Here is a 56,429-nt window from a genome sequence, read left to right as displayed (position 1 = left end):
CTGGATCGCGGTCCGTGCGGCTGATGGATACCACGGCATTGCCGCGGTCGTCGGCGAAGTTGCCGCCCAGGGTGATGTCGTACTTGTCGAACGCCCCATCGCCTTCGGACGTCTGGCCATGCGTATAGGCGGCTTCGAGCCCACTGAAATTCCTGCGCATGATGAAGTTGACCGCACCGGCGATGGCATCGGAGCCATACACGGCCGAGGCACCGCCGGTGACGATCTCCACGTTCTCGATCAACGCGTCGGGGATGGTGGCGAGATCCACTACGCCGTCGGAGTTGGCTGCCATGAACCGACGGCCATTGACCAGGGTCAGCGTGCGGTTGGCACCCAGCCCGCGCAGGTTGGCGGTCAGTACGCCGGAGCCGCCGCCATTGTTGACGCTGGACGTATTGCCGGCTGCCAGTTGCGGAAACTCGTTGAGGACGGTTTCGATGGTTGCGCTGCCCGCGGCCTGGATATCTTCGCGGGTCACCATCGTGGTGGGACTGGGTGCGTCCAGGTCCGGACGGATCAGGCGTGAACCGGTCACGGTGACCGCATCGAGCCGGACCGGCTCATCGTCGCCAGCGGCCTGTGCGAAGGCAGGTGCGATACCCCACGGACTCCCGCAGAGTGCAAAGGCCAGGCCTGCGGCAAGCTTTGCCGAGCGTGGAAACGGGCGGTGCATTAACGAAGTGCGCGTTCTACAACAGCGTGCAGAAGTGGATGCGACTGCCATGGTCTCTCTCCCGTGACAAGTTGGCTGGACAGCCCCGTGCGTGCGGGGGCAGCTTTCAGGTCGTCGTCCCGCCGGCTCCGCAATCCACCAATCCCTTGATATCCACGCAAGCCGACAGGTGAAACTTCCCTGTCACGCAGTCTGTTTCCTCGCGCATATGACAGTCTTGTGATTCTTGCGGGAATCGGATGCAGATATCCGCACAATGCATTCCGGTCGCGAATCCGCAGCCCGCTACTTTCTCGATGCATTGCAATTCCGGCGCGCGGAATCCAGCAGAATCCAGCGCGCGTGACTGCAGTGGCGTCGCGCATCTGAATCGCAGCCGATGGCTGCCGGCCATGCCGGGCAGCCATCGGCCTGGGTCAGGGTGCAGCGACGGTGGCCTGGCCCGCCTTGCGCTCGGCGATGAAGGCCCTTACCTCCGATTCCAGCACGGGCAACGGCACCGAGCCGAGATTGAGGATGGTGTCGTGGAAGGGGCGCTGGTCGAACGTTGGTCCCAGCTCACGCTCGGCTTCACTACGCAGGTCGCGAATCGTCTTGTAGCCCAGGTAGTAGGCCGTGGCCTGGCCCGGCCACGCGATATAGCGATCGACCTCGGTCACGATGTCGTGGTGCGCCAGCGCCGTATTCGCGGCCAGGTAATCGATCGCTTGCTGCCTGCTCCAGCCGTATTCGTGCAGGCCGGTATCGATCACCAGCCGCGCGGCGCGCCACATCTCGAAAGTCAGGCGGCCAAAATCATCATAAGGCGTCTCATAGACGCCCATCAGTGTCCCCAGCCATTCGGTATACAGGCCCCAACCCTCGCCGTACCCGGAGAAGTAAGTCTGCTGGCGGAAGTCCGGACGGGTCGGGGCCTCCAGCGCCAATGCAGCCTGGAAGCTGTGGCCGGGCACGCATTCGTGCACCACCAGCGCAGGCAGGTTGTACAGCGGACGCGATGGCAGGTCGTAGGTGTTGAACAGGCAGGAATCCAGGCCACCACGGCCGGAGGTGTAGATCGGTGCCAGTTCATCGGGTACCGGCAGGATGGTGAAGCGGTATCGCGGCAACGTTCCCACCACGTGCTTGAGCTCGCCATCGACCTTCTTGGCGATCCACGCGGTATAGGACAGCAACTCCTGTGGCGTCTTCGCATAGAACCGTGGATCGGTGCGCAGGAACTCGAGGAACTCCGGGAAGGTGCCGCCGAACCCGGATGCAGCCATGACCTGCTGCATCTCGGCGTGGATCCGCTTCACCTCGGCGAGGCCGATGTCATGCACCTGGCGGGGCGTCATGTCGCGGGTGACGAACTCACGGATCTGGGTCTTGTAGAACGCACGCCCGTTGGGCAGGTCGCTGGCGCCGGTGGTGGTGCGGGCCCGTACCAGGTACTGCTCGCGCATGAAGGTGAGCAGCCCGCTGTATGCCGGGACGACGTTTTCCAGCACGGCTTTCCGGCCCTGCTCGCGCAGCTGGCTGAGTGCCGGCTCCGGGATCGAGCGCGGAATGCGGTCGAACATGGCCAGGTATGGATTCTCCGCATCGGTGCGGGTGTAGGGCTCGATGGTCTTGTCGCGCCCCTCCACCGAGGAACGTGGAATGCTCCACCCACGCGACAATCCGGTGTCCATGTTGACGATCTGTTCGCTGAAGTAACGCGGGATGTCGTCCAGCCGCCCAATGAAGCGACGCCAGTCTGCTTCGTCCTGGTAAGGCTGGCGTGGATTAAGTCCGGCCCAGAAGAACGTATCGCTGTTGAAAGGCGCCTCGTAGGTCTTCCAGACCGCACCATTGTGCAGGCCTTCGACGGTCGTGCGGAACACCGCCGCGTTGATCTTCTCCTCGCGCGACAGCTGTCCAGGTGCAATCGCATCGAGCTGCGTGAGCACCTGCGCCCAGTAGTCCGCGCGCCGCGCCCAGGCCTGTGGCGTCACCGACGGAAATCGTGCCGCGGCCTGCCAGCGCCCATCGATCTTCTCGCGCGCGAACTCCTTTTGCCGCCATTCCCATTCGGTGTCGTACAAGGTGCGCAGCGCGGCTTCGGCTGCATTGGCTGGCGGTGCCAACTGCTGTTCCTGCCCCTGTGGCTGGGCCCATGCGATGGACGGCAAGGCCGCGCCGATGGCAATGGAAAGGGATAGCGCCAGCACGCAGGACGTGTGGCGGCGAGGATGGGCAACAGACATGGTGGACCTCCGGAGGTTGCTATACCTATCTGGGATGGGCGTCGGTCATCGCGTTCCAGGCCGGCGGCTGCCTACCCTGGAGATGGCGGACGAAGAAATCGAACTGGCGTCGGTGTGCGTAGTCGATCGGCCCGGTAGAGCGTCCAACCGTGTGTTCCCCACCCGGGATGTTGAGCAGGTCGAAGTCCTTTCCTGCACGGATCAACGCGTCCACCACCTGCATGGTCGAGGCCGGGTCGACGTTGCTGTCCTGCTCGCCGACGATCAGCAGCAGTTCGCCCTGCAGGCGGTAAGCGTTGTCCACGCCCGACGCGCGCGCATAACTGTCATCCACCGGCCAGCCCATCCACTGCTCGTTCCAGCTGATCTTGTCCATGCGGTTGTCGTAGCACCCATTCCAGGCCACGCCGGCGCGGTAGAACTGCGGATGGAACAGGAGCGCGCCAAGCGTACTCTGGCCGCCGGCGGATGCCCCATAGATGCCCACCCGGGAGATGTCGTAGGAGCGATCGCGTGCGGCCAACGCCTGGTGCCAGGCAATGCGATCGGGAAACCCGGAGTCGCCCAGGTTCTTCCATGCCACGTCATGGAATGCCTTGGAGCGGTTGGATGTCCCCATGCCATCGATCTGGACGACGATGAAACCCAGGTCGGCCAGCGCCTGCATGCCGATCACCTTGTCACCGCCGCTGTGGTACCCGAACGGCCAGAAGCCCTTGGGCACGAAGGAATCATGCGGGCCCGCGTAGATGTTCTCGATCACCGGATAGCGCCTGGCCGGATCGAAGTCACGTGGGCGCACTACCAGGCCCCAGATATCGGTGACACCGTCACGTCCCTTGGCGACGAAACTCTCCGGCGCACGCCAGCCGGCGGCGCGCAGCGCGGTGATATCCCCCTGTTCGACCTGCCGCGCCAGGCTGCCATCGGCGTGACGCAGCTCCATGACCGGGGGCATGTCCACGCGCGAATAGGCGTCCACGTACCAGTTTCCGTCGGGCGAAGGCGCGACATCGTGGTCCGCATCGGCGTGGGTCAGGCGCACCGGATCGCCCCCGTCCAGGCCAACCCGGAACACTTGCCGGAAGTAGGGATCGCGCCCTGCGTCCATGCCGCTGGCGCTGAACCATACCTGGCGACGCGCCGCATCGACCTTCAGGACCTCGCGCACCACCCACGGCCCACTGGTCAGCTTGCGTGGCGGCCTGCCGGTACGGTCATACAGGTACAGGTGCCGCCATCCATCGCGTTCGGACAGCCAGACCACCTCGCTGCCACCGTCCAGTTCGTAATGGTACGGACGCGAGACATCGACGAAGGTGCGGCTGTCTTCGGTGACCACCGCATGGGCGCGGCCATCCCGGCTGGATACCTCCACCAGGCGCACCCGCTGGTGGCCACGCTGTATGTAATCGAAGGCGAAAGCCGTGCCGTCCGCACGCCAGCGGATCGGCGACATCCGGTACGGATTGGGGAACAACGCATCATCCACGCGTGTCAGCCGGCCACTGGCGACGTCCGCCAGCACCGGCTGCTCCCTGTCTACCGCATCGCCCGGCCTGGGGTACAGCTGGGTCTGCAGCCGGGGCGGTCCGCCGCCTTCAGGCGAGGTTTCCACGCGGGTGACCAGGTGCGCGTCCCCCGGGCGAACGTGGTAGAACGCCAACTGCCGTGAATCAGGCGCCCACGCAATGCTTTCCGGGTCGTAGAACCCGGTGGCGTTGCCATCCCGCGTCAGCGCCCGCTCGCTGCCATCGGCAACGCGTCGCAGCACGATGTCATGGCCGCGGGAGAACGCTTCCCAGTTTCCGTCCGGAGAGCGGCGTGGTGTGTTGTCCGCATCCACCCGGAGGTCGCGCACCACCCCAAAACCGCGTGGTCGTCGCGGGGAAGCGGCTTCCTGCTGGCAGGCGTAGCTGTACAGGTTGCAGCGCAATGGCATCGCGCCCACCTGCAGGCGTGCATGGGGCACCCCATCGACCTCTATCGCCTGGTAGTCCTCGAATGGCAGGTGCAAGGCCTGCGTATGAAAACCGGTGGCCGCTGCAATGCCCTGGGCGAGGCGCGCATGGTCGAACGCCGCGCTGCCACTGCCCTGTCGTGGATCGAAAAGCTGGAAACGAAAACCACCTTCCACGGTCTTGCGGTAATGGAAGCGGCCATCCCCATGCCATTGCGCCGGCCACGCCACGTCGCGGGTAAGCCCGATCCACTGCGACCTCAGGGCAAGCGAACGCTCCACCTGGGCAGGCAGCGGCAATACCTCGGCGTCGGCACGGGCATCCGTACCCATGCCGCAGGCCAGGACGATCATGGCGGCAGCGAGGATCGTCTTCAATCGGCTTCATCCTCGTCCAGGTCCAGCTCATGCGTGCGCAGCCCGCTGCGCGCGGCCCACTCGTAGATGCCCAGCGCAACCACCGCCACGATCAACGAATCCCACGGATGGGCAACCAGGCCGATGCCACCGAAGGTCCCGAGGTAGGACATCGCCATGACCAGCACGTAGAAGACGATCAACCACAACGAGCACTGGACCTGCCGCAGCAGCTTCTGCCGCCCCTGCACGGAAGGCAGCTTGTAGATGACATAGGCCGCGAACATCACCACCTGCAGCCCGAGCAGCCACGACAGCACCTGCCAGCGCGACCAGTAGACGATCAGCGCGGCCACGATGAAGGACACCGGCCCAAGCACGGCGAACGCACGCACCTTGAATGGCCGCGCCAGTCCTGGCGCGCTGCGACGCAATGCCGCCACGGTCACCGGCGCCACCGCATAGCTCAGCACCAGCGCGGCAGACACCACGCCGATCAGCTTCTCCCAGGACGGAAACGGAAGCGTCCAGAACAGCGACAGTGCAAAGCTTGCCCACAGCGCGCGGCGCGGTATGCCGGACTTGGCGTCGATCTTGGTCAACGCGGGCAGGAAGCCGCCACTGCGCGCCCAGCCGTACATCACCCGCGGCGTGGCGTTCATGTAGATGTTGCCGGTACCGCTGGGCGACACCACCGCGTCGGCCACCACCAGGAACGCCAGCCAGCCCATGCCCAGGGTCAATGCGATATCGCGGTAAGGCAGTGCGTAGAGCTTGTCGATGCCCGCCCAGCCTCCCGCCAGTTGCCCGGCGGGGATGGCACCCAGGAACGATACCTGCAGCAACACATAGATCACCGTGGACAGCGTTATCGACAGGATCAACGCGATCGGGATCGTTTTCTGCGGCTCGCGCACTTCGCTGGCCACCGACACGATCGGCGTCAGGCCCAGGTAGGCGAAGATGATGCCGCCGGTGGAAATGGCCAGCTGCACGCCTGCCGAGCCACTCGGTGCGAAGCCATGGACCTGCATGTTGGCGCTGTCGAAGTGGGTCAGCAGCAGCACGATCACCAGCAGTGGCACCATGAACTTGAACACGCTGACGATGTTGTTGGAGATCGCGAAGCTCTTGACGCTGAAATAGTTCAGCAGGAAATACAGCACCAGCAATCCGAACTGGACGAGCCAACCCAGCAGGCTCGGATCGCTGCTGCCTTCGACGTTGAGGCCGGGGAACCAGGCTGCCGCGTACTGGCGGCTGGCGACGGCCTCGATCGCGATCAGGCTGGAGAACGCGATCAAGGTGACGAAGCCCATCAACGAACCCAGCAGCGGCCCATGCGAGAACTCCGGATAGCGCACCACGCCGCCGGCGCGTGGCAGCGCCGCCCCCAGCTCGCAGTAGACCAGCCCCAGCAGGAATACCGCAAAGCCGCCGAACACCCACGACAGGATGCCGGCCGGTCCGGCCATGGCCGAAACATGGCTGGCTGCGAAAAGCCACCCGGAGCCGAAGATGGAACCGAGCCCGATGAAGGTCAGGTCGGTCAAGCTGAGCGTCTTCTTGAACTTGCCTTGCGATGCCATGGATCACCTGCGCGTTATAGGACGTGTTCGGCGAAGCGGGGGACGACTTCGTGCGGGGGTTACCTCATGCAAACGGGATGTCGATTGCCGGCGATGGCGTGGTGAACCACCGCGCGCCATCGGCTGTCACATGGAAATGGTCTTCCAGGCGCACGCCGAACTGGCCAGGCACCACGATCATCGGTTCATTGCTGGCGCACATGCCGGTTGCCAGCGCAATGCGGTTGCCGCGCACCACGTAGGGCGCCTCGTGGATGGCCAACCCACAGCCATGTCCGGTGCGATGCGGCAGGCCAGGCAACTGGTAATCGGGGCCCAGGCCGGCCGCGGCCAGCACCCTGCGAGCGGCCGCATCCACGTCTTCGCAGGCCACGCCGGGCCGGACCGCCTCGAAGGCCGCCTGCTGGGCCTCTTTCTCCAACGCCCAGATGCGTTGCTGCAGGTCGCTCGCCCGGCCATGGATCCAGGTGCGGGTGATGTCCGAGTGGTAGCCGTGCACGGTGCAGCCGGTGTCGATCAGCACCAGGTCACCGTCGCGAAGTTGCTGTACGCCGGGGATGCCATGCGGGTAGGCCGTGGCATGGCCGAACTGCACGATGCAGAAGGTGGAACCATCGTCGGCACCCAGCGCACGGTGCGCCTCGTCGATGAAGCGCACCAGTTGCCCGGTGGTGATGCCCTCGTGCGCGATACCCGCTGCCAGGCGCTGCACGAACAGCGTCATGTCACAGGCCTGCTGCATCAACGCCAGTTCTGCCGGCGACTTGCGCATCCGGCAGCCGTCGATGAGTACGGTGGCGTCGGTGATGGCAGCGGCCCGCAGGTGCCGGGCCAGCCCGGTGTGGATCGCCAGGGCAGCGGCGGGGTCGAGTGCCAGGGTACTGGCCCCGCGCTCGCGCATCGCCTGTGCCACCCGCGCGTGCGGGTTCTCGTGTTCCTCCCAGAGCCGCTTGTCCACCTCGATGCGCAGCACCGCGTCGAGCGAGCCTTCCTCGAACGCAGGACAGACCAGCACCGGCTTGCCCACGCGGGTGACCAGCAACGCTACCAGCCGTTCGCTGGCCGCCCAGGCAACCCCGGTGAAGTAACGCAGCGAGGCGCCGGCGGTGACCAGCAGCGCGTCCACACCCAGGCGCTGCATCAGCGCGCGTGCCTGTTCAATCCGCTGCCCATGTTCATCGGCGCTGATCGGGGCCGCCTGCGCTTGCCAAGGCCGCAGCTGGGCACGTGCATCGGACAGCGACAGGTGGCCGATCTGCGGCGTCATCCTTCCGCCCCCACTCCTGAGGTGCTCCATTGCCCATCCACCAGGCGCCAGATGTGTCCGGGATTGGCATCGCGCAGCGCCGGCGGCAGCAACGCGTCGGGTACGTTGTCATAGCTGTGCAGGCCAGCAAAGCGGCGGATGGAGCCCGGCATGCCCACCGAGGTGAATCCCGGATGGCTGGTAGCAGGATAGGGACCGCCGTGGTTCTGCGCCGGGCTGACCGCCACGCCGGTGGGCATCCTGTCCACGATCAGGCGACCGACGCGTGGCCGCAGCAGCGGCATCAGCATGGCCGCGAATGCGTCATCGCTGCCATCGCCAGCACGATAGACGGTAGCGGTCAGGTTGCCCTCGAAAGCACGCGCGATGGCCAGCGATTGCGCCGGGCCATGGCTGCGTACGACCACGCTGGCCGGGCCAAAGGCTTCGACCTGCAGCGCCTGTGGTGCTTGCAGGAAGCACTCGCCATCGACTTCCAGCAGTTGCGGCTGGACCCATGCCCCGTCGCGCTGGGGTGTCGGCCTGCCCGCGCGATGCGATGCCCCTGCCTCGGCCAGGGCCTGGAGCGCTGCCGTGAGGTGCCGCTTGCCATCGGCGGAGAACAATACCTGCGCCTGGGCGGCATCAAAGCGCTTGCAGGCGTCGGCCAGGAAAGCATCACCCGCCTCGCCGTGCGGTACCACCAGCAAGCCGGGATTGGTACAGAACTGCCCACTACCCATCGTGCACGAGGCGAAGAATTCCTGCGCCAGGGCGCTGCCGCGCTCGGCCAGCGCGCCCTCCAGCAGGAACACCGGATTGATGCTGGACATTTCCGCGTAGAACGGAACGCCAGCCCGGTCAGCCAATGCCTTGAGTGCCAGGCCACCGGCACGGCCCCCGGTGAATCCGACTCCACCGACGGCCGGATTGCCCACCAGCAACTCGCTGGCCGCGCCTTCCACCTGGTACAGCAGTTGGATCGCCGCTGCCGGCAGGCCTGCGGCGAGCAGCGCATCGTGGGCGATGCGGCCAAGCATCAGGCTGGTACCCGGATGCAGCGGATGCACCTTGGCAATCACCGGTGCCTGCGCGGCGATGGCGGATGCAAAGTCGCTGCCGGCAATGGCATTGAAGGCGAAGGGGAAGTTGTTGGGGCCGAACACCACCACCGGCTTTGCCAACGGGCCATACATCGCGCGCAGCCCGGTGGCGGTATCGATCACCGGATGCGTCCAGCTGCGTTGCCAGACGGCGCGTGCGGCCTGGCGCAGTTGCCCGGTGGTGCGCGGCAGTTCGACATCACGCAGGCGCGGGCTGGCTGGCAGGCCGGTTTCACGGTGCGCCATCGCCACCAGCGCATCGGCCTGGGCTTCGATGCCATCGGCGTAGGCATCCAGGAAGCCTGCGATGCGCGCCGGGTCGGCGGAAGCCATCGCCTCCGCCACTCCAAGCGCTGCAGCCAGTGCCTGCTCCACCTCGCGGCGTGAGCTGACCGGATACCGGTCTCCGATCGACTCGCCGGTGGTCGGGTCGTGCGCTTCCAGCGAACCTGACGGCTCGACCGCATCGCGCCACGTGCCGGCAACAAGGACTGGCTGCAGATGGCTCATGCTTACAACTCCGGGCGGTGTTTGATGGCGCTTTCGATGATCAGCAGGGCCGCATCGCGCTCTGCCCCTTCGACCACCAGGCGCGGTGCCCGCACCCGCTCATTGCCCCAGTCGACGCACTGCTGGGTCAGCTTGATCAGCTGCACGAACTTGGGCACGGTATCCAGGCGCAGCAGTGGCAGGAACCAGCTGTAGAGATCCTTCACCGCGTCATAGCCGCCGTCGCGCGCGCGGTTGAACAGCGCAACGGATTCATGCGGAAACGCATTGACCTGTCCGGCGATCCAGCCGGTCACGCCCATCGCCAGGCCTTCCACGATGGCATCGTCGATGCCGGTCATCAGCACCAGCCGGTCGCCGGACAATGCCTGGATGTCAGCCAGGCGACGGATGTCGCCGGAGGATTCCTTGACCGCCTCGACCTGCGGCAGTTCGTTGGCCAGCTCGGCGATCTGCGCGGCGGTGAAATCGGTCTTGTACGCGATGGGATTGTTGTACAGCAGGATCGGCAGCCCGGTCGCCTTGGCGATGGCCCGGAAGTGCGCGCTCATTTCCTTCCAATCGGTGGAGTAGGCATAAGGCGGCAGCACCATCAGGCCGCGGGCGCCTTCAGCTTCGCAGGCCTGGGCCAGGCGTACTGCTTCGTCGGTGGACAGCGAGCCGATGCCCGGGATCACCGGCGCCGTGTCGCCCAATGCCTTGACCAGCGTGCGCACGATGGCGATCTTTTCGTCGAACGAAAGCGTAGCGCTTTCGCCAAGCGATCCCAGCGGTACCACGCCGATGCAGCCGGCCTCTATCTGCCATTGCGCATGCTTGGCGAGGAAAGCGTGGTCGACTTCGCCATCGGCGGTGAACGGCGTGGTGAGTGCAGGAATGACGCCCTGCCACATGCTCTTGCTCATTTAACGACTCCTGGGGATGGATCCGCCGGCATGCTGGGCTGCAACGCAGCCAGCACGTTCAACGGAACGGGAAAGACGGGGGGACGCAGCCCCATGCGGGGGAGGTGGGCGATCTCGGCCAGGGCCGGGCCGCAGATGCGCCCCTGGCATGGGCCCATGCCGCATCGCGTGTGCAGCTTGATCGCGCGCGCGTCGTGCTTGCCGGCCAGGTCAGCCAGGCGCACGTCCTCGCATCGACAGACCAGGGTGTCCCGGTCCGCCAGCTGGCGGACCGGTTCGCCCAGCGCGAAGTGCGCGCGCAGCAAGGCGGCGAAATGCCGGGCACGCTGGCGGCGGGGGAAGTACCGCCGGGCGGCGTCCGGCGCGCCGGCGGCCGCCAGGCCGGCGATGTGGCCTTCCACCGTGGCGCAGTCCACGCCGCCGATACCGCATGCTTCGCCGGCTGCGAAGACATCAGCCCTGCTGGTGCACTGGAACTCGTCGACCTTGACGGCCGCATGGCGGCCCTCCGGCTGCAGTTCGCAGGACAGCAGCTGGGCGACCTCGATGTTCGGTACCAGGCCGAAGCCACACGCAAGCTGGTCACATTCGATCGTCTCGCGGGATGCGCCGCGCTGCAGCTCGACGGCCTGCACCTGGTGCTCGCCCAGCGCACGCAGCACATGGCTGCCAAGACGATAGGGCACGCCGACCAGTGCCGCGCGCAGCCGCGCCGCCTGCAGCGCCTTGGCCGGCCAGCGCCACAATGACGCGGCGAATGCGTGGACCTGCGCGCGCGATGCCTGCTCATGGATGCCGACGACGTGGGCACCATGCTGCTTGAGCGTATGCGCACTGGCCAGCAACAGCGGACCGGAACCTGCCAGCAGCACCCGCCGCCCCTGCAGTGGGGCGCCCTGCTTGGCCAGTGCCTGCGCGCCACCGGCGCCAGTGACACCGGGCAATGTCCAGCCCGGGAAAGGCAGCAGCAGTTCGCGTGCACCGCTGGCCAGCACTATGGCATCGTAGTCCAGCGTGGTCGCGCCGCCATCGCCATTGATCAACAGGCGCCCTCCCGCAGCGGCCACGACTTCGCAACGCGACAGCAGCAGCGTTCCTGCCGCCGCTGCCGCCTCGCGCCGCTGCAACGCCGCGGCAGGTGCACCGTGGCGCACGTCGTTGCGCCAGACCTGGCCGCCCGCCACCGGCTGCGCGTCGATGATCACCACGCGGGCCCCCTGGCCCGCTGCGGCGATGGCCGCGGACAGTCCCGCCGGTCCGGCGCCGACGACGGCGACATCACAACGAAGATGGCGCTCAGCCATGGGTGACCACCTCCATCGCATCGGCCACCGGCAGCAGGCAGGTGCGTTCCTGGGCAACGCCATTGACGGTCGCGCGGCATTCGAAGCAGACGCCCATGCCGCATAGCGGGGCACGACGCATGCCGGTGCACGAGGTGCGCGTGGTGCCGCCCACGTGTGCGATCGCGGCCGCCACGCTGGTGCCGGCGATGACCGCGATGTCCTGCTGGTCGATCCGCAACCGGACCATCATCGGCGTCATGCCCATGCGATCACCCGCGCCGGATCGTAGGGCGCCGGGTCGATCGCCGGCACGCGGCCTTCGATCAGGTCCAACAGCAGCTGCGCGGTACCGGTGGAGGTGGCCACGCCCAGTCCTTCATGGCCGGTGGCCACCCACGCGCCGCGTCGACCCGGCACTGCACCGATGTAGGGACGGCCATCAGGCGTGCAGGGCCGCTGCCCCGTCCATACGCGGATGGCCTTCAGCGATTGCAGCCCCGGCAGGAAGCGGAAGGCGCGCTGCAGCATGCTGCGCAGCACCGCCGGATTGATCGCTCCGTCCAGTACGCCCTGCTCACGCGAGGAACCCAGCAACAGCTGGCCGGTGGGCCGCGGCTGCACGTTGAAGGCAACGCTGACCGCATCATTGCCATGCGCGCTGTTGGCATAGCCCAGTTCAAGCACCTGGTGACGGAGCGTGCCGGGATAGCGGTCGGTGATGACCAGGTGGCCACGCCGCTGGTGCATCGGCAGTTCCGGCAGCAACGTCGTGCTGGCGGTTCCGGCAGCGACCAGCACCGGTCCGGCGAGGTGGCTGCCGTCGTCCAGCTCGACGCCCTGTTCGCGCAGGCGGACCACCCGACGTCCCTGCAACAGGCGGGCTCCACCTGCCACGGCCCGCGCCACCAGCCAGTTGCAGATGCCCGGTGGATACACCACCGCTTCGCCGGGCACCCGCATGCCGCCCAACAGGTCGCCTGCCAGCGTCGGTTCAAGCTGGCGCAGCTGCGCCGCATCTACGGCCTCGGCATGGATGCCCGCCTTTGCCAACCGCTGTACCCTGGCCGGCACCGAGGCCAGCTCGTGTTCGGTTGCCGCCAGCCACAACGTGCCGCAACGGCTGAACTCCGCATCGGCGACGCCCTTGTACTGCTCCCACAGACCCAGCGAGTAACGTGCCAGCGCCAGTTCCGCCGGATCATCGTCCATCGCCACCAGGTGGCCCATCGATGCTGCGGTGACACCGCCGCCGATGACATCCGGCTCGATGAGCGCGACCGTACATCCACGCTCTGTCGCAAGCTTGGCGCAGTGGGCACCGACGATTCCGGCGCCCACGATGATCAGGTCGAAATGATCCATGTCAGGGATTCCCACCACCAATCCCCCACGCCAGCGGATCGTCCTGTTCGATCAGCAGCTGCGAGGTTCCGGTGATCCATGCCTGGCCGGTGATGGTGGGCATGACGCCGCGTTGGCCGTTGCGATAGCTGCCTTCGAAAACGCTGCCGAGGATGCCCTGCTGCACCCAGCGCTGGCCCTCAGCCAGTTCGCCGTCGGCGGCCAGGCAGGCGATCTTGGCGCTGGTGCCGGTGCCGCACGGCGAGCGGTCATAGGCACCGCCGGGACACATCACGAAGTTGCGCGCACCGGAACCGTCCGGTGCCACGCCACTGATCTCGACATGGTCGATCACGCCCTCGTCTTCGCCGCGGATGCCGGCCGCGAGCAGCGCCTGCTGGACCGCGATGGTATAGAGGCTGAGTTCGGCGCGGTGGCTGATATCCAGCGGCGCGGGCGTCTGTTCGGTGATGAAGAACCAGTTGCCGCCCCACGCAATGTCACCGCGGATCGTGCCATGTCCCGGCACGGCCACGCTGACGCCGGCCCGGTAGCGGTAGCTTTCGACGTTGCCGATGGAGACCCGTCCGTCCGCATGCAGCGTGACGCCCACCTGGCCCACCGGCGTCTCCACCAGGTGCTCGCCCGGCTGGATGCGCCCCACGTGGGCCAGGGTGCGTGCCAGGCCGATGGTGCCGTGCCCGCACATGCCCAGGTAGCCCACGTTGTTGAAGAAGATCACGCCGGCACAACAGCGCGGGTCGGTGGGCTCCAACAGCAGCGCACCGACCATCGTGTCCGAGCCGCGCGGCTCGCAGGCGATTGCGCTGCGCCAATGATCGTAGCTGGAGCGGAACAGTTCGCGGCGTTGCGCCAGGCTGCCGCCGGGCAGGTCCGGGAAGCCGGACATGATGACCCGCGTGGGTTCGCCTGCCGTATGTGAGTCGATGATCTGGATGGTCCGCATGCCGTCATCTTGGTCTTCACAGGCGAGCCCGCGCTAGGACAGACTCCCCAACCCGAATGCGGAAATATGCATAATCGGAAATGCCGGCCACATGCCGCGATGCTTCTTTCCTGCACCAGCCACCGTTTCCTTCGCGAAGGTCTACGAAGCAATGCAGCACAACGAGCCCGCCACCCCGATCGACGTACAGCTGTCCTTGAATGAGCTGCAGGACATCTTCGATGCCATTCCCGACGTGGTGTTCTTCATCAAGGACAAGGACTGCCGCTACACCCACGTCAACAACACCCTGGTCAAGCGGCTGGGCATGCGCGACCGGAGCGAACTGGTCGGCAAGACGGCGCTGCAGGTCTTCCCGGAACGACTGGGCAGCTCCTACGTCAACCAGGACAAGTGCGTGCTGGAGGGCGAGATGATCGAGAACCAGCTGGAGCTGCATCTGTATGCCAACCGCTGCGCAGGCTGGTGCCTGACCATCAAGCGCCCGCTCGACGGCGGCAAGGGCATTGGCGGGTTGATCGGCATTTCCCGCGACCTGGGCCGGCCGGACAACGGCCACTCCTCGTTTACCCGGCTGCAGCGCGCGTTTGCGCACATGCAGGCCAACTATGGCCTGCCATTGCGCGTGCAATCCCTGGCCGACATCGCCGGCGTTTCAGTGGCGCAGCTGGAACGCCTGTTCAAGCGCGTGTTCCAGCTCAGCCCACAGCAGTTGCTGACCAAACTGCGCATCGAAGAAGCCATGCGGCTGCTGCAGGGCGACATGAACATCGCCGAGATCGGGCAGACCTGTGGCTTCTCCGACCAGAGCGCCTTCTCCAGGCAGTTCAAATCCACCGTGGGAATCACCCCGCGCGACTATCGCGCGATGATGCGCTGAACGATCCGCGCCCTGCGGCCTTTGCCGCCAGTCACGCGATGGTCGCCCGCCCGGTGAGTTGGGCATCACCGCGCGCGTGGCGCAGCAGGCGGCGGAACACTTCGACGATGGCCAGGGGCAGCAGCCAGCTTGCCCACAGCAGCATCGCTACCAGTGCGCTGCTTGGCGCCTGCCCCAGCGCGATGGCCGCAGGCAGCATCAGCCGGAACATGACCGGCGCCAGGCTGACGACATAGTTGCGCACCATCCACTGCTGGTGCACCTCGATCCGGCGATGTCGGACGGCGACCATGCCGGCAAGCGCGGTGGACAACCAGGCCAGGGCGGTGGCGGCGAAGCCGGCACGGATCGAGAACGGGGCGGGAGTGGTCAGGATGAGCGCGGCCGCCGCCGCACTGGCAACAAGCAGTCCATACAGATACACGCGTCCAAGCTGGCGATGCAGGCGTGGGCGGGCGCGGCGCAATCGGCCAAGGAACTGCACCGGGCCGAGCAGCAGGGTGACCAGGCCACCACCGAGATGCAGCCACAACCAGCCGTGGCGATCCATGAAGCGGGCATAGGCAGGGCCGTCCAGCGAGTGGTACTTGCCGTACACGGCCAGCAGGAATTCGGCGCTGACCGCCAGCACGGCAAGCCAGACAATCGTCCAGCCCACCACGCGGACCGCGCCGAGGCGACGGGGCTCAACAGCCATGGCCATGCATGCTCCTTACCGGGCCACGCCCTTATAGCATGGGGCCGGCGGCAAGCCCGCCGTAACGGAACCAGGGCACCGGGCGTGCTAGGTTCTGGTCAATCCCTCTGCAAGGAGCGCATTGTGATCCGTCCCAGACTGCTGATTGCCATGGCGCTCGCCGCGTCATCACTGCCCGCGGCCGGCCTTGCCCAAGCGCCCCTGCCCGTGCCCGAAGGCCCCGCACCGGCACCACATTGCCTGGATGCGGGCAACGTCCAGCATGTGAAACAGGCCGAAGCGGGTTCGATTGCCGTGCGCGCCGGAGATGGCCAAGCCTATCGACTGGACTTCGCTGCAGCATGCCCTGGCGTCCCGAACGGCAGGGAGATTGGACTGGAGACACCCGAGGGCTGGGCCTGCGGGCGACCCGGCGAACGCCTGCTGGTGGATGGCCGGGCCTGCGGCATCAGTGCGGTGGACCAGATCGACAACCGCGCCTTTGCCAGGATCGCGCGCGAAAGCAATCGACAATATCCGACGACGCTGCCTGCGGTGACTGTCACCGGCAAGGCCAACAACGACGATCGCGGGCGTCGGCTGCGGGGTTCACCGGATTTCTGTTTTGCCACCCGGGACGTGCGGGGCTGGAACGAAGACCCCAAGGGAATCATGGTGGAAACAAACCCGCGCCGGAACGGCGGAAACCGCTTTTACCGGATTGAAGTAGCAGGTAGCTGCAGCAAATTTGCCGGCGTCAAGCGGGTGGAATTCGTGTCGGGCCTGCAGAACGGGCTGGTCTGTGGCAACCCGGGCGACCGCATGGTGGGGGTCGCGTTCAGCCCCGGCGTCATGATGGACACGCGCATTCCCGGCTCGCAATGCACCGTCGTCGAGGTGTATCCGAGCAACTGATCCCGCCCCGGCGGCTATGGCCGGACCTACAACATGCACAGGAAATCCGGAATGCGGTCACCTTCGAGCCCCCGGCACTCGATCCGTTCCTGATCGATGCTTGGGCCACCGCAAGTAGACTTGCAATCCGACTACCCCCCCCCCTTTCCATTTGAGGTATCGCCATGACCGTATCCATTTGGCTGGGAGCTGTCTCCCGAATTGTCCTGGTTGGCGTGGGATGTTCGATGCTTTCCGGGTGCATCAGCTCCGTGGGCCCTCGGGTATCGGGCAGCGGACGCTGCTCCGACGAATCGCTGCACTGGGCCGTTGGCCAACCGGCGAATGAGGAGAACATGCGCCGCATATCACGCGAGAGCGGAGCAGGACTGGTCAATCCGATCGGTCCGGACAGAAGCGTCCAAAAGGATCATCGCGATGATCGCCTGCGCGTATTCATCGACGCCAACAATGTGATCCAAGCCGCCCGCTGCGAGTGAGCGGGACGCGTTGGGGCCTTTTGGGGAAGTGATAAAGTCCGCTGAGGCTTGCGCGGGTAATGCTACGGACTTGCAGGGCCCTGATCAGATGGTCAAGGCACAAGGGAAACCGGTCATGAAGGCATGCATCATGGGATTGCTGGCGCTTGGCGCCGCCACCGTGGGACACGCAAACGCAGCCGATGAATTCGCCTCCACCCCGTCAACGCGCGGGCAAGCCGAGCGCGCCGACCAGGCACTGCAGGTCACGCCGTACCTGTGGGCCGCCGGCCTGGACGGCAGGATCTCCCCCTTCCGGCGCGCGCCGACCATCGGCATCGACAAATCGTTCTCCGATGTCCTGGAGGGTCTCGAGTTCGGCGGGTTCGTGAATCTCTGGTTCCGTCGGGGAGCGTTCGTGTTTTCCGCTGACCTGATGTATGTCAGCACCCGCGATGGCCACGCATTCGGCCCACTGCCGCCGCTACCCGTTCCCGTGCCGCCTGGCACGGTTGTCGACGGCCGGGTCGACAGCCGGCAGGCCAACATGACGCTGCAGGCGGGCTATCGAACCGTGGACACCGAGGATTTCACGCTCGACGTGCTGGCCGGCGTACGGGCATGGTGGCTATCCAACGACGTAACCGTCAGCGCCCTTGGGACATCGCGCGGTTACGGCGAGCGTTTCGATTGGGTGGATCCGGTGGTCGGCCTGCGTGCTTTCCAGCGCCTGCACGGTGGCTGGTCACTGCAGGCCCAGTTGGATATCGGCGGATTTGGTGTCGGGGCAGATTCAACGTGGTCGGTGCTGGCGACCGTCAATTACATTGCCAGTGACCGCTTCTCCGTGTCGGGTGGCTACAAGGTGCTCGATGTCGATTACGATCACGCTGGCGATGTCTACGATGCGCGGCTGAAGGGGCCGGCATTCGGCCTGACTTACCGGTTCTGAACCGCACCTCGTGCCTCCGTGTCGCGGGCATCAACTTTGTTGACCGCGCAGGGTATCCACACAGGGATAACGACAAGATGGCAATCGCAAGCATGCTGCGCAGGTTTTCGATGTTGCTGGTCCTTGTCTCCTCCGCTCTCGCGTGGGGACATTGCGCTGCAGCTGAAAGCGAATTGCTGTTCCGTCAGGTCCGAGTGCTGGATACCGTCCGTGGAACACTTGGCGATCCGACAGATGTGCTGGTCCGCGGCAATCAGATCGCGGGCATCGGCGCGAATGCGCAGCCTTCGGAATCGGCACAAGTGATCGAGGGTCGTGGCCGCACGCTGATGCCAGGCTTGATCGACGCGCATTGGCACAGTACGTTCACGGCGCTTTCGCAGGCCACGATGACCGCACCGGACGCGAAGCCCGAATTGCTGGCTGCCACGGTTGCAGCCGAATCCGAGCGTACCGTGATGCGGGGGTTTACCAGCGTGCGTGATGTCGGCGGCCCCGTTTTCGAACTGAAGGCAGCCATCGATACCGGCAAGGTGGTCGGGCCGCGCATCTGGCCATCGGGCGCCACCGTGAGCCAGACCTCCGGTCATGGCGACATGCGCCTGCCGCACGAGCGTTCGCGTCGCTTCTTCGGCAAGCCGTCGCTGGCCGAGGAAATGGGTGCAACCTTCATCGCCGATGGCCGCGACGAGGTACTTACAGCCGTGCGCGAAAACCTGCGCATGGGCGCCAGCCAGATCAAGCTGATGGCTGGCGGTGGTACATCCTCGGCCTACGATCCGGTCGACGTTACGCAGTACACCCTGGATGAAATGCGCGCTGCGGTCGAAGCGGCCGAAGACTGGGGCACCTACGTCACGGTGCACGCGTACACGGTGCGTGCGGTGCGGCGCGCCATCGAAGCGGGCGTGAAGTGCATCGAGCACGGTCAGTTGCTGGACGAGGCCACCTTGAAGTTGATGGCCAGGCAGGGCGTATGGCTGTCGACCCAGACCCTGCGACCGAGCACCGACGCGATGGATCCAATTCGCCGCGAAAAGCGCAAACCGGTGATCGAGGGGCAAGCGCGCACGATCGCCGCAGCCAAGCGGGCAGGCGTGCGCATGGCCTGGGGCACCGACTTTCTGTTTGAACCTGAACTCAATGTCGAGCAGAACGCTTTCATCCTCGGGTTGCGCGACTGGTTCACGCCGGCGGAGATCCTGAAGATGGTGACGCATGACAATGCCGAACTGCTGGCACTGTCAGGCCTGCGCAGTCCCTACCAGGGTCGCCTTGGCGTTGTGGAAGTTGGCGCGTTGGCCGACCTCCTGCTCGTCGAAGGCAATCCGCTGGCGAACCTCGATCTGATTGCAGATCCAGTGCACAACTTCGCCGTCATCGTAAAAGACGGACGTGTGATCAAAGGCGAACAGGCGCGAAATGACCTGTAACACATGCCTGTTCAACACGACCGAAGAAACAATTCTGGTGTTTTCCTGCGGGCTGGGCGCAGTCATCGCCTGAAGATTGGATTTAACGCCTTCGATGCGCTTGCGAACAGCAGGCAGCCTGTGATCGGCAAGGACAGGGGCTTTGATCCGAAGCAGCCTGATCGCCCCCTCATCACGCCTCCGGCGACCAACGATCCATCCAGTTGACGACCAGATCGCTCCCCTCTGACTGCCTGGACCGTAACTCGCTGATTCCGTTGTGAATCGCGGCGATACGGGGCCACTTGGTGATGGTCGAAAAAAGGGGGATTGGTGCCGCTTATCCGAATCGAACGGATGACCTACTGTTTACAAGACAGTTGCTCTACCAACTGAGCTAAAGCGGCATGGTACGGCGCGTGGGCGGCAGGCCAGCCCAGCGGGGCAATTCTACCGCAGACGCGCACAGTCCAGCGAGCGCTGTTGCGCGGCGCCGCTGCGTTGCCGCGCCGCGTTGGCGGCCTGCCCCGCTACCAGCGCCCCCTGCACCCACCACGTGCTTGTCGCCTCGCCGCCGCCCTGCAGGAGGGGCTTGAAGCCGGCGGCCCTCAGCGCAGTGACCCGGCGTTCGGCGCCTTCCCGGTTGCGGTACTGGCCCAGCGCAATGGCGTTGGCTTCCGGCCCCTGGGCAATGATGTAGTAATCGCCCAGGCCGGCCGCGACGATCCGCTGCACCGTTTCCTGCGCTGCTTCGCGCGAGGCAGCGGGTGGCAGCAGCACCCGATAGCGGGCGTTGCTGCCCCCTGCCGCCTGTTGTTCTTCCACCGCGCGCATACGTTCCAGCACGCCTCCCAGGCGCGCCTGCACCGTCGCGGCGGCGGCCGGATCGGCGAAGGGACCCAGCGCGACGCAACGCGGCGGAGCCGCCGGTGCCGATACGGATGGCGATTCCGGTGCCGATGGCGGTTCCGTCAGGGTGGTGGCGTCGACCAGCGCTGCGGGTGCGTCGGGCAGCCGGGCATGGCCCGGCTCTACCGGAGCAAGTTGCAGGGTCGCCACGCCGGAGGGCGGCGTCGGTTCCGGCGTTGCCGGTTCGACGCGCAGTGCCCACCACAACGCGACACTGATGTTCAGCAGGACGAGGACAACGATCAGGGCACGGGTCAGCATCCCCCGATCCTAGCCTGCCGCGGGGGGCAGGTGCACGGCCCAGCGCGCCAGCCCATCGAGTACCAGCAGCGGTTCGTGGCTGGTATCGGGGGGCAGGTGCGGCAGCAGCGCCGGTGCACCGCCGCCATGCAGCAGCAGTGCCACCGGAGCCTGCAGCAGCTGCTCACCTTGCGCGCGGCTGCGTTCGATCAAGGCGATCGCCGCCCCGTCGCAGCCCGATGCCAGCGCATCGTCGGTGTCATTGGCGAACTCGTGATACTGGCCGCCACTCGGCGGCAACTGCACCGCCCGCGCATGCAGCGCTTCGCGCATGGTGGTCGGTGACGCCGCGATGCGACCACCGTGGTGCAGGCCACCTGCATCCAGCAGATCGATGGTCAATGCGGTGCCGACCCCGGCCACCAGCACATGGCGCTGCCCGCGCGCGGCGGCAAGCAGGGCGAGGAAACGGTCGACGCCGAAGCGTGCCGGCACCCCATAGGCAATACGCAGATCGGCGAAACGGCCTTCGGTATGCGCCACGTGCACGTGCTGGAAGCGCATGCGCAGGATCTCCAGCATGGTTGCCGTCAGGCCTGGCGCGGCCACGCTGGCGACATAGGCAATACGTCCCTGCGGCAGCGCGCGCAGTGCTTCGCTGCGCAGGTCCTCGGCACCGTGCGTCCACGCCTGCACGTTACCGGCACGGTCGCCGCGCAACGGCGCGTACTTGAAACGGGAATTCCCCAGGTCGAACAACCAGTCGCTCATCGCGCCCTCACGCTGACTTCGCCGGCATGCACGTGCTGCTCGCGGCCATCGATGACCACCCGCAACGCGCCGTCTTCGGCCAGGCCCAATGCCTGGCCTTCCTGCCAGGTACCGCCCTGCTCCACGCGCACCGCGCAACCGGCCAGGCTGTCCAGCGCGGCATAGCGCGGCAGGAAGGGCGCCAGGCCTTCAGCCTCGAACTGCTCCAGTGCGGGCAGCAGGTGCGCCAGCACGCCGGCCGCCACCGCGGTGCGCTGCACCGGCTTGCCGGCCAGGCGGTCCAGATCGGTCCATGGCTGGTCGATGCGCGCAGCGAAGGCGTCAGGCATATGGACGTTCAAGCCGATGCCGATGACTGCGCGTGCAGGGCCAGCGAACTCGCCGCCGCCTTCCACCAGCAGGCCACCGAGCTTGTGCCCATCGGCCACCAGGTCGTTGGGCCATTTCAGGCGGACCTGCGCAAAACCCTGCGCATGCAGTGCCTCGGCAACCGCCACGCCCGCCACCAGGCTCAGGCCACCCAACTGCGCCAGCCCACCGGAGAAGCCGCGCAGTACCGAAAGATAGACATGGGCCGCCAGCGGCGAGGCCCATTCGCGGCCGCGGCGGCCGCGTCCGCCGGTCTGGCGCTCGGCCAACATGACGCGGCTGCCGCGCTGCGGTGCGCTGCATCGCAACAATTCACTATTGGTGGAACCGGTGCTCCAGACCACCTGCAGGTCGTCCAACAGGCTGATGACCGGCCCTGGCAAGGCCGCACGGACCCGTTCCGGCTCCAGCAGGTCCAGCCCCTGGCAGAGCGTGTAGCCGCCGCCGGCGCGTCCCTCGATCACCACCCCGGCCGCTCTAAGTCCTTGAATCCGCTTCCATATCGCGGCACGGGTCTGTCCCAGTTCGCGGGCCAGGGCATCACCGGACAGGGGTCCGGCGGCCAGTTTGGCCAGCAGTTGGCGGTCGTCCACGGCAGCTTCCATCAGGTAAACAGGGAAATTATGCGACAACTGGACTGCCCCCGCCCGCCCGGTCTTCCAATAGCCAACGGAAATCGGGCTAGAATCGAAAGCTCACCCGCCCTTAACCACGGATGTTGTCGATGCGCTGTCTTGCCCATTGCATGGTCCTGTTGATGGCCCCGCTCGTTGCCAACGCGTCGACCGCGCAGGCCAGCGAAGGGCGCGGTGACTGCGTGTATTCCACGCCCGACGCCGAGCGTCCGCCCACCGCACGCAGTGCCGCGGCAGCCGTGCCGACCACCCCGAAGCCGGTGCCTGCGCAGGCCACGTCCAATGGCAGCGGTGGTGGTGGCAGCGACGACGAAGTACTGCAACGGCTGCGCGCACCGAAGTGGCACAGCTTCCTGCCGGGAATGTTCCGCTGATCCAGGCATTGATGCGGTGGCTGCGGCCTGCGCCGCGGCCAATTCCCGATATGTCGTGGCAGCAGGCCTGCCGGCGCGCACCCTGGGTGGACCGTCTATCCGCTGGTGGCCAGGAGCGCCTGCGCGCGCTGGCGGCCCGCTTCCTGCACGAGAAGACCATCAGCCCGATCGGCGAACTGGTGCTGCGCGAAGAAGACCTCGTGCTGCTGGCAGCGTTGTGCTGCCTGCCGCTGCTGGAACTGGGCGAAGTGGGCCTGCGCGGCTGGTCGCAGCTGATCGTCTACCCTGATGCGTTTCGCGTACAGCGCAGCCATGTAGATGCCGCCGGCGTGCTTCACGAATGGGATGACGAACTGATCGGTGAAAGCTGGGACAGCGGACCACTGGTCCTGTCATGGGCCGATGTCCAGGCCGACCTGCAGGCGCCGTTCGACGGTTACTGCGTGGCCGTGCACGAGATGGCGCACAAGATCGACGCACTGGATGGCGCGATGGATGGCACGCCACCGCTGCCGCGCGAATGGCAACGCGCGTGGGCCCGGGATTTCCAGCAGGCTTACGATGGGTTCTGCATGCAGGTCGATGCGGGGGAAGAGACCTTGATCGACCCCTATGCCGCCGAAGCACCGGAAGAATTCTTTGCCGTGGCAACCGAGTACCACTTCTCCGCGCCAGGCCTGCTGGCCGAAGCCTTGCCCGCCGTGGCCGAGCACCTGCGGCGGTTCTACGGACCCAGCCCTTCAACGCCATGACGCCGTCGACCCGGTAGCGCCGAGCCGTACTCGGCGGACCTGCCGCTGTGCTACCGGTAGAAAGCGCGAAGAGCGTGACCACCAACGGTCGCCACCCACCACGGCGCATCGATGCGTTACGGTCCGGCCGGCAGGCGCACTTCGAAACGCGCCCCGCCCAGCTCCGACGAGCGTGCCACCAGCAGCTCACCGCGGTAGTCCTTGATCAGGTCCTGCACGATGGAGAGCCCGATGCCATGGCCCTGCACGCGCTCGTCGCCGCGCACGCCGCGCTGCAGCACCTTGGCGATGTCTTCCGGCGCGATGCCCGGGCCATCATCATCCACCGCCAGCAGCAGCCCCGGGCGACGGGTGTTCGGCGCCGGCAGTGGCTGCGCTGTCAGCAGCACGCGTCGCGTCGCCCACTTGAATGCATTTTCCAGCAGGTTGCCCAGCAGCTCCTGCAGGTCGCCGGGTTCACCATGGAAGCGTGATGTCTCGTCGATATCGAACTCGCACAGCACGCCCTTGCCGGCATAGACCTTCTCCAGCCCGCGCACGATCTCCTCGGCGTTGGGCTCGATCGGCAAGGGCGCGGAGAACAACTTGTGTCCGGATGCCGCAGCGCGCGCCAGCTGGTAGGACACCAGGTTGTTCATGCGCTGCAGCTGCACGTCCAGTTCTTCGCGCAGGGCGCCATCGCTGGATCCGCTGTCCATCTGCGTGCGCAGCACGGCGATCGGCGTCTTCAGGCTGTGGGCCAGGTCGGCCAACGTATTGCGCTGGCGCTCCAGGTTTTCGCGCTCGCTCTCGATGAAGGCATTGATGCTGTCGGTCAGCGGCTCCAGCTCACGCGGGTGGCGTTCGCTCATGCGCTCGGTTTCACCGCGCTGCACCTTGGTCAGTTCGTTGATCACCCGCCGCATCGGCCGCAGGCTCCACTGCAGGATCACCGTCTGCAACAACAACAGGATCAAGCCGATGCCACCCAGGTAGAACCATACCCGGCCGCGGAATACGCGCAGCTGCGCACCCAGCGCGCGCGAATCTTCCATCACATAGATGGTGTACGGGAACTCCGTGGCGGGATCGGCATCGGCATCCCACACCAGGCCCAGCCCATAGCGGTAGACCGAGCCCTCGCTGCCGTCGATCTGGATCATCGGCAGCGGGCCTTCGAATACTTCCTGGCGCGGTGCCAGCAGGCCGCCGCCGACGGCGGGCAGCATGGGACCCTCGGCGGACATCGAATTACCCTTGCCGCCCGGCATCACCACCTGCAGGTACAGGCCACTGCCAGGCACGTCGAAGCGCGGATCCGGCGGTTGTTCGCGGATGTACAGCGAACGGTCGCGGGTGAAGTCGATGCCGGCCGCATACGCGGTGGCGTAGTTCTTCAACCGCTCGCGCAGGTTGGCGCGCGCGGTATCGGCGAAGGCCGCGTCCAGCGCATAGCCGGCCAGCGCCAGGAAGGCCACCAAGCCCACCGATGCAGCCAGCAGCTGGCGTGCCTGCAGTGAGCGCGGCCGCCAGCGTCGGAACCACGGACGGCCGGACATCATGCAATCGCCAACGAGGGGCTCAGCCCTCGTTGCGCGGAATGGCGAAGCGGTAGCCGCGACCGCGCACGGTCTCGATCGGCTTCAGCTCGCCATCCGGATCCAGCTTCTTGCGCAGGCGCCCGATGAACACTTCCAGCACGTTCGAGTCACGGTCGAAATCCTGCTGGTAGATGTGTTCGGTGAGGTCGGCCTTGGAGACCAGTTCACCGGCATGCATCATCAGGTATTCCAGCACCTTGTACTCGTAGCTGGTGAGGTCGACGTTGCTGCCGGCCACGCTGACGGTCTGTGCAGCCAGGTCCAGTGCGACCGGCCCGCATTCGAGGGTCGGCTTGCTCCAGCCTGCGGCACGGCGCAGCAGCGCGTTGACGCGGGCCAGCAGCTCTTCGACATGGAAGGGCTTGACCAGGTAATCGTCGGCGCCCTGCTTCAGGCCCTCGACCTTGTCCTGCCAGCTGGAGCGTGCGGTCAGGATCAGTACCGGGAACTTCTTGCCCTCGTCGCGCAGGGCCTTGATCAGTTCCATGCCGGACATCTTCGGCAGCCCCAGATCGATGATGCCAACATCGAAGGGGACTTCGCGGCCCATGTACAGACCTTCCTCGCCGTCCTGCGCAGCATCGACGGCAAAGCCTTCGCGCTTGAGCCGGGCTGCCAGGGTCTCTCGCAGCGGAGCTTCGTCTTCGACCAGAAGGATACGCATGAACTCTCCCTAGTGTGCTGGGGTCGGCCCGGTGGGCCGGTGGATAACGGGTGTGATGCGCCAATAATCCCTGTTCAGGGGTTATCGCCGCGTAGTGATGACATATCCGATCGGGGTGTGCGGGGCTGTGAACGCTGCGCGGGGTCATCCATGTAGCGGACCCGCCCGCGGTCATCCATGTACTTCACCCGGTTGATGTCCCGGCCATCGAACGGGACCTGTTCAACCCCCAGGATGTGCCCGCCGGTGGAGCGCTGCACCCGGCGCACGGCATCGGACATCGAACGCTGGTCTTCGCGTACCGCGCTGCGGGCCACCACTTCCGGGCGTTCCCGCATCTGCGGCCGCTGCTGTACCTGCGGCTGCGGCTGCGCGTTGACCTGCGGCAGCCACACGCATGCGGTCACCACCATGGCGGTGGCGAAGGCAAGCTGGCAGGTAAGGGAACGGGACACCATCGTTGCGATCCTAGCCGAGGTCGGCAATTCGTTCAAAAATCGTGAAGTGAATGTCCGGACCCACGGCCCGGCTCTTTACGTTTCTTTTGCAAATTTCGACTTTGGGCAGTGAATCCGGTCTGAACTTTTCTGAAGATCAGCTGTGTTCGTTCAGATAACTTAACCCAAATGGCGCAATCCGGGGCCTTTTTCGGACGCACGGCACAAATCAGGCCGCAGCGCGGTCACCTTCGCGCACGGTGACGACCAGCGCCTGCTCCAGCAGGGCCCAGTCCGCCCCGGGGCGATGCGCGCCTTCGCTGAGGATCTGCCGGAAGGCGCGGCCACCCGGTTGGCCGTGGAACAGGCCAAGGATGTGCCGGGTGATGTGCTTGAGCGCGGCACCGCTGGCGAGGTGCGCTTCCACGTAGGGCCGCAGCGCCCGCAGCAGGTCCTGGCGGGACTGCAGCGGGCTGCCGGCCTGCAGGGTGTCCAGCCGGTGCAGCAGGTAGGGATCATGGTAGGCCGCGCGGCCCAGCATCACGCCATCGACCTTGCCATCCTGTGCCTGCACCGCCTCGACACTGGCCAAGCCGCCATTGAGTACCACCGGCAGCGCGGGACGCTCCTGCTTGAGCCGGTAGGCCCAGTCATGGCGCAGCGGCGGCACTTCGCGGTTTTCTTTCGGCGACAGGCCCTTCAACCAGGCATTGCGCGCGTGCACCACCACCATGCCGGCGCCAGCCTCGGCCTGGCGGTCGACGAAGGAGGCAAAGACCTCGTAATCGTTGTCCTCGTCCACGCCCAGGCGGCACTTCACCGTGACCGGGATATCCACCGCGGCCACCATCGCCGCCACGCAGTCGGCGACCAGCGCCGGCTCGCGCATCAGGCAGGCACCGAAGCGCCCGGCCTGTACCCGGTCGGAAGGACAGCCGCAGTTGAGGTTGACCTCGTCGTAGCCCCAGTCCTGGGCAATGCGCGCGGCCTGCGCCAGCAGCGTCGGTTCGCTGCCGCCCAACTGCAGCGCCAGCGGCTGTTCAACCGGATCAAAACCCAGCAGGCGTTCGCGGTCACCGTGGATCACCGCGTTGGCATGGACCATTTCGGTGTACAGGCGCGCAGTGGGTGCCAGCAGCCGGTGGAACACGCGGCAATGCCGGTCCGTCCAGTCCATCATCGGGGCGACGGACAGGCGCAGGGATTCGGCGTAGCGGGACGCGGCGGCAGCTTGCTGGGTCATGGGGACGTCGGTGGAGGCGGGAAACTGCAGGCAATGCCTGCGCGATCAACAGTTTACACCGAGCGGCTGAATGCTTCGCCGCCCCACCACGGTAGTGACGGGCCATGCCCGTCACCCGCGCACCGGGCCGCGCGCGCGGTGTTCGCCGGAATCCTGCACCGCGGGATTTCCGCCGGGCATGGCCCGGCGCTACAGCCGCGTCATGGTCCCGCCTACAATCCCGGCATGGCAACAGACCACCCACGGTTCTTCGATACCCGCACCGAACAGGGCGTACTGCGCCTGTCCATCGCCGCATCGCTGGGAATGGCGTTGGCTGCCATGGTGTTCGGCCTGCTGGCCAATTCGTCGCTGATCATCTTCGACGGCATCTACGGCCTGATCGATGTCGTGATGACCTGGCTGTCGCTGCTGGTCGCGCGCCTGATCGCGCAATCCACCCAGACCGACATGCTGCAGTCGCGCCTGAACCAGCGCTTTTCCATGGGCTTCTGGCACCTGGAGCCCATCGTGCTCGGCGTGAGCGGCACATTGATGATCGGCGCAGCGCTGTATGCGCTGGTCAACGCCGTGGACGCCCTGACCTCGGGCGGGCGCCTGATCGCACTGGGGCCGGCCATCACCTTCGCGGTGATTTCCATCGTGGCCGAATCCGCGCTTGCCGTCTTCACCCTGCGCGCGAACCGACGCATCGGCTCGGACTTCATCGCACTGGATGCGAAGAACTGGATCGTCGCCGCCAGCATGTCGGCCTGCTACCTGGTGGCGTTCATCGGTGGTGCGCTGGTGCGCGACACGTCGTTGGCCGGGATAGCGCCCTACATCGATCCGGGCATCCTGGCCGTGGTCTGCCTGTTCGTCATGGTCGCCCCGATGGCCACCGTGCGCCAGGCGCTGGCCGGCATCCTGCTGGTGGCCCCGCCTGAACTGCGCGCGCATGTGGATGAGGTAGCCCGTGGGGTGGTGGCGCGGCATGGCTTCCTGGAATACCGCAGCTACGTGGCGCAGGTAGGACGTGGCGAACAGATCGAGCTGTTCTTCGTGGTCCGCGCCGACGACCCACCGCGGGCGCTGGCCGAATGGGACGTGCTGCGCGATGAGATCGGCGAGGCGCTGGGCGAGGAATCGCCGGACCGCTGGTTGACCATCGTGTTCACCACCGACCTGGAGTGGGCGGTATGACCGACGCCGTCCTGTAACGCCGGGCCATGCTCGGCGGACTGCCGGGGCCGTGCGGGGTGCTCGCCGAGCATGGCTCCGCGCTACGGTGCTATTGCGTTGCGCCATTGCCGTGGCGACTGTCCGGTCTGCGCCTTGAACGCGCGCGACAGCGCCGCTTCGCTGCCGAAGCCAACCTCGCCGGCAATCCGCTTCAGCGGCTGGCCGCGGCGCAGTGCCTGTTGCGCCAGCCGCGTGCGCCATGCCTGCAGGTACTGTCCCGGGGTGCTGCCGATGACCTCGCGGAATCCTTCGGAAAATGCACTGCGCGACATCCCGGCGCGTTCGGCCAGCGTCTGCAGCGACCAGTCTTCCGCCGGCTGTTCGTGCATCGCCACCAGCGCATGGCGCAACCGCGGGTGGCCCATGCCGGCCAGCAGCCCCACCTGGATCTGCCCGTTCTCCATCAAGGTGCGCAGCACCTGGATGATGACCAGTTCGAACAACCGGTCCAGCATCGCCTGGCGGCCACAGCGCTCGGCGAAGGCTTCTTCGAACAGCACGCCCAACACCGCATCGCTGCCCAGCAGCGCCGCCAGCGGCAGGCACACCGGGCTGGGCAGCGCCTCGGCCACCGGGCTGCCTTCGCCTGCCTCGAAACGTAGTTGCGCAGTGACCAGTGGCACCTCGATGCCGTCGTCGACTCTGAAGTGGTGCTCCTGCGGCCGCGCATACAGCAGCACGCTGGGCTGGTCGACGCGGATCAGGCTGCCATCGGCGCCGACCACACTGACGCCCCCCTGGCGGAGCAGATGGAGCAGCGGTTGGCTGCCGCCCTGCGATGGCACCCAGTGGCCAGCAATCCGGCCGCCCTGCAGCAGCCGCGCGCTGACCGGGAAACGGTCCAGCAAGGATTCGAGGCGATCCAGCATGTCTGGACGATCCGTCAAGTTTTAAGGACTACATGTTGCCATACGTCCGTGTAATGCGCGCAAAGTACGCTTCACCGGCCAACCGGCCATCCCTTGAAGGAACTACGCCATGTCCATCGAAAAGGTTCTGTACACCGCCCAGGCCACCGCAACCGGCGGCCGTGAAGGCCGCGCCGTGTCCTCCGACAACGTGCTGGACATCCAGCTGTCCACCCCGCGCGAACTCGGCGGCGCTGGCGGCCCGGGCACCAATCCGGAGCAGCTGTTTGCCGCCGGCTATTCGGCCTGCTTCCTGGGCGCGCTGAAGTTCGTGGCCGGCCAGGCCAAGGTCGCGCTGCCGGCCGACACCACGGTCACCGGCCGCGTCGGCATCGGCCAGATCCCGACCGGCTTCGGCATCGAGGCCGAGCTGACCATCGCCGCACCGGGCGTGCCGCGGGAACAGCTGGAAGAACTGGTGCAGAAGGCCCACATCGTCTGCCCGTACTCCAACGCCACCCGCGGCAACATCGACGTGACGTTGATCGTGGCCTGAGGAAAAAAATGGGCGGATGCCGGTCGAAACCGGGCATCCGCCCATCCCACCGCTGTCAGCGGCGTGACGACCCACGGTCGCCACCCGCCAGATCGCTATTTTTCGTTGCTGACCAACTGCACCACGCTGGAGAAATCCAGCTTGCCGCGACCGGCCTGGTGGTTCATCGAATACAGGTTGCGCGCCAGCTCACCGAGCGGGATCGACGCGCCCACGCCCATCGCCGCTTCCACCGCCAGGCCCAGGTCCTTGAGCATCAGGTCGCTGCCGAACCCGCCGCTGTAACCACGCGACGCCGGTGCATTCTCCAGCACGCCCGGCCACGGGTTGCACACTTCGGTGGCCCAGCTGCGGCCGGTGCTGACTGCCATCATGTCCGACAGTACCTTCGGGTCCAGCCCGTGCGCGACACCGAGCGCGATCGATTCGCCAGTCACCGCCATGATCACGCCCAGGGCCATGTTGTTGCACAGCTTGGCGACCTGTCCGGCGCCGCTGGCGCCCACATGGAAGATGTTCCTGCCCATTGCCTGCAGCAGCGGACGGGCACGTTCCAGCGCGTCTGCTTCACCGCCGACGATGAAGGTCAAGGTGCCGGCCGACGCACCGGCGGTACCGCCGGAAACCGGCGCATCCAGCATCTGCAGGCCACGTGCGGCGGCCGCTTCGGAGACCTTGCGCGCGGTGGCCGGGGCGATCGTGCTGCAGTCGATGACCAGCGCACCGCCGGGAATATCACCCAGCAGGCCATCCTCGCCCAGGTACACCCCTTCGACATGGCGGCTGGCCGGCAGCATCGAGATCACCACCTCGGCATCGGTCAGCGTGTCCAGCGCGGAGGTAGCCGCCGTGGCGCCGGCATCGACGGCGGCCTGCACCGCGGCCGGCACCAGGTCGAACACGCGTACGGCGTGGCCGGCCTTGGCCAGGTTGGCGGCCATCGGACCGCCCATGTTGCCCAACCCGATGAATGCAATACGGCTCATGCGAGGTTCCTTTCAGCAGTAGTGGCCTCCAGGTCGGCCAGCGGATGCTGGTCGATGGGCCAGGGAGAATCAAAGAAGCCGGCAGCCCATTCGGCGCTGGCCGCGGCAAGCGTGGCGGGCTGCCAGTGGGGCGTACGGTCCTTGTCGACCAGCAGCGCACGGATGCCTTCGGCGAAGTCGCCATGCGCGGCGCAGTGCAGTGCGGCGATGTACTCCAGCCGGTAGACATCGGCCAGTCGTGCACCGGCACAGCGACGCTGCAGCTCGAAAGCCAACCGTGCCGAACCGGGCGCGCCGGACGCCAGCGTCTTCTGCGCGGCCTGCAACCAGCCGTCGTCGGTCTGCAATGCGGTGATGCGTTCAACGATGGTGGGCAGGTCCTCGCCTGCGCAGAGATCATCGACCAGCGCCGCATGGGTCGACAACGGGCCGGCAGGCGCATCGCTGGCGAAAGACTGCAGCAGCACGTCCAGGCGCGCGTGGCTGTCGGCGCTGTCGCCACTCCACGCCACCTGCAGCAGGGCATCGAGAACATCGGCGCGGCGTGCCTCGGCGACATGCACATCGGCCAGGCCGGCATGGATCGCATCGCCGGCGTTGAGCAGCGCACCGGTCAATGCCAGGAACAGGCCGCCGTTGCCGGGAACGCGCTGCAACAGCCAGCTGCCACCGACGTCCGGGAACAGCCCAACGGTGATTTCCGGGAACGCCAGCTTGGAGCGCTCGCTGACCACGCGGTGGCTGGCACCGGACATCAGCCCGATGCCGCCGCCCATCACGATGCCATGGCCCCAGCACAGGATCGGCTTGCGGCAGGCATGGATCAGGTAGTCGACGCGGTACTCGACGTCGAAGAACTCCAGTGCGTAGGCGTTGTCACGGATATCGGTGCTGCCAGCATCGCGATGCGCCTTCATGCTGCGGTACAGGCTGTGCAGGTCGCCACCGGCGCAGAAGGCCTTTTCGCCAGCACCCTGCAGCACGATCAACGCGATGCCGTCATCGCTGGACCAGGCCCGCAGGCGCTCCAGCAACAGATGCGCCATCGGCAGCGAAAAGCCGTTCAGCGTGCGCGGTGAATTCAGCGTGGCGATACCGATGCGCGTCCCGTTGGCAGCGGCTCGTTCCTCGAACAGGACCGGAGCTTCTTCAACGCGCACGTCGGTTTCCCGGCTCATGCGTTCTTCCACTGCGCCGTACGCTTTTCAAGGAAGGCACTGACGCCCTCCACCTGGTCGGCGGTGTCGAACAGGTCGACGAAGGCTTCGCGCTCCGCCACCAGTGCCGCGGCGTGGGTACCGGTGCGGGTGGACTGCACCAGCGTCTTGCAGGCGGCGACGCTGGTCGGGCTCTGCCTGCCAGCCTTCTTCGCCCATTCCAGCGCCAGCGCCTTGCCTTCGCCCTTGCCGGCCTTCTGCTCGGCCAGGCCGATGCGCACGGCGGTATCGGCGTCGATGCGCTCACCGAGCAGGATCATGCGCTTGGCCCAGCCTTCGCCAACCAGTCGCGGCAGGTTCTGCGTACCGCCGGCGCAGGGCAGCAGGCCCACGGTGGCTTCAGGCAACGCGACCTGTGCGTGTTCTTCGATGATGCGCAGATCGCAGGCCAGCGCACATTCCAGGCCACCGCCCATGGCATAGCCGTTGATGGCGGCGATGGAGACGCCGCGGAAGCCGGACAACGCCTCGAACGCCTCGCCAAAGCGGCGTGCAGCCTCGCGTGCCGCGGCCTTGTCGCCGGACGCGAACTGGTTGAGGTCGGCACCGGCGGAGAAGAATTTCTCGCCGTCGCCGCTGATCACCAGCGCATAGATGTCACGATCGGCGTTGAGCGCACCCACCAGGTCGCGCAGCGCGGACAGGCTGTGCACGGTCCAGGTATGCGCCGGCGGGTTGTGCAGGGTGATGACGGCGACGTTGCCGTCAGCCTCCACCTTCAGGCCGACGTGGTCGTGGTTGCGCCAATCGTTCATCGCAGTTCCTCTTCGGTATTGAGCAGATGGCGGGCGACGATCACCCGCATGATCTCGTTGGTGCCTTCCAGGATCTGGTGCACGCGGCAATCACGCAACAAGCGTTCGATCGGATATTCGCGGATATAGCCGTAGCCACCATGGATCTGCAGCGATTCGTTGCAGATGGAGAAACCCGCATCGGTGGCGAAGCGCTTGGCCATCGCACACCACACCGTGGCATCGCTGGCGCCGGCATCGAGCTTGCGTGCAGCGGAATGGACCATCTGCCGTGCGGCGACCAGCTCGATGGCCATGTCGGCCAGCTTGAACTGCAGCGCCTGGAATTCAGCCAGTGCCTTGCCGAACTGGCGACGCTCACCCATGTAGCGGCGCGCGGCATCCAGTGCTCCCTGCGCGGCCCCCAGCGAACAGGCGGCGATGTTGATGCGGCCGCCATCCAGGCCCTTCATCGCCAGCTTGAAGCCGCCTCCTTCCTCGCCCAGCAGGTGGCTGACCGGCACACGCACGTTCTCGAAGGTGATGCCACGGGTCGGCTGGCTGTTCCAGCCCATCTTCTCTTCCTTGCGGCCAAAGCTGATGCCCGGCAGGTCGGAAGGCACCGCGATCGCGCTGACGCCCTTTGCACCGGCACCACCGGTACGCGCCATCACCACCAGCAGTTCGGTCGCGCCAGCCCCGGAAATGAAGGCCTTCGAGCCGTTGAGCACGTAGTGGTCGCCATCGCGCACGGCGGTGGTCTTCAGCGAAGCCGCATCCGAGCCGGCACCCGGTTCGGTCAGGCAGTACGAGGCCAGCTTGATACCGGCTGACAGATCCGCGCCCCAGGCAGCACGCAGGCTGTCCTGGCCCCAGGTGGAGACCATCCACGACGCCATGTTGTGGATGCTTATGTAAGCCGCAGTGGATGGGTCCACGTTGGCGAGCTCCTCGATGACGACGGCGGCGTCCAGGCGGCTCAAGCCGCTGCCACCGACCTCGGGATCCATGTACAGGCCACAGAATCCGAGTTCCCCGGCCTTGGCGATCGCCTCGCGCGGAAAGATGCCCTCCGCATCCCATCGCGCGGCGTGCGGCGCCAGTTCGGCCTGGGCGAAGTCACGCGCTGCTTCTCTATAGGCCTGCTGCGCTTCTTCGAGTTCCGTCGTCATCGAGTTACTCATGGCTGGAACTCCGTTGTTACTTCAAGCTGATGGTGGTGTTGACGCCGTGGCCCAGCGTCTCGTCGTCGAACCAGCGTGCGGTGATGGTCTTGGTCTGGGTGTAGAACATCACCACCTGCTTGCCGTACGGACCGAGGTCGCCCAGCTTCGATGCGCGCGAACCGGTGAACGAGAACAGCGGCACCGGCACCGGGATCGGCACGTTGATGCCGACCTGGCCGACATCGATGTCTTCCTGGAACTTCCGTGCGGCTGCGCCGGACTGGGTGAACACCGCCGTGCCGTTGCCGTTCGGGTTGCTGTTGACCAGTGCGATGGCGTCGTCCAGCGTCTCCACTTCCAGGATCACCAGCACCGGCCCGAAGATTTCCTCGTCGTACACGCGCATGCCCGGCTTGACGCCGGAGAAGATGGTCGGGCCGACGAAATTGCCCTTCTCGAAACCGTCCACCTGCGGGTTGCGGCCATCCAGCACCAGCGTGGCGCCCTGCTCCACGCCCGAGGCGATCAGGTTTTCGACACGCTCGCGGGCACTGCAGGAGATCACCGGGCCGACATCGGTGCCTGCCACCGAGCCGGCGCTGACCTTCAGCGTCTTCGCCTTGGCCACCAGGTCCGGCACCCACTCGCGCGCTTCACCGACCAGCACCAGGGTGGAGGCGGCCATGCAACGCTGGCCCGCGGCACCGAAGGCGGCACCGACCATGGCGTTGAGGCTCTGTTCCTTGTTGGCGTCCGGCAGCACCACGGCGTGGTTCTTGGCGCCCATCATGCATTGCACGCGCTTGCCGGCCAGCGAGGCACGGTTGTAGACGTGGGTGCCGACGCGGGTGGAACCGACGAACGAAACCGCCTTGATGTCCGGGTGGTCGCAGATCGCATTGACCACTTCCTCGCCACCGTGGACGACGTTGAGCACGCCCTTGGGGATGCCCGCCTCCAGCGCCAGTTCGACCAGGCGCATGGTGACCATCGGGTCCTGCTCGGATGGCTTGAGGATGAAGGTGTTGCCCGTTGCGATGGCCATCGGGAACATCCACAGCGGGATCATCGCCGGGAAGTTGAACGGGGTGATGCCTGCGCATACGCCCAGTGGCTGCAGCAGCGTGTAGGTGTCCACGCCGTTGGCGACGTTGTTGGCCAGCTCGCCCAGCTGCAGGTTGCCGATGGCCGCGGCGTGCTCGACCACTTCCAGGCCGCGGAACACATCGCCTTCGGCATCGGGCACGGTCTTGCCCTGTTCGGCGCTCAGGGTGTGCGCCAGCTCGCTCATGTGCTCGCGGATCAACTGCTGGTACTTCAGGAAGATGCGTGCGCGGGTGCCGATGGGCGTCTTGCGCCAGGTCTTGAACGCTTCCTTGGCGGCGGCAACGGCGGCGTCGACTTCACCGACGGTGGCAAACGGCACCTTGGCCAGGACGTCCTGGGTGGCCGGGTTGATGACGTCCTGCCAGTGGGACGTGGACGACTCGATGAACTGACCATCGATCAACAGGCGGACGCGGGGCGCTGCAACGGTCATGACATTCCCAGGGGTGCGAAAGATGCTTTGCATTATTCACAGCGGAACACTCGATTTCTGGCCCGTATCCGCTTAATCTGGCCAACCAGCAAGGCGATTGTTGTTAATTTTGTGAATGACAGTCCTTCCCAGCGCCAGATGGGGCTTCGGCTGACGAAGCTCCGCACCCAGCACGGCTACACGCAGGCCCAGCTGGCACAGGCCCTGGGCGTGTCGGCCAGCTACCTGAACCAGATCGAGCGCAACAAGCGCCCCCTGACGCCGGCCGTACAGGAACGGTTACGCGATGTCCTCGGCGAGCTTTCCGGGCTGTTCGACGCCGATGCGCCAGCCGCGCTGCAGGACGCGCTGGGCCAGACCCTGCGCGACCTGGGCCTGGCCGACGTCAGCGCCCACGAACTGCGTACCTTGGCCGGCAACCTGCCGCAGGTCAGCAACGCGCTGCTCGACCTGCACCGCCGCCACCTGGCCCTGCGCGAGCATGCGGCGGCGCTGGAGTTCCAGCTCGGCGAGCCCGGGGCGGGCATGAGCCTGCCAGCCGGTGACCAGGTGCGCGACTTCTTCAACCGCATGCACAACCACATCCCCGAACTGGACGAACTGGCCGAACAGCTGTTCACCGAATGGGGGCTGGCCCCGGGCCACGTAGCGCCACGCCTGCGGCAACTGCTGGCTGATCGCCACGGCGTCATCGTCGAGGTGGCGCCGCTACGCGCCGGGCGCGAAAAGCGCCTGTTCGACGCGCAGGCCCGCACGTTGTGGCTTCCCGACTACCTGGAACCAGGCCAGCAGGCCTTCCAGATGGCGGCCGAGCTGGCACTGCGCGGCCATGGCGGCCAGGTCGATGCCGTGATCGCGCGCGCCGGCTTTGGCGATGACGAACGCATCGCGCAGGCGCGCATCGGCCTGTCCAACTATTTCGCCGGTGCACTGGTGATGCCCTATGGGCCGTTCCTGCGCGCAGCCGAACACAACGGTTATGACATCGAGCAGTTGGCCCACCAGTTCGGTGTCGGCTTCGAAGCGGTCTGCCATCGACTCAGCACGCTGGCCCGGCGCAGCGCACCCGGACTGCCGTTCTTCTTCATCCGCGTGGATCGCGCCGGCAACGTGTCCAAACGGCATTCGGCCACGGACTTCCACTTCTCACAGGTGGGCGGATCATGCCCGCTGTGGATCGTCTACGAGGCCTTCAACCAGCCTGGCCGGATCCTGACCCAGACCGCCCGCATGCCCGACGGCCGCCGCCATTTCTGGCTGGCCCGGCAGGTAAGCAGCGGGCCGGTCGGCCATGGCCAGCCACGCAAGACCTTTGCCGTGGCACTGGGCTGCGACCTGCAGCATGCCGAGCGCCTGGTCTATGCGAACGGGCTGGATATCCAGCGCCCCGGCAACTCGGTATCCATCGGTCCGGGTTGCCGTGTGTGCCCACGCGAAGACTGCATGCAGCGCGCGTTCCCGCAGTTGCCGGGACGGCGCTGACATCCGGATGTAGCGCCGAGCCATGCTCGGCGAACGCGCTGCCATGGCGCGCCGCTAGTAGATCGGCGTCACCTTCATCTGCGGTAATGGCCGCGGCGCACCGTCGGTCAGATCGGGGCCAAGATCCTCCCAGGTAGCACCCTGCTCGGCCATCCGCGCATACAGCGCCTGGGATTCGCGCTGCTTTTCCTGCGAGCCCAAGGGGTAGGACGGCGGCGCGGGTTGTCCACTGGCCACGCTGGAATAGACGGCGCGGTAGGCGACCACCTGTTGCGCCGGATCATCGGTACGCGACACTTCCAGCGTGTAGCGCTGGTAGGCCGAGGCCAGGTTGCGCCAACGCACCCAGTAATGGTTGTCGAACGAGAACGCACAGAAGCGTTGCCCGGCCAGCGTGCCTTTTTCCGCGATGCGACCGAGCACTTCCTGCGGCATGTCCAGATTCATGCCGCCTTCGTCGCCTTCCAGCACCACGTTGACGATGCGGTCGCGATACCCGGGCGCGCGCGCCTGCAGCAGGTCGCGCCAGTTCTGCATGGTGGCCACCACCGCGAACAGGAAGCGCGCCAGCTCAGTAGCCGCAAGCGGCGAGGCGATATCCCGATAGCCGCGCTGCCAGCCCTCGCGGTTGCCACGCGGGCGGACCACCGCGCGTTGCAGCGCTTCGTCCGGCGCAAGCCCCTCATCCAGTTCTTCGGCCTGGGTCGGGTAGACCAGGTTGATCGCGAAGGTCGGCCAACGCGGCAACGCGGCATCGAACAGGTGGATGGGGAAATTGCTGCTGATGCCACCATCGGAGAACCAGCACAGGCGGAAGCCGGCGATGGTCGACGTCGCGCCACCGCCACTGCTGGTCAGTCCCTCCATGCTGTCGGCGACGTTATGGCCGCGGCGTCCGGGTTCGGCCGAACTGGCCTGCGCACGCCGCTGCCGGCGTGCCGGCTCGTGCAGTGGCACGGCACTGATCAGCAGCGGAAAGCTCAGGCTCATGCGCGTGGCCACCAGCACCGGCAACTGCTCGTCGGGCGGCAGCTGGTAATAGCGCTGCCCTTCCACTTCCTCGCTGGAGCCTGCATGCCGCACCAGCCAGTCCACTACGCTGGATGGGAACAGTCGCTCGAATTCCTCGCGCAGGAACCAGAAGCAGCCGTCGGTGAACGGCAGCGTGCGCGGCTCGTTGTGCGATACGCAGGTGCTGATCATCTGCAGGGTGATCGCGCGCGGATCCGCCGGCTCATCGGCGTAGCGCGGCGCGGCGTGCAGGTCGGCGAAGGTCAATGGTTCGTCCGCCGGTTTTCCGGCCAGCCGTTGCAGGCTGCCATGCAGCCAGTCGGTCAATGCCGGCCGCAGCGGGCCATCGCTGCGTCCCGTGCACAGGCCCAGCAGGTTGCCGCGCGCCACCCGCGCCACCCGCAGCAAGGCACCCGCCACCCCGGCACCGTAAGCGCACAGCAACGAGGGCAACAGCGTGGCCAGCACGCCGGACAGGCCCCCCGCCCATGCACCAAGGCCCAGCAGCGCGGCCAACGACAGCAGCACCTCGAAGGGCGCGATGGTGAACACGGCAGCCAGCACGCAGAACACCTTGCGCGGCCAGCCGGCATGGCTGGCCAGCACCACCAGCAGGCGGTAGGCCGCCCGTGCGCCGCGCGCGGGCTGGAACAGGCCATAGATGAAGCCACGCCGCGACAACTGCGCGGAAACCTCGACCAGCCCGGCGAAGCCGGCCCCGGCCTCCAGCACCTCGCCTGCATGGCGACGGCGGTCGCCCAATGCGGCGGCGGCGGCGACCGCCGCCGCGATGGCGCCGGCCGACGTGCCGCCGATGCTCTTGAACCGGTACTCCTTCGCCAGCGCCAGCACCGCGTTGGGATACACGATGCCGCTGGTGATGCCGCCCTTCATGACCAGATCGCAATATTTAGCTGCCATGTACCCCTCCACGCATTCCCTATGCGTCCGATTATGGCCGCTGCATCTCTCACCGAATGAGATACATGCGTCACTCCGGCCCGCCATCATCCGGAGCGGCAACAGGAAAGGTAAATGTGACTTATTCTCATTCAAGGGGTAGCATGCCGCGCCTGAGATCCCTTCGTACTCCGCGCGCGCCTGTCACCCCCCGCCCATGCCGTCCAACGCCTCCACCCTGACCGAGCTGCTGATCCGCGAACGTCCGGCGTTGCTGCGCCTGGTGCGCTCCATCCTCGGCCACGACAACGGCGCCGAAGACGTGATCCAGTCGGTGTGGTTCAAGGCGCGCGGGGTGGACAGCGCACAGCAGATCGACAACCCGCGTGCCTATCTGTACCGGCTGGCGGCAAACCTGGCCACCGACCATGGCCGCGAGCACACCCGCCGCACCCGGCTGCTGGCCGAGCACTACCTGTGGGGTCCGGATGAAGTGCTGTCCACCGAAGAACAGGTGATGGCCCAGGACGAACTGCAGCGGGTGCTGGAAGCAGCCAGCCACCTGCCCGAGCCAACCCGCAGCATGTTCCAGCTCAATCGCCTGCAGGGCCTGACCCAGGCCGAGGTCGCCAAGCGCCACCGGGTTTCGGTGACCACCGTGGAAAACCATATCCGCAGCGCCCTGCAACGACTGTCGTGGGCCCGCCGTGGCCGCTGAACCGCAACCGGCCTTGGGGACTCGGCCATGCCAGGCGTCTTGTCCATGACCACGGTCCATTGCCCCACCCCATCCATTCCCCCCACAGCCATCGATCTTCCACCGCCAGCCATGAGCCCGCAGCCACCGACCGCCCCCGGCACCACCGCCGCAGATGACGACGCCCTCGCCATGCAGGCCCACGCCTGGATTGCCGCACTGGCGTCCGGTGCGATGGAGCACGCGCAGTTGCAGGCCTTCGAACAGTGGCTGGCACTCCCGGGCCACCGCCGCGCGTTCGAGTACGAGCGGCAGCTGTGGCGAAGCCTGGGCCCGCGCAGCGCCAGTGGCCTGGCTGCCACCGCACCACAGCGCAGGCGCCAGCGCTGGAAGCGCGCAGCCTGGGCCAGCGTGGCAGTGCTGGCGCTGGTGGCCATCGCGCCGGAGGCGACGCTGCGGCTGCAGGCCGACCATCGTAGCGGCGCCGGCATCGCCGAGGTCACCCTGCCCGATGGCAGCCGCGCGGTGCTTGATGCCGAAAGCGCCATCGCCGTGCATTACGGCGCGCACACGCGGCGCATAGAACTGCTGCGTGGCCAGGCCTGGTTCGAAGTCACTGCCGATCCACGGCGTCCGTTCCAGGTCAGCGCCGACGGCGGCGTGGTCGAAGACATCTCCACCGCGTTCGCCGTCGCCCGGCGCGAGGACCAGGTCGAGGCGATGGTCGAACAGGGCCGGGTCCGGGTGGCGGCGCGCGAAGGCGGCGGCTGGACCTACCTGGATGCCGGCCAGCGCGCCCGCTACGGACGTGGCAGGGAGGTGAACCGGCTTGGCGACGTGGCGCCGGACCGGATTGCCAGTTGGCGGCAGGGCGAGCTGCTGCTGGATGCCACCAGCGTCGGCGTGGCGGTGGAGCGCATTGGCCGTTATCGCCAGGGCCCCACCTTCGTGCGCGGCGATCTTTCCACGCTGCCCGCGGTCAACGCCGCGCTGCGGCTGGACCGCCCGGAACAGGCGCTGGATGCGCTGGCCAGCAGCGCCGGGCTGCGCATCACCCGCCTGCCACTCGGCGTGGCCATCGTGCGTCCGGCTGCCGCCGGCGCGCAGTGAATACAACGACACCTGCGATTGGCCTTGGGGAACGCCGCCCCTGGTTCGTCTCTACTGCAGAACGTTCTCGCCGCCGCCATGCACGTTCAACGTGCCCGCACCCCCGGTGCGGCCTTTCCGCATCCGCGGCTTCGACAATCCACAGGTTTTTCCATGCGTAATGCTTTCCGCGCGGGCGGCCGCCCTCGCCCCTCCCGTCTTTGCCTGGCGCTGTTCGCCGCCGGCCTTGTCGCCCCGGCCGCACTGCCGGTGCTGGCGCAGTCTTCCGGCGCCGCGATGCGCACGGCCGCCACCCGCTTCGACATTCCCGCGCAGCCACTGGCCGACGCACTGCGCAGCTACATGCGCCAGTCGGGCGTGCAGGTGGCCTATCCGGCCGCCCTGGCCAACGGCGTGCAGTCCAGCGCGGTCAACGGCGAACTGGACGCACAGGCTGCGCTGGCCCGCCTGCTGCAGGGTAGCGGGCTGGTCGCGCGCCGGGTCGGCGCCGATGCGGTCAGCCTGGAGCGCGCACCCGGCGCCGATGGCGATGTGATCGTCACCGATGCACTGAGCGTGGCCGGCAATGCCAGCGATGGCGGCAGCGCGCAGGCACGTGCGCTGGACGTGTACCGCAACGCAGGTTCCAGCGCCTATATCCCGCGCGACACCATCGAACGCTTCCGCGGCACGTCCACCGCCGACGTGGTGAAGGGCGTGGCCGGTGTCACCGCCGGTGACCCGCGCGTGGCCAACGCGCTGGACGTGAACATCCGCGGCATCCAGGGCCAGAGCCGGGTACCGGTGATCATCGACGGTGGCCAGTCGACCATGGATACCTACCGCGGTTACGCCGGCCAGTCGCAACGCAGCTACCTGGACCCGGACCTGATTTCCAGCATCACCATCAGCAAGGGACCGACGCTGGGCGTCAATGCCTCCGGCGGCATCGGCGGCGTGGTGGAGATGGAAACGCTGAAGATCGACGACGTGCTGCGCGAAGGTCGCGACAGCGGCCTGCGCGTGCGCACCGGCATGGCCAGCGGCAGTTCCAACAACGTGCCGCCCTACAGCGCCGTGCCGCGTACCGATCGCAGCGCGCTCGGCAGCCAGTTCTTCAACCTGGCCGCCGCCCGCCACTGGGATCGCTTCGACCTGGTGGCCGCCTATGCCTGGCGCGAGAACGGCAACTACTTCTCCGGCAAGCATGGCTATGAGGACTTCCCGCAGACCCGGCGCACGCTGGCACCGCTGAACCCGCCGGACACCGAAGTGTTCAACACCTCCTCGCGATCGGAATCGTTCCTGCTCAAGGGCACTTGGCGCATCGACGACGACCAGACCCTGGAAGCAGGCTACCGCCGCTACGAAGGCACGGCCGGCGAAATCATGGCCTCGCAGATCATCCGCGTCGATCGCGACCGCGTACCGCAATGGGACCCCGGCCACGTCGACATGGATGCATGGAACCTGCGCTACCGTTTCAATCCGGACAACGACCTGTTCGATGTGAAGGCCAACCTCTGGTACACCCAGGCCGACAGCCTGATGTACAACGGCCTGACCGGCATCACCCCGTGGTACTTCGACCGCCGCACCGAATGGTATGACGGCCCGACATTCAACGAAGATCCCGGCTACAAGGATGCCTACCGCAACGAACTGAGCCAGGAACGGCTGGGCCTGGACGTGGGCAATACCAGCCACTTCTCCACTGCGGCCGGCCTGTTCACGCTGGACTACGGCCTGTCCTACAGCGACGAAGACGTCGGCCCCGGCCCGCATTCGCCGATCATGCATGACGACCTGGTCAACAACCGTTTCCTGCGCAACGCGGCGCGTCGGGAATCCAGCGCGGTCGCGTCGCTGAAGTGGCAGCCGGACGAGCACTGGGAAGTGCTGCTGGGCGGCCGCTACAACCGGGTCAGCGTGCATGACCGCAACCGCCTGGCGACGGTGGCCGGCGAAGAGGTGATCGGCCAGTACCGCTACACCCAGCTGCTCGATGGCGATCCCAGCCTGCCGGCATGGCGCGCCGACCGCATCGCCATGCTGAACTGGTATCCCGATGCCAACGGCCAGTTCACCGAAGCGTCGCTGCTGGCCTCGCCCTACGAGAAAGGCACCGTGGCCGACATTGCCGGCTGGAACTTCTATTCCGCCGACGATGCCGAAGACCTGGTGGTGCCGACCAGCTGGACATGGTCGCAGCCGATCCGCCGCCGCGACGATGCCTTCATGCCGACCGCCAGCGTGGCCTACCGCTTCAACGAAGATACGCTGGTCTACATCAAATACGCCGAAGGCGTGAAGCTGCCCAGCCTGTTCGAGACCACCCTGGGCCTGTTCACTGCGGCGCGGCCAACCGCCGAGCTCAAGCCCGAACGCGCCGCTACCTGGGAAGTGGGTGCCAGCACCGTGGCCCGTGGCGTGTTCACCGAAGGCGACCAGGCGGCGCTGAAGCTTGCCTACTTCAACACCCGCATCGACGACCTGATCACCCGTGATTACCGCACGCTGTCGGCCGGGCTGATCCGCAACGTCGACCGTTTCAAGGTCTCCGGCCTGGAGCTGCAGTCCAGCTACGACAGCGGGATACTGTTCGCCGATCTGTCCGCGCACTACTACATCGAAGCCAAGACCTGTGCCCCGGACATCGCCGCCGAGCGCCGCGCCTATGGCACCACGCGTGGCATCGTCGAACTGCAGAACACCCCGGACTGCGTCGACGGCGGTTTCGAAGGGTCCTACAGCAACACGCAGAACCCACCGCGCTACAACGTCAACGCCACCCTGGGCGCACGCCTGTTCGACAAACGCCTGACCTTCGGCACCCGGGTGATCCACAACGCCGGCCCGATCAGCAAGCTGGACAAGGAATGGAACGTCGGCCTGTCGGCGATCCAGCAGCTGTACCGTCCGGCGACCATCGTCGATGTGTTCGCCAGCTGGAAGGCCAGCGAGCAGTTCGCCGTGGACTTCAACGTGGACAATCTGACCGACCGCTACTACCTGGACCCGCTGGCGCTGGGCGTGATGCCGGCGCCAGGCCGCACCGCGCGGCTGGCCCTGACCTACCGCTACTGAGCCGCACCGTGCCGGGGGCCACGATGCCCCCGGCGCCTGCGTGGCATTCCCGCGATTGCCGACGCGGCAGATGCCCCACCTGCCGTTCCACTCCCCCTCCTGCACGACGCACCATGACCATCGAAACCGCCACCGAAACCCGAAGCCAGCGCCTGAAGGCCGCCACCCGAGACAGCCACGGCGCGCTGGACAAGCGCATCATGGCCGGCGACATCTTCGCCAGCCGCGGGCAGTTCGCCCGCTTCGTACGGGTGCAGTACCGCTTCCATCGCGATATCGACGCGCTGTACGACAGCCCCGGACTGGACGCATTGCTGCCGGACCTGGAAGGCCGCCGCCGCCTGCCGCAGATCAGCCGCGACCTGGTCGACCTGGAACAGGCACTTCCCACGGCCGCCGCGGCACCGCTGCAGCCCGACCTGCCGCTGCCGGTTGCGCTGGGCTGGCTGTACGTGGCCGAAGGCTCCAACCTGGGCGGCACCATCCTCTACAAGATGGCCGCCAAGCTGGGCCTGGATGCCGGCTTCGGCGCCCGCCACCTGGCCGCGCACCCGGATGGCGCCGCCCGCCACTGGCGCGAGTTCACCGCTGCGCTGGACAGCGTGGTGCTCAGCGCTGGACAGGAACAGCAGGTGATCGACGCCGCCGACGCTGCATTCCGCAGCGTGCACGGCCATGTCGAAGAAGAGTTCGCGTGATGGCAGGCATCGCCCGCTGCGATGCAGCCGGAAACGGGCCGCGCTGATGCGCTGGCTGTGGTTCTGCCTGGGTTGGCTGATGGTCGCCTTGGGGGTGATCGGCGCGCTGCTGCCGGTGATGCCCACCACCATCTTCCTGATCCTGGCCGTGGGCTGCTTTGCCCGAAGTTCGCCGAAGTTCGAACGGATGCTGCTGCAGCACCCGCGCTACGGCCCCGCGTTGCGCCTGTGGCGCGAACAAGGCGCGGTCAGCGGCAAGGGCAAGGCCTTCGCCAGCGCAGGAATGGCGCTGGGTTTTGGCCTGTTCTGCTGGGGCGCGCGGCCGTCCTGGCCGCTGCTGCTGGGTGTCGGCCTGTTCTTCGGCGCCAGTGCCGCCTTCGTGCTGTCACGACCGGCGCCGCAGCCGCTGCCGCCCTCTGCTTCGTCTTCCCCTGATTGATTCCTGCCGCACGGTGCCACCTGCGCACCGCACCGCCCCAACCTGCGACCCCGCCATGCCACTGCCCCCCTTGCTTGCTGCCACTGCCATTCCCACCCACCTCACGCCCTGGGGCATGTATCTCGCCGCCGACACCGTGGTCAAAACGGTGATGATCGGCCTGGCCGTGGCATCCATCGCCACCTGGACCATATTGCTGGCCAAGAGCTGGGAGCTGGGCCGCCACGCCCGGCAACTGCGCCAGGCGCGCGCACGGCTGCTGGAAGCGGCCCGGTTGCCGCCCCATGGCGGCGACGCCAGCTTCGACCATGGCGCGGCCAACGCACTGGTCGAAGCGGCATGCAATGAACTGCGCCTGTCGCATGACGCCGCCGTGCCGGAGGGAATCAAGGAACGCGTGGCGTCGCGGCTGGAGCGCATCGAACTGCAGCATGCACGGCAGCTGCGCAGCGGTATCGGCCTGCTCGCCAGCATCGGCGCCATCGCCCCGTTCGTCGGCCTGTTCGGCACGGTGTGGGGCATCATGAACAGCTTCGTCGGCATCGCACAGGCCAACACCACCAACCTTGCGGTGGTTGCACCGGGTATCGCCGAAGCGCTGCTGGCCACCGCGCTGGGGCTGGTCGCCGCCATTCCGGCGGTGGTGGTCTACAACCACTTCACCCGGGTGCTGGCCGGCATCCGCACGCTGATGGGCGATCTTTCCGCCGCCGTGCAGCAGTTGGTGTCGCGCGACCTGGACCGTGCCGCCATCGCCAGCGCGCGCACCGCGCACTGAGGCCGAAGCCATGGCGATCAAGACCGCACGCGATGACGATGATGCGCCGGAAGAAAGCCACGCGATCAACGTCACCCCTTTCATCGACGTGATGCTGGTGTTGCTGATCATCTTCATGGTGGCCGCGCCGTTGGCCACCGTGGACACCCCGGTGCAGTTGCCGGCCAGCAATGCGCAGCCGCAGCCGCGCGATGAGCAGCCGCTGTTCCTCACCGTGCAGGCCGACCTGTCGCTGGTATTGAACGACCAGCCGGTACGCGCCGGCGGCCTCAAGCCGGCACTGGATGCCTTGACCGGCGCTGATACCGGGCAACGCATCTACCTGCGTGCCGACCGGGCCGTCGCCTACGGCGACCTGATGCAGGCGATGAATGCACTGCGTGATGCCGGCTACCGCAAGGTCGCCCTGGTCGGGCTGGAACAGCAGGCACCATGAGCAGCAACCGCTGCGGGCTGCTGCGCTGGTCGACCAGCCTGGCCATCGTGCTCGGCGTGCATGCAGCAGGGATCGCGCTGGCGTTGTGGTGGAACGCACACGCACCGGACGTGCCCACCGAACTGCCACCGGAAGCCCTGATGGTGGAACTGGCTGCACGGCCGGAAGCACCGCCCGCACCTCCGCGCGAGCTGCCACCGGGCCCGCTGCAGCGCGAACAGCATCGCCCGCAACCCAGGCCGGTGGCGAAGATCGACCTGCCGCCCGACGACGCCGAGGAAGCGGACGCCACCTTGCGCCGCGACGAACAGCGCGAGGACGAACCGACCGACCAGCACGACGTGGCGCAGTCGTCGGCGCCACCGGACGTGCAGGCAGATGCCTCGCAGCGCCATGCCGCTGCGCAGACAGTGAGCGGCGTGCGCGGGGATGCGGTGGTCAGCTGGCAGGGCCTGCTGCTGGGCCACCTGCAGCAGTACCGGCGCTATCCGCGCCAGGCCGAGCGGCTGCGCCAGCAGGGCGTGGCCTATGTACGCTTCGCCGTGGACCGGCAAGGCAATGCCAGCAACGTGCGCATCGGGCGCAGCAGCGGCCACCTGCTGCTGGATGAGGAAACCCTGGCCACGGTGCAGCGCGGCAGTCCGCTGCCGGCGCCGCCGGACGATGTTCCCGGCAACCCGGTGGAAGTGATGGTGCCGGTGGAGTTCTTCCTGCACCGGCAGTAACCCCGGCATCGCCGCCGGTGCGGGAAGCCACGCTGCGGCCTCTGTGTTTACCGCTTGACCACCGCAGCACAAGCGCCTACCTTGTGTGGGCCGAAGGTGTTCATCTCTTCATCTGCATGAAGGGATGGAATTAAACGGGAATCCGGTGAAGGCGCCTTGCGCGCCCATTCCGGAGCTGCCCCGCAGCGGTGAATGGAAACGACCTCCGTCAACAGCACTGGGCCTGCGTGCCTGGGAAGCGACGGACAGTAGGTGGGCTTGGCGGCCCGCGTCCAACAGCCCGAATACCGGCCCCGGCCGGGGGACACGACCGTCCCTCGATTCGACCTGGAATCTCCGCGGGGAGGTTGCCCGGCCCATGTCGTCCTGCTGCCTGCAGGGCGCGTCGGCACGTGCGCCTGACCACGGCATCCGGTTCGCCCGCGGGGGCGAAGGTCGCTGGCAGGGCATGCGCGTACCGGCGACGGCACGCGCCGCGCCGTGCGGTTCCTTCGTTCCTCAATGCCGATATGCAATGAGGACACGCTGCAATGACCACCGTTACCAACCTGGGATTTCCCCGCATCGGCGCCAAGCGCGAACTGAAGCGGGCGCTGGAACGCCACTGGAGTGGCGAAGATGACACCGCCACCCTGCAGGCCGCTGCCGCGGCATTGCGTGCGCGCCACTGGAAACTGCAGGTCGCCGCCGGCGTGGACGTGCCGCCGAGCAATGATTTCAGCCTGTACGACCAGGTGCTCGACACCGCCTTCCTGTTCGATGCCATTCCACACCGCTACCGCACGCTTGCCGAGCACGAGCCGCTGGCCGCCTACTTCGCCATGGCCCGTGGCCTGCAGCGCGAAGGCATCGACCTGCATGCGCTGGAAATGACCAAGTGGTTCGACACCAACTACCACTACCTGGTGCCGGAACTGCAGGCCGGGCAGGCGTTCGCGCTACGCGGCGACAAACCGTTGGCGGAGTTCCGCGAAGCGAAATCGCTGGGCATCCACACCCGGCCGGTGCTGCTGGGACCGGTCAGCTTCCTGCTGCTGGCCAAGACCACCGACGGTTCGGCGGCGCTGGAGCTGCTGGATGCCTTGCTGCCTTCCTACGTGCAGTTGCTGGCGCAGCTCGCCGAAGCCGGGGCGGACTGGGTGCAGCTGGATGAACCCCTGCTGGTGCAGGACCTGGACGATGCCGCGCGGGCGGCGTTCGAACGTGCCTATGCCGTGCTGGGCGGGGCGGCTGCGCAGGTGCGGCCGAAGATCCTGCTGGCCACGTACTTCGGCGCGCTGGACGACAACCTGGAGCTGGCCGCCTCGCTGCCGGTTGAGGGCCTGCACGTGGACCTGGTGCGCGCGCCGGAACAGCTGGACGCCGTGTTGAAGGCGCTGCCGGCCGGGCGCGTGCTGTCGGCCGGGCTGGTCAATGGCCGCAACATCTGGCGCACGCACCTGGACAACGCACTGATCCTGGCCCGCTATGCGCAGACCGACCGCGGTGCGGACCTGCTGTGGCTGGCCCCCTCGTGTTCGCTGCTGCACAGCCCGGTGGACCTGTCGCTGGAAAAGAAGCTCGACGACGAGCTGCGCAGCTGGCTGGCGTTCTCGCGACAGAAGCTGGAAGAACTGCGCGTGCTGGCCGACGCCCTGGATGGCAGGCCATCGGCAGAGGCGGGCCTTGCCGCCAACCGCGACGCGCTGGACGCACGTCGTCGCTCGCCCCGGGTGCACAACCCCGCCGTTGCCGCACGCCTGGCCGCACTGACCGGTGCCGACGCACAGCGTCACAGCGGTTATGCACAGCGGCGCGTGGCCCAGCATGCCGCGTTGCAGCTGCCGTTGCTGCCGACCACCACGATCGGTTCGTTCCCGCAGACGCTGGAAGTGCGCGAAGCGCGTGCGAAGCACAAGTCCGGCAAGCTCTCCCTTGCCGACTATGAGGCCTTCCTGGAACAGCAGACTGCCCATTGCGTGCGTGAACAGGAAGCATTGGGGCTGGACGTGCTGGTGCACGGCGAATTCGAACGCAATGACATGGTCGAGTACTTCGGCGAACAGCTGGAAGGCTTTGCGTTCACGGGCAACGGCTGGGTGCAGAGCTACGGCTCGCGCTGCGTGAAGCCCCCGGTGATCTTCGGCGACGTCAGCCGCCCGCAGCCGATGACGGTGCGCTGGTCCCGTTATGCCCAGTCGCTCACCCGCAAGCCGATGAAGGGCATGCTGACCGGGCCGGTGACCGTGCTGCAGTGGTCGTTCGTGCGCGACGACCAGGAACGCGACCTCACCTGCCGGCAGATCGCCCTGGCGCTGCGCGACGAAGTGAACGACCTGGAAGCAGCCGGCATCGGCGTGATCCAGGTGGATGAACCGGCCATCCGCGAAGGGCTGCCGCTGCGTCGCGCGCAATGGCGCAGCTACCTGGACTGGGCCGTGGAAGCATTCCGCATCAGCACCAGCGGCGTGCGTGATGCCACCCAGGTCCATACCCACATGTGTTACTCCGAGTTCAACGACATCATCCATTCAGTGGCGGCGATGGACGCCGACGTCATCTCGATCGAAACCTCGCGTTCGCGGATGGAACTGCTGGATGCATTCGTGCGCTTCAACTATCCCAACGAGATCGGCCCCGGCGTGTATGACATCCACTCGCCACGCGTACCGGACAAGGCGGAAATGGTGGACCTGCTGCGCAAGGCACTGGCGGTGCTGAAGCCGGAGCAGCTGTGGGTGAACCCGGACTGCGGACTGAAGACCCGAGGCTGGCCGGAAACCCGTGCGGCCCTGCAGGCACTGGTGGCCGCCGCCGCGGAACTGCGCGCCGAGCAGGCCGACGCCAACGTCGCCTGATCCTGTCCCTGATGCACGGGTCGCCGCCGTTGCCGGCGGCCCGTGCGGTACCGAACGATGACCGAACTCCAACGCCCTTCCCTGTCCCTGCCCGACGCCGGTGGACGCCTGCTGCTGCATTCCTGCTGCGCGCCCTGTTCCGGCGAGGTGATGGAGGCGATCACCGCCTCCGGGATCGACTACGCGATCTTCTTCTACAACCCGAACATCCACCCGGTGAAGGAATACGAGCTGCGCAAGCAGGAGAACATCCGCTTCGCCGAACAGCACGACGTGCCATTCATCGATTGCGACTACGACACCGACAACTGGTTCACGCGCGCACGCGGCATGGAGAACGAACCCGAGCGGGGCATCCGCTGCACGATGTGCTTCGACATGCGCTTCGAACGCACCGCGCTGTACGCCCATGAACACGGCTTCGACACCATCAGTTCGTCGCTGGGCATTTCGCGCTGGAAGAACATGGCCCAGATCAACGACTGCGGGCATCGCGCCGCTGCCCGTTACCCGGGCCTGCAGTACTGGGACTACAACTGGCGCAAGGGGGGCGGCGCCAGCCGCATGGTCGAGATATCCAAGCGCGAACAGTTCTACCAGCAGGAGTATTGCGGCTGCGTGTACTCGCTGCGCGATGCCAACCGCCACCGGCGCGAAACAGGCCGCGAGCGGATCCAGATCGGCCTGCTGTACTACGGACAGGAAGCCGGCCAGGACAGCAAGGATTGAGCCCACGAGGGCGTCCGGCTAGGCTGGACGCCCCCCGCCTGGAAACGCCGATGACTGCCCTGCCTGCCCACGTGGCCCTGATCGTGGTGGACCTGCAGCCGGACTTCATGCCCGGCGGCGCGCTGCCTTGTGTCGATGGCGACGCATTGGTCGAACCGATCGCCGCGTTGTTGCACGCGCGCCGGTACCACGCCGTCGTGGCCACCCAGGACTGGCATCCGCGCAACCATGCCTCCTTCGCCAGCCATTACCCCGGCCAGGCACCGTTCGCGCAGATCCAGCTGCATGGACATGCGCAGACGTTGTGGCCCGATCATTGCGTACAGGGAACCACCGGCGCCGCATTGCATCCGGGCGTGGACTGGGACGTGGCGGACATGGTGCTGCGCAAGGGCACCCGCCCACGGGTCGATTCCTACAGCGCCTTTCGCGAGAACCACGGCCCGGATGGCACGCGTCCGGCCACCGGCCTGGCCGGCTGGCTGCGCGAACGTGGCATCACCGAGGTGCACGTGTGTGGGCTGGCACGCGACTACTGCGTGTTGTGGACCGCGCAGGATGCGGCAAGCGCTGGCTTCGCGGTGGGCTTCCACTGGGAGCTGACCCGTCCGGTCAGCGCCGACAACGACGATGCCACCCGGCAGGCGCTGGCCACGGCGGGGATCGCACTACTCTGACCTGGCGATGTCCTGCGCCGACCGCGCTCGCGGCATGGCCGTGGTAGCGCCGAGCCATGCTCGGCGGATCCCATCCGGCACCGTGATGTCCGATACAGGCCGCGCTCCGCGCTCGCCGAGCATGGCTCGGCGCTACTCTGATCTGACGGTGTCCTGCACCGACCGCGCTCGTGGCATGGCCCTGGTAGCGCCGAGCCATGCTCGGCGGATTCCATCCGGCACCGTGATGTCCGATACAGACCGCGCTCCGCGCTCGCCGAGCACGGCTCGGCGCTACTCTGATCTGTCCTGCACCGGCCGCGCTCGTGGCATGGCCCTGGTAGCGCCGAGCCATGCTCGGCGGATCCCATCCGGCACCGTGATATCCGATACAGACCGCGCTCCGCGCTCGCCGAGCATGGCTCGGCGCTACCCTGATCTGACGGTGTCCTGCGCCGACCGCGCTCGTGGCATGGCTGTGGTAGCGCCGAGCCATGCTCGGCGGATCCCATCCAGCACCGTGATGTCCGATACGGAGCGCGCTCCGCGCTCGCCGAGCATGGCTCGGCGCTACCCTGATCTGACGATGTCCTGCACCGGCCGCGCTCGTGGCATGGCCGTGGTAGCGCCGAGCCATGCTCGGCGGATCTCATCCGGCACCGTGATATCCGATACGGACCGCGCTCCGCGCTCGCCGAGCATGGCTCGGCGCTACTCTGATCTGACGGTGTCCTGCACCGACCGCGCTCGTGGCATGGCCGTGGTAGCGCCGAGCCATGCTCGGCGGATTCCATCCGGCACCGTGATGTCCGATACAGGCCGCGCTCCGCGCTCGCCGAGCATGGCTCGGCGCTACCTGCTTCCGGCGTCAGCGGAACACCACCGTGCGGTGCCCGTTGAGCAGGATCCGATGCTCCACATGGCGGCGCACCGCCCGCGCCAGTACCTGCGATTCGGTATCGCTGCCCAGCCGCACCAGTTCGCGCGGCGTCATCGCATGGTCTACCCGGGCCACGTCCTGTTCGATGATCGGGCCCTCGTCCAGGTCTTCGGTCACGTAGTGCGCGGTGGCACCGATAATCTTGACCCCGCGCGCATGCGCCTGGTGGTAAGGCTGCGCGCCCTTGAAGCTGGGCAGGAAGCTGTGGTGGATGTTGATCGCGCGGCCGGCCAGCGCGCGGCACAACGTCGGCGACAGGATCTGCATGTAGCGCGCCAGCACCACCAGGTCGATCTTCTCGCGCTCCACCAGGTCGATGATCTGCTGCTCCTGCACTGCACGCGTTTCCGCGCTGACCGGCAGGTGGTGGAACGGGATGCCGTAGGAGGTCGCCAGTGGCGCGAAATCGGCATGGTTCGAGGCCACCGCCGCGATGTCCACCTTCAGCTGGCCGCTGTGCACGCGGAACAACAGGTCGTTCAGGCAATGCCCCTGTTTGCTGACCAGCACCAGCAGGCGCGCACGGCGACGCCCGTCATGCAGCTGCCAGTCCATGCCGAAGCCCTCGCCCAGGGCAACCATCGCGGCATGCACGGTATCCAGCGGCTGGCTGGCATCACGGTCGAAATGCACGCGCAGGAAGAAGCGACCGCTTTCCTCGTCGCCATACTGCTGGGCGTCGAGGATGTTGCAGCCATGGTCATAGAGCAGGCCGGACACGCGGTAGACGATGCCGGTACGGTCTGGACAGGACAGGGTGAGGATGGAGTCAGGGCGCATCCGGCCAAGTCTAGGGCAGCCTGCTGCGCCGCGGAATAAATGCTCTCAGATGCAACTGGTGGTGACGGCCGCTGGCCGTCGTTGCATGCATCCAGGATGACGGCCAACGGCCGTCACTACCCTCAGCCCGGCGGATGTACTGTCAGGGCCACCAGCCGCAGCACCAGCGGACGCACCACCAGCACGCAGCAGAACGCCACCGGCATGGCCAGCAGGTAGGCTTCCAGCACGCGGACCAGGTAAGCCTCATCGATACCGGCATGGGCGGCGGTGATCACCAGGCACATCAGCATCGCCATGATGCTGGCCATGAAGAAAGCGAACACATAGGGCGTGGCGCGGTGGCCGAACTTCCACCCGCGTCGGGCAGGTGTGGAGGTGTGGTCAGTCATCGTGGGGGTCATACGGGAACAGCGGGGCAGCATGCCTGAAGCACCAGCGCGCTGCATCCGTACCGGGCTTGGGGCAGTCCGAAGCAGAACTTTGGCCGTGGTCGTGGCACGCTGTGGGGTCCATGAACCTGCTCCAGCTCATCCGCACTTTCACCCGCACCGCCGAGACCGGCAGCATCGCCGGTGCCGCACGCACGCTTGGTATCAGCGCCACCGCCGTCGGCCAGAACATCACACGGCTGGAGGCGCACCTGGGCGTGCGCCTGTTCAACCGCAGTACCCGCTCGCTTTCACTCAGCGAAGCCGGTGCGCTGTACCTGACCAAGGTGCAGCACATCGAAGCCGACCTGGCTGGCGCACAGGCAGCGGTCAGCAGCGGCGATGTCGAACCGGCCGGCCCGCTGCGCATCGCCTGCAGCCGCGCATTCGGCCGCCACGTGCTGGCGCCGATGCTGCCGGCGCTGCAGCGGCGGCATCCCCGGCTGCAGGTGGAACTGCGCTTGTCCGACCGTGCGGTGCGGCATGCCGAAGAGTCCGTGGACGTCAGCATCCGCATCGGTGCGCAGCTACAGGATGGGCTGGTGGCAAAGCCGCTGGCCCGCATCCCGTTTGTGTTCTGCGCCGCGCCGTCCTATCTGGAACAGAACGGCACGCCGACGTCGCCGGAGCAGCTGGCCGATCACCGCGCCCTGCTGTTCCGCTTCCCTGCCGATGGCCGCCCACTGCGCTGGGGCCTGCTTGGCGAGCAGGGACGCGTGGAAGCCACGATGCAGCCCGGGATGGTCTGCGATGACATCGATGCACTGGCCGAACTGGCCGCTGCCGGCGGCGGCATCACCCGGCTGGCCGCGTTCGTCGCCGAGCCCTACCTGCGTGATGGCCGGCTGCAGACGGTGCTGGCCGATGATCCACGCTGGATACCCGAGCCGATGGAAATGTTCTTCTGCCTGAGCGATCGCCGCGATTTCACCGCCCGTATCCGCGTTCTGTTCGAGCACCTGCAGGCGGGGTTGCCGGTGGCATGGAAGCCGCAGGCGGTCTGATGTCTCGGAGCTGCCGGCCAGGCCCCGGCTACACTTGTTCAAGCCGCGCTTACGTGCAGGGTGATGCCCAGCGTGCGCGCCACCTGCAGGATGGTGGCGAACTGCGGCGAGCGCCGGCCGCTCAGTTCGCGTCGCAGCAACCGGCAGGACATGCCACTGCGCTCGGAGAAATCGCGCATACCCTGTGCATGTACGACGGCGCCCAATGCCTTGGCGATGAGCACCGCGTCACCGTCGCTTTCGATGATGCAGGCTTCCAGCAAGGCGGCCACGGCGGCGGGATGCTGGAAGCGCGCGGCCACTTCCAGAAGCTCCAGGGTGGTTTTATGTACCACGGCACGTCCGCCTCGGTGGGAAGGTGACGTGGAAGGCGTGGGAGCTGTCAGGACGTTCTCGAGCATCGATGACCTCGCATCGTGAGAGGCCACCTGCGCCTTGGCGCAAGGTGGCGGACGGTGCGGGTAGCAGTACCGGCATGTCTAGATCCACTTCAACCGGCGGATCAGTGATCCCCACACACCGCCCGCCATGGAACCGGCAAGGCAGTGCATTCTCCGCCGTGCCCAGCGGGCACGAACAGAGAGGATCTGGACATCGTCGGGACTGCTATCCCGGCTGGCGCAACCGGCACCAGCCCGAACATCCTGCGCGGGGGTGACTGATTGCGTCCATGAGGAAATCTGTGTTTTTGCAGGAGCGTTACGACCAACGGTCGCCACCCACCAAGCGCATCAGCGCAAAGCGTGGCTCAGCGCGCCTCAAACACACCGCGCGCCTCGCGCGGTTCACAGCGCAGGTACTGCGGCGCCGGCGTCACGCTGTCACCCAGTGCAGCGGCAGCATGCCACGGCCAACGCGGGTCATAGAGGATGCCGCGGGCCAGCGCGACGGCATCGGCGTGGTTATGGCGCAGGATCGATTCGGCCTGGTCGGGCTCGGTGATCAGGCCCACGGCGATGACCGGCATGCGTACCTTGGCCTTGATCGCAGCGGCGAACGGCACCTGGTAACCCGGGCCGATGTCGATCTTCTGCCGCTCGTCCAGCCCGCCGCTGGAGACGTGCAGGAAATTGCAGCCGCGCGATTCCAGGATCAACGCCACGGTTTCGGTCTGGGTGATGTCCCAGCCACCCGGCACCCAGTCGCTGGCCGAGATACGCACGCCCACTGCGATCTTCGGCGACACTGCGGCACGCACCGCGTCGTAGACCTCGATCAACAGGCGCAGGCGGTTCGGCAACGCACCACCATAGCCGTCGGTTCGCTGGTTGCTCAGCGGCGACAGGAACTGGTGCAGCAGGTAACCGTGCGCGGCGTGCAGTTCGATCAGCTGGATGCCCAGGCGCTCGGCGCGACGTGCACTTTCCGCGAATGCCTGCACGATATCGGCGATCTCGGCCTCAGTCAGTTCATGCGGTGCCGGATTGCCGGCATGGAACGCACGTGGCGACGGTGCCACCGGGGTCCAGCCGTTTTCATCATCGGCCGGAATCTGCTTGCCGCCTTCCCACGGACGCGACACCGATGCCTTGCGGCCGGCGTGGCCGAGCTGGATGCCGATCGGCATCGACGACCAGCGTCGTACCGACGCCAGCACGTTGCCCAATGCGGCTTCGGTGGCGTCATCCCACAGGCCCAGGTCGGCATGGCTGATGCGGCCACGTGCTTCCACCGCAGTGGCTTCCAGGATCAGCAGGCCCGCGCCGGACTGGGAGAGGCTCCCCAGGTGGATGGTGTGCCAATCGGTGGCCTGGCCATTCTCGGCGGAGTACTGGCACATCGGGGCGATCACGATGCGGTTGGGCAGGGTCAGGGGCCCGAAGGTGACGGGCGACAGCAGCTGGCTCACGTGGGGGGATTCGCAGGGGGATAGACAGGGGGCTATTGCAGCGCCGATGGCGCGATAGATCAAGCGGTTCGGTGGATCACAGGATCGTGCGGGTAGCGCCGCGCCATGCTCGGCGGAATCCATCCGCGCGCTTCACGCCCGCCGAGCATGGCGCGGCG

52 protein-coding genes, 1 tRNA gene and 1 riboswitch (1 of these 54 running past the window's edge) are annotated in these 56,429 nt (G+C 66.8%); of the genes, 22 read left to right on the top strand and 31 right to left on the bottom strand.

Annotated features, from left to right (window positions below):
• The 11 genes from H4O11_RS16935 to H4O11_RS16885 all read right to left on the bottom strand — a co-directional run.
• Positions 1-676 carry the 5' end (the start) of a TonB-dependent receptor plug domain-containing protein gene (locus H4O11_RS16935; RefSeq protein ID WP_182341160.1) on the bottom strand. Its footprint begins 2,234 nt before the window's first position, so the window shows 676 of its 2,910 coding nt (coding positions 1-676); the start codon lies at positions 674-676; the stop codon falls past the left edge of the window.
• Between the two features lie 416 nt (positions 677-1,092).
• A complete protein-coding gene (locus H4O11_RS16930; protein WP_182341157.1) occupies positions 1,093-2,904 on the bottom strand; it encodes a DUF885 domain-containing protein in 1,812 nt (603 codons plus the stop codon).
• A gap of 25 nt (positions 2,905-2,929) precedes the next feature.
• A complete protein-coding gene (locus H4O11_RS16925) occupies positions 2,930-5,218 on the bottom strand; it encodes a S9 family peptidase (RefSeq protein ID WP_182341350.1) in 2,289 nt (762 codons plus the stop codon).
• A gap of 20 nt (positions 5,219-5,238) precedes the next feature.
• Positions 5,239-6,810 carry an APC family permease gene (locus H4O11_RS16920; protein WP_182341155.1) on the bottom strand — a complete coding sequence of 524 codons (1,572 nt, stop codon included), beginning with the start codon at positions 6,808-6,810 and terminating at the stop codon, positions 5,239-5,241.
• A 64-nt stretch (positions 6,811-6,874) separates the two neighbouring features.
• Positions 6,875-8,077 carry a M24 family metallopeptidase gene (locus H4O11_RS16915; protein WP_182341152.1) on the bottom strand — a complete coding sequence of 401 codons (1,203 nt, stop codon included), beginning with the start codon at positions 8,075-8,077 and terminating at the stop codon, positions 6,875-6,877.
• Positions 8,074-9,669 (bottom strand): aldehyde dehydrogenase family protein, encoded by a 1,596-nt coding sequence (locus H4O11_RS16910; protein WP_182341149.1) that lies wholly within the window; start codon positions 9,667-9,669, stop codon positions 8,074-8,076. The genes H4O11_RS16915 and H4O11_RS16910 overlap by 4 nt, the downstream gene beginning before the upstream one ends.
• Positions 9,670-9,671: 2 nt before the next feature.
• Complete coding sequence (locus H4O11_RS16905) at positions 9,672-10,574, bottom strand: dihydrodipicolinate synthase family protein (protein ID WP_182341147.1); 903 nt, start codon at positions 10,572-10,574, stop codon at positions 9,672-9,674.
• Positions 10,571-11,878, bottom strand: coding sequence for an FAD-dependent oxidoreductase (locus H4O11_RS16900; RefSeq protein WP_182341144.1), 1,308 nt, complete (start codon positions 11,876-11,878; stop codon positions 10,571-10,573). The genes H4O11_RS16905 and H4O11_RS16900 overlap by 4 nt, the downstream gene beginning before the upstream one ends.
• Positions 11,871-12,119, bottom strand: a complete 249-nt coding sequence (locus H4O11_RS16895) for a (2Fe-2S)-binding protein (RefSeq protein ID WP_246333570.1) — start codon at positions 12,117-12,119, stop codon at positions 11,871-11,873. The genes H4O11_RS16900 and H4O11_RS16895 overlap by 8 nt, the downstream gene beginning before the upstream one ends.
• Positions 12,116-13,222 carry an NAD(P)/FAD-dependent oxidoreductase gene (locus H4O11_RS16890; protein ID WP_182341141.1) on the bottom strand — a complete coding sequence of 369 codons (1,107 nt, stop codon included), beginning with the start codon at positions 13,220-13,222 and terminating at the stop codon, positions 12,116-12,118. Before H4O11_RS16890 ends, H4O11_RS16895 begins: the two co-directional genes overlap by 4 nt.
• A 1-nt stretch (position 13,223) precedes the next feature.
• Positions 13,224-14,168, bottom strand: a complete 945-nt coding sequence (locus H4O11_RS16885) for a proline racemase family protein (RefSeq protein WP_182341138.1) — start codon at positions 14,166-14,168, stop codon at positions 13,224-13,226.
• 151 nt (positions 14,169-14,319) lie between these two features.
• Between H4O11_RS16885 and H4O11_RS16880 the strand changes: the two genes are divergently transcribed.
• Positions 14,320-15,048 carry a helix-turn-helix domain-containing protein gene (locus H4O11_RS16880; protein ID WP_182341345.1) on the top strand — a complete coding sequence of 243 codons (729 nt, stop codon included), beginning with the start codon at positions 14,320-14,322 and terminating at the stop codon, positions 15,046-15,048.
• Positions 15,049-15,079: 31 nt separating this feature from the next.
• Here H4O11_RS16880 and H4O11_RS16875 read toward each other — a convergent pair whose 3' ends face one another.
• A complete protein-coding gene (locus tag H4O11_RS16875) occupies positions 15,080-15,745 on the bottom strand; it encodes a DUF2306 domain-containing protein (RefSeq protein ID WP_182341135.1) in 666 nt (221 codons plus the stop codon).
• A 150-nt stretch (positions 15,746-15,895) separates the two neighbouring features.
• On the opposite strand from H4O11_RS16875, the gene H4O11_RS16870 reads away from it, so the two are divergent.
• The 4 genes from H4O11_RS16870 to H4O11_RS16855 all read left to right on the top strand — a co-directional run bounded on the left by H4O11_RS16870 (position 15,896) and on the right by H4O11_RS16855 (position 19,482).
• A complete protein-coding gene (locus H4O11_RS16870) occupies positions 15,896-16,639 on the top strand; it encodes a DUF6491 family protein (protein ID WP_182341132.1) in 744 nt (247 codons plus the stop codon).
• A 164-nt stretch (positions 16,640-16,803) separates the two neighbouring features.
• On the top strand, positions 16,804-17,118 hold the full coding sequence (locus tag H4O11_RS16865) for a hypothetical protein (protein ID WP_246333568.1): 315 nt from the start codon (positions 16,804-16,806) through the stop codon (positions 17,116-17,118).
• Positions 17,119-17,233: 115 nt separating this feature from the next.
• Positions 17,234-18,049, top strand: coding sequence for a porin family protein (locus H4O11_RS16860; RefSeq protein ID WP_220466808.1), 816 nt, complete (start codon positions 17,234-17,236; stop codon positions 18,047-18,049).
• Between the two features lie 77 nt (positions 18,050-18,126).
• A complete protein-coding gene (locus tag H4O11_RS16855) occupies positions 18,127-19,482 on the top strand; it encodes a metal-dependent hydrolase family protein (RefSeq protein ID WP_182341129.1) in 1,356 nt (451 codons plus the stop codon).
• A 310-nt stretch (positions 19,483-19,792) separates the two neighbouring features.
• Here H4O11_RS16855 and H4O11_RS16850 read toward each other — a convergent pair.
• The 4 genes from H4O11_RS16850 to birA all read right to left on the bottom strand — a co-directional run bounded on the left by H4O11_RS16850 (position 19,793) and on the right by birA (position 22,355).
• Positions 19,793-19,868: transfer RNA gene (locus H4O11_RS16850), tRNA-Thr, on the bottom strand.
• Between the two features lie 43 nt (positions 19,869-19,911).
• A complete protein-coding gene (locus tag H4O11_RS16845; protein WP_182341127.1) occupies positions 19,912-20,631 on the bottom strand; it encodes an SPOR domain-containing protein in 720 nt (239 codons plus the stop codon).
• A 9-nt stretch (positions 20,632-20,640) separates the two neighbouring features.
• Positions 20,641-21,381, bottom strand: coding sequence for a type III pantothenate kinase (locus H4O11_RS16840; protein ID WP_182341124.1), 741 nt, complete (start codon positions 21,379-21,381; stop codon positions 20,641-20,643).
• Positions 21,378-22,355, bottom strand: a complete 978-nt coding sequence (gene birA, locus H4O11_RS16835) for a bifunctional biotin--[acetyl-CoA-carboxylase] ligase/biotin operon repressor BirA (RefSeq protein ID WP_182341121.1) — start codon at positions 22,353-22,355, stop codon at positions 21,378-21,380. The genes H4O11_RS16840 and birA overlap by 4 nt, the downstream gene beginning before the upstream one ends.
• Positions 22,356-22,507: 152 nt before the next feature.
• On the opposite strand from birA, the gene H4O11_RS16830 reads away from it, so the two are divergent.
• The gene (locus H4O11_RS16830) at positions 22,508-22,759 is read left to right on the top strand and encodes a hypothetical protein (RefSeq protein WP_246333567.1); all 252 of its coding nucleotides are present in this window, start codon (positions 22,508-22,510) and stop codon (positions 22,757-22,759) included.
• Positions 22,726-23,511 carry a zinc-dependent peptidase gene (locus tag H4O11_RS16825; RefSeq protein ID WP_182341115.1) on the top strand — a complete coding sequence of 262 codons (786 nt, stop codon included), beginning with the start codon at positions 22,726-22,728 and terminating at the stop codon, positions 23,509-23,511. Before H4O11_RS16830 ends, H4O11_RS16825 begins: the two co-directional genes overlap by 34 nt.
• 116 nt (positions 23,512-23,627) lie before the next feature.
• On the opposite strand, the gene H4O11_RS16820 is transcribed toward H4O11_RS16825, so the two are convergent.
• The 4 genes from H4O11_RS16820 to dusA form a co-directional block, all read right to left on the bottom strand.
• Positions 23,628-25,049, bottom strand: coding sequence for an ATP-binding protein (locus tag H4O11_RS16820; protein ID WP_182341112.1), 1,422 nt, complete (start codon positions 25,047-25,049; stop codon positions 23,628-23,630).
• A gap of 22 nt (positions 25,050-25,071) precedes the next feature.
• Positions 25,072-25,755 (bottom strand): response regulator transcription factor, encoded by a 684-nt coding sequence (locus tag H4O11_RS16815; RefSeq protein WP_004136763.1) that lies wholly within the window; start codon positions 25,753-25,755, stop codon positions 25,072-25,074.
• A gap of 74 nt (positions 25,756-25,829) precedes the next feature.
• The gene (locus H4O11_RS19610; RefSeq protein ID WP_425506081.1) at positions 25,830-26,213 is read right to left on the bottom strand and encodes a hypothetical protein; all 384 of its coding nucleotides are present in this window, start codon (positions 26,211-26,213) and stop codon (positions 25,830-25,832) included.
• 208 nt (positions 26,214-26,421) lie between these two features.
• Complete coding sequence (dusA, locus tag H4O11_RS16805; RefSeq protein WP_182341088.1) at positions 26,422-27,435, bottom strand: tRNA dihydrouridine(20/20a) synthase DusA; 1,014 nt, start codon at positions 27,433-27,435, stop codon at positions 26,422-26,424.
• Between the two features lie 225 nt (positions 27,436-27,660).
• Between dusA and H4O11_RS16800 the strand changes: the two genes are divergently transcribed.
• A complete protein-coding gene (locus H4O11_RS16800; protein ID WP_182341085.1) occupies positions 27,661-28,617 on the top strand; it encodes a cation diffusion facilitator family transporter in 957 nt (318 codons plus the stop codon).
• An 80-nt stretch (positions 28,618-28,697) separates the two neighbouring features.
• On the opposite strand, the gene H4O11_RS16795 is transcribed toward H4O11_RS16800, so the two are convergent.
• A complete protein-coding gene (locus H4O11_RS16795; RefSeq protein ID WP_182341082.1) occupies positions 28,698-29,525 on the bottom strand; it encodes an AraC family transcriptional regulator in 828 nt (275 codons plus the stop codon).
• Positions 29,526-29,634: 109 nt separating this feature from the next.
• Between H4O11_RS16795 and H4O11_RS16790 the strand changes: the two genes are divergently transcribed.
• Positions 29,635-30,060 carry an organic hydroperoxide resistance protein gene (locus tag H4O11_RS16790; protein ID WP_182341079.1) on the top strand — a complete coding sequence of 142 codons (426 nt, stop codon included), beginning with the start codon at positions 29,635-29,637 and terminating at the stop codon, positions 30,058-30,060.
• 95 nt (positions 30,061-30,155) lie between these two features.
• Here H4O11_RS16790 and mmsB read toward each other — a convergent pair whose 3' ends face one another.
• From mmsB to H4O11_RS16765, 5 genes are read right to left on the bottom strand one after another with little or no spacing between them, the layout of a single operon-like run.
• Positions 30,156-31,046, bottom strand: coding sequence for a 3-hydroxyisobutyrate dehydrogenase (gene mmsB / locus H4O11_RS16785; protein ID WP_182341076.1), 891 nt, complete (start codon positions 31,044-31,046; stop codon positions 30,156-30,158).
• A complete protein-coding gene (locus H4O11_RS16780) occupies positions 31,043-32,224 on the bottom strand; it encodes an enoyl-CoA hydratase/isomerase family protein (protein ID WP_182341073.1) in 1,182 nt (393 codons plus the stop codon). The genes mmsB and H4O11_RS16780 overlap by 4 nt, the downstream gene beginning before the upstream one ends.
• A complete protein-coding gene (locus H4O11_RS16775; RefSeq protein ID WP_182341070.1) occupies positions 32,221-33,018 on the bottom strand; it encodes an enoyl-CoA hydratase in 798 nt (265 codons plus the stop codon). Before H4O11_RS16775 ends, H4O11_RS16780 begins: the two co-directional genes overlap by 4 nt.
• Positions 33,015-34,169, bottom strand: a complete 1,155-nt coding sequence (locus tag H4O11_RS16770) for an acyl-CoA dehydrogenase family protein (protein WP_461020707.1) — start codon at positions 34,167-34,169, stop codon at positions 33,015-33,017. Before H4O11_RS16770 ends, H4O11_RS16775 begins: the two co-directional genes overlap by 4 nt.
• Before the next feature lie 28 nt (positions 34,170-34,197).
• On the bottom strand, positions 34,198-35,703 hold the full coding sequence (locus tag H4O11_RS16765) for a CoA-acylating methylmalonate-semialdehyde dehydrogenase (RefSeq protein WP_182341065.1): 1,506 nt from the start codon (positions 35,701-35,703) through the stop codon (positions 34,198-34,200).
• 111 nt (positions 35,704-35,814) lie between these two features.
• Between H4O11_RS16765 and H4O11_RS16760 the strand changes: the two genes are divergently transcribed.
• A complete protein-coding gene (locus tag H4O11_RS16760; RefSeq protein ID WP_182341062.1) occupies positions 35,815-37,185 on the top strand; it encodes a short-chain fatty acyl-CoA regulator family protein in 1,371 nt (456 codons plus the stop codon).
• Positions 37,186-37,239: 54 nt separating this feature from the next.
• Here the strand turns inward: H4O11_RS16760 and H4O11_RS16755 are convergent, their stop codons facing one another.
• Entirely contained in the window at positions 37,240-39,117 is a 1,878-nt protein-coding gene (locus H4O11_RS16755) for a patatin-like phospholipase family protein (RefSeq protein WP_182341059.1), read from the bottom strand.
• A 196-nt stretch (positions 39,118-39,313) separates the two neighbouring features.
• Between H4O11_RS16755 and H4O11_RS16750 the strand changes: the two genes are divergently transcribed.
• From H4O11_RS16750 to pncA, 11 genes are all read left to right on the top strand, one after another.
• A complete protein-coding gene (locus H4O11_RS16750; RefSeq protein ID WP_182341056.1) occupies positions 39,314-39,814 on the top strand; it encodes an RNA polymerase sigma factor in 501 nt (166 codons plus the stop codon).
• A 111-nt stretch (positions 39,815-39,925) separates the two neighbouring features.
• Positions 39,926-40,903, top strand: coding sequence for a FecR family protein (locus tag H4O11_RS16745; RefSeq protein WP_182341053.1), 978 nt, complete (start codon positions 39,926-39,928; stop codon positions 40,901-40,903).
• Between the two features lie 153 nt (positions 40,904-41,056).
• On the top strand, positions 41,057-43,969 hold the full coding sequence (locus H4O11_RS16740) for a TonB-dependent receptor (RefSeq protein WP_182341050.1): 2,913 nt from the start codon (positions 41,057-41,059) through the stop codon (positions 43,967-43,969).
• A 113-nt stretch (positions 43,970-44,082) separates the two neighbouring features.
• Complete coding sequence (locus H4O11_RS16735; protein WP_182341046.1) at positions 44,083-44,667, top strand: biliverdin-producing heme oxygenase; 585 nt, start codon at positions 44,083-44,085, stop codon at positions 44,665-44,667.
• Positions 44,668-44,713: 46 nt separating this feature from the next.
• Positions 44,714-45,106 (top strand): DUF454 family protein, encoded by a 393-nt coding sequence (locus tag H4O11_RS16730; protein WP_182341333.1) that lies wholly within the window; start codon positions 44,714-44,716, stop codon positions 45,104-45,106.
• Positions 45,107-45,161: 55 nt separating this feature from the next.
• Positions 45,162-45,884 (top strand): tonB-system energizer ExbB, encoded by a 723-nt coding sequence (gene exbB / locus H4O11_RS16725; RefSeq protein ID WP_246333564.1) that lies wholly within the window; start codon positions 45,162-45,164, stop codon positions 45,882-45,884.
• Positions 45,885-45,894: 10 nt separating this feature from the next.
• Positions 45,895-46,320, top strand: coding sequence for a TonB system transport protein ExbD (gene exbD / locus H4O11_RS16720; protein ID WP_182341043.1), 426 nt, complete (start codon positions 45,895-45,897; stop codon positions 46,318-46,320).
• Complete coding sequence (locus H4O11_RS16715) at positions 46,317-47,045, top strand: energy transducer TonB (protein ID WP_182341040.1); 729 nt, start codon at positions 46,317-46,319, stop codon at positions 47,043-47,045. Before exbD ends, H4O11_RS16715 begins: the two co-directional genes overlap by 4 nt.
• Positions 47,046-47,121: 76 nt before the next feature.
• Positions 47,122-47,355, top strand: a riboswitch (cobalamin riboswitch).
• Between the two features lie 220 nt (positions 47,356-47,575).
• Positions 47,576-49,882 carry a 5-methyltetrahydropteroyltriglutamate--homocysteine S-methyltransferase gene (gene metE, locus H4O11_RS16710; RefSeq protein ID WP_182341037.1) on the top strand — a complete coding sequence of 769 codons (2,307 nt, stop codon included), beginning with the start codon at positions 47,576-47,578 and terminating at the stop codon, positions 49,880-49,882.
• Between the two features lie 57 nt (positions 49,883-49,939).
• Entirely contained in the window at positions 49,940-50,611 is a 672-nt protein-coding gene (locus H4O11_RS16705) for an epoxyqueuosine reductase QueH (protein WP_182341034.1), read from the top strand.
• Between the two features lie 50 nt (positions 50,612-50,661).
• Positions 50,662-51,288: a bifunctional nicotinamidase/pyrazinamidase gene (gene pncA, locus H4O11_RS16700; protein ID WP_182341031.1), complete on the top strand. Its 627-nt coding sequence runs from the start codon at positions 50,662-50,664 to the stop codon at positions 51,286-51,288.
• Positions 51,289-52,135: 847 nt separating this feature from the next.
• On the opposite strand, the gene purU is transcribed toward pncA, so the two are convergent.
• Positions 52,136-52,987: a formyltetrahydrofolate deformylase gene (gene purU, locus H4O11_RS16695; protein WP_182341028.1), complete on the bottom strand. Its 852-nt coding sequence runs from the start codon at positions 52,985-52,987 to the stop codon at positions 52,136-52,138.
• Between the two features lie 122 nt (positions 52,988-53,109).
• Positions 53,110-53,379, bottom strand: a complete 270-nt coding sequence (locus H4O11_RS16690; protein ID WP_182341023.1) for a DUF2798 domain-containing protein — start codon at positions 53,377-53,379, stop codon at positions 53,110-53,112.
• A 122-nt stretch (positions 53,380-53,501) separates the two neighbouring features.
• Here H4O11_RS16690 and H4O11_RS16685 point away from each other — a divergent pair, with 122 nt between their 5' ends.
• A complete protein-coding gene (locus H4O11_RS16685; RefSeq protein ID WP_182341020.1) occupies positions 53,502-54,422 on the top strand; it encodes a LysR family transcriptional regulator in 921 nt (306 codons plus the stop codon).
• A 38-nt stretch (positions 54,423-54,460) separates the two neighbouring features.
• Here H4O11_RS16685 and H4O11_RS16680 read toward each other — a convergent pair whose 3' ends face one another.
• Both H4O11_RS16680 and H4O11_RS16675 read right to left on the bottom strand, forming a co-directional pair.
• Positions 54,461-54,757: an addiction module antidote protein gene (locus H4O11_RS16680; RefSeq protein ID WP_220466807.1), complete on the bottom strand. Its 297-nt coding sequence runs from the start codon at positions 54,755-54,757 to the stop codon at positions 54,461-54,463.
• A 413-nt stretch (positions 54,758-55,170) separates the two neighbouring features.
• Positions 55,171-56,271 carry an oxidoreductase gene (locus H4O11_RS16675; RefSeq protein ID WP_182341017.1) on the bottom strand — a complete coding sequence of 367 codons (1,101 nt, stop codon included), beginning with the start codon at positions 56,269-56,271 and terminating at the stop codon, positions 55,171-55,173.
• Between the last annotated feature and the right edge of the window lie 158 nt (positions 56,272-56,429).

Source organism: Stenotrophomonas tumulicola, assembly GCF_014117215.1.
GTDB classification, from domain to species: domain Bacteria; phylum Pseudomonadota; class Gammaproteobacteria; order Xanthomonadales; family Xanthomonadaceae; genus Stenotrophomonas; species Stenotrophomonas tumulicola.
The sequence above is the reverse complement of the archived record's forward strand: the minus strand, read 5'-3'. Positions and strand labels throughout refer to the sequence as shown.

What these genes read in the sequence shown, in the direction of transcription:
- H4O11_RS16930 (WP_182341157.1), bottom strand. Translation starts at nt 2,904, where the DNA reads ATGTCTGTTGCCCATCCTCGCCGCCACACGTCCTGCGTGCTGGCGCTA.
- H4O11_RS16925 (WP_182341350.1), bottom strand. Translation starts at nt 5,218, where the DNA reads ATGATCGTCCTGGCCTGCGGCATGGGTACGGATGCCCGTGCCGACGCC.
- H4O11_RS16920 (WP_182341155.1), bottom strand. Translation starts at nt 6,810, where the DNA reads ATGGCATCGCAAGGCAAGTTCAAGAAGACGCTCAGCTTGACCGACCTG.
- H4O11_RS16915 (WP_182341152.1), bottom strand. Translation starts at nt 8,077, where the DNA reads ATGACGCCGCAGATCGGCCACCTGTCGCTGTCCGATGCACGTGCCCAG.
- H4O11_RS16910 (WP_182341149.1), bottom strand. Translation starts at nt 9,669, where the DNA reads ATGAGCCATCTGCAGCCAGTCCTTGTTGCCGGCACGTGGCGCGATGCG.
- H4O11_RS16905 (WP_182341147.1), bottom strand. Translation starts at nt 10,574, where the DNA reads ATGAGCAAGAGCATGTGGCAGGGCGTCATTCCTGCACTCACCACGCCG.
- H4O11_RS16900 (WP_182341144.1), bottom strand. Translation starts at nt 11,878, where the DNA reads ATGGCTGAGCGCCATCTTCGTTGTGATGTCGCCGTCGTCGGCGCCGGA.
- H4O11_RS16895 (WP_246333570.1), bottom strand. Translation starts at nt 12,119, where the DNA reads ATGACGCCGATGATGGTCCGGTTGCGGATCGACCAGCAGGACATCGCG.
- H4O11_RS16890 (WP_182341141.1), bottom strand. Translation starts at nt 13,222, where the DNA reads ATGGATCATTTCGACCTGATCATCGTGGGCGCCGGAATCGTCGGTGCC.
- H4O11_RS16885 (WP_182341138.1), bottom strand. Translation starts at nt 14,168, where the DNA reads ATGCGGACCATCCAGATCATCGACTCACATACGGCAGGCGAACCCACG.
- H4O11_RS16880 (WP_182341345.1), top strand. Translation starts at nt 14,320, where the DNA reads ATGCAGCACAACGAGCCCGCCACCCCGATCGACGTACAGCTGTCCTTG.
- H4O11_RS16875 (WP_182341135.1), bottom strand. Translation starts at nt 15,745, where the DNA reads ATGGCTGTTGAGCCCCGTCGCCTCGGCGCGGTCCGCGTGGTGGGCTGG.
- H4O11_RS16870 (WP_182341132.1), top strand. Translation starts at nt 15,896, where the DNA reads ATGGCGCTCGCCGCGTCATCACTGCCCGCGGCCGGCCTTGCCCAAGCG.
- H4O11_RS16865 (WP_246333568.1), top strand. Translation starts at nt 16,804, where the DNA reads ATGACCGTATCCATTTGGCTGGGAGCTGTCTCCCGAATTGTCCTGGTT.
- H4O11_RS16860 (WP_220466808.1), top strand. Translation starts at nt 17,234, where the DNA reads ATGAAGGCATGCATCATGGGATTGCTGGCGCTTGGCGCCGCCACCGTG.
- H4O11_RS16855 (WP_182341129.1), top strand. Translation starts at nt 18,127, where the DNA reads ATGGCAATCGCAAGCATGCTGCGCAGGTTTTCGATGTTGCTGGTCCTT.
- H4O11_RS16845 (WP_182341127.1), bottom strand. Translation starts at nt 20,631, where the DNA reads ATGCTGACCCGTGCCCTGATCGTTGTCCTCGTCCTGCTGAACATCAGT.
- H4O11_RS16840 (WP_182341124.1), bottom strand. Translation starts at nt 21,381, where the DNA reads ATGAGCGACTGGTTGTTCGACCTGGGGAATTCCCGTTTCAAGTACGCG.
- birA (WP_182341121.1), bottom strand. Translation starts at nt 22,355, where the DNA reads ATGGAAGCTGCCGTGGACGACCGCCAACTGCTGGCCAAACTGGCCGCC.
- H4O11_RS16830 (WP_246333567.1), top strand. Translation starts at nt 22,508, where the DNA reads ATGGCCCCGCTCGTTGCCAACGCGTCGACCGCGCAGGCCAGCGAAGGG.
- H4O11_RS16820 (WP_182341112.1), bottom strand. Translation starts at nt 25,049, where the DNA reads ATGTCCGGCCGTCCGTGGTTCCGACGCTGGCGGCCGCGCTCACTGCAG.
- H4O11_RS16815 (WP_004136763.1), bottom strand. Translation starts at nt 25,755, where the DNA reads ATGCGTATCCTTCTGGTCGAAGACGAAGCTCCGCTGCGAGAGACCCTG.
- H4O11_RS19610 (WP_425506081.1), bottom strand. Translation starts at nt 26,213, where the DNA reads ATGGTGTCCCGTTCCCTTACCTGCCAGCTTGCCTTCGCCACCGCCATG.
- dusA (WP_182341088.1), bottom strand. Translation starts at nt 27,435, where the DNA reads ATGACCCAGCAAGCTGCCGCCGCGTCCCGCTACGCCGAATCCCTGCGC.
- H4O11_RS16800 (WP_182341085.1), top strand. Translation starts at nt 27,661, where the DNA reads ATGGCAACAGACCACCCACGGTTCTTCGATACCCGCACCGAACAGGGC.
- H4O11_RS16795 (WP_182341082.1), bottom strand. Translation starts at nt 29,525, where the DNA reads ATGCTGGATCGCCTCGAATCCTTGCTGGACCGTTTCCCGGTCAGCGCG.
- H4O11_RS16790 (WP_182341079.1), top strand. Translation starts at nt 29,635, where the DNA reads ATGTCCATCGAAAAGGTTCTGTACACCGCCCAGGCCACCGCAACCGGC.
- mmsB (WP_182341076.1), bottom strand. Translation starts at nt 31,046, where the DNA reads ATGAGCCGTATTGCATTCATCGGGTTGGGCAACATGGGCGGTCCGATG.
- H4O11_RS16780 (WP_182341073.1), bottom strand. Translation starts at nt 32,224, where the DNA reads ATGAGCCGGGAAACCGACGTGCGCGTTGAAGAAGCTCCGGTCCTGTTC.
- H4O11_RS16775 (WP_182341070.1), bottom strand. Translation starts at nt 33,018, where the DNA reads ATGAACGATTGGCGCAACCACGACCACGTCGGCCTGAAGGTGGAGGCT.
- H4O11_RS16770 (WP_461020707.1), bottom strand. Translation starts at nt 34,169, where the DNA reads ATGACGACGGAACTCGAAGAAGCGCAGCAGGCCTATAGAGAAGCAGCG.
- H4O11_RS16765 (WP_182341065.1), bottom strand. Translation starts at nt 35,703, where the DNA reads ATGACCGTTGCAGCGCCCCGCGTCCGCCTGTTGATCGATGGTCAGTTC.
- H4O11_RS16755 (WP_182341059.1), bottom strand. Translation starts at nt 39,117, where the DNA reads ATGGCAGCTAAATATTGCGATCTGGTCATGAAGGGCGGCATCACCAGC.
- H4O11_RS16750 (WP_182341056.1), top strand. Translation starts at nt 39,314, where the DNA reads ATGCCGTCCAACGCCTCCACCCTGACCGAGCTGCTGATCCGCGAACGT.
- H4O11_RS16745 (WP_182341053.1), top strand. Translation starts at nt 39,926, where the DNA reads ATGAGCCCGCAGCCACCGACCGCCCCCGGCACCACCGCCGCAGATGAC.
- H4O11_RS16740 (WP_182341050.1), top strand. Translation starts at nt 41,057, where the DNA reads ATGCGTAATGCTTTCCGCGCGGGCGGCCGCCCTCGCCCCTCCCGTCTT.
- H4O11_RS16735 (WP_182341046.1), top strand. Translation starts at nt 44,083, where the DNA reads ATGACCATCGAAACCGCCACCGAAACCCGAAGCCAGCGCCTGAAGGCC.
- H4O11_RS16730 (WP_182341333.1), top strand. Translation starts at nt 44,714, where the DNA reads ATGCGCTGGCTGTGGTTCTGCCTGGGTTGGCTGATGGTCGCCTTGGGG.
- exbB (WP_246333564.1), top strand. Translation starts at nt 45,162, where the DNA reads ATGCCACTGCCCCCCTTGCTTGCTGCCACTGCCATTCCCACCCACCTC.
- exbD (WP_182341043.1), top strand. Translation starts at nt 45,895, where the DNA reads ATGGCGATCAAGACCGCACGCGATGACGATGATGCGCCGGAAGAAAGC.
- H4O11_RS16715 (WP_182341040.1), top strand. Translation starts at nt 46,317, where the DNA reads ATGAGCAGCAACCGCTGCGGGCTGCTGCGCTGGTCGACCAGCCTGGCC.
- metE (WP_182341037.1), top strand. Translation starts at nt 47,576, where the DNA reads ATGACCACCGTTACCAACCTGGGATTTCCCCGCATCGGCGCCAAGCGC.
- H4O11_RS16705 (WP_182341034.1), top strand. Translation starts at nt 49,940, where the DNA reads ATGACCGAACTCCAACGCCCTTCCCTGTCCCTGCCCGACGCCGGTGGA.
- pncA (WP_182341031.1), top strand. Translation starts at nt 50,662, where the DNA reads ATGACTGCCCTGCCTGCCCACGTGGCCCTGATCGTGGTGGACCTGCAG.
- purU (WP_182341028.1), bottom strand. Translation starts at nt 52,987, where the DNA reads ATGCGCCCTGACTCCATCCTCACCCTGTCCTGTCCAGACCGTACCGGC.
- H4O11_RS16690 (WP_182341023.1), bottom strand. Translation starts at nt 53,379, where the DNA reads ATGACTGACCACACCTCCACACCTGCCCGACGCGGGTGGAAGTTCGGC.
- H4O11_RS16685 (WP_182341020.1), top strand. Translation starts at nt 53,502, where the DNA reads ATGAACCTGCTCCAGCTCATCCGCACTTTCACCCGCACCGCCGAGACC.